This window comes from Nonomuraea antri (genome assembly GCF_013283785.1).
GTDB lineage: Bacteria > Actinomycetota > Actinomycetes > Streptosporangiales > Streptosporangiaceae > Nonomuraea > Nonomuraea antri.
The window spans coordinates 1-57,671 of sequence record NZ_JABCPZ010000019.1; the positions used below are offsets into that span (position 1 = coordinate 1).

The following is a 57,671-nucleotide window of genomic DNA, read 5'->3' on the forward strand; positions in this document are numbered from 1 at the left end:
GCCGCGGGGCGTTCGATCCGTAGGGCCCGCGCTCCCGCGGTGGCCCGTACGGGTCCGGCGACTGAGGAGGGTAACCCATGGCGCGACTCCAGGTGGACAAGACGCTGGGGAGAACCCCCAGCATGCTCCCGGCGTGCGTGCCACGGGCCTGACCCGGCGCCATTTCGTACCCCTGATAGCCGTTCGGTCTGTGATTCGACCCGGCGACGCCCCGGATCCGTACAACGAAAACCGGGTTTCTTTCCCGCGGACAGGTGAATGGCCGGCGGGCTCAGCGATACAGCCGCATCGTGCAGCATTTCGGCGCGCCGCCCGCCTTGCGGAACTCCGTCATGTCGATCGGCACCGGACGGTATCCGCGCCCGGCGAGTTCGCGGCGCAGGTTTTCCGCCTCGTGCTGGACGAACACGTGCGTTCCGTCCGAGACGCAGTTCAGGCCGAGCGCGAACGCGTCCTGCTCATCGGCTATCAGCGCGTCGGGAAACAGCCGTTCCAGCACCCGCCTGCTGCCTTCGGAGAACGCCGGCGGGTAATAGGCGATGGTCCGGTTGTCGAGGACGAACAGCGCGGTGTCGAGATGGTAGAAACGTTCGTCGACCAGCCGCAGTGAGATCACCGGGACGCCGAAGTGGTCCTGCGCGACCAGGTGCGCCTCGTGCTCGGTGCGAAATCCGGTGCCGGCCAGGATGAACCGCTCGGTCAGGAAGAAGTCGCCCTCGCCCTCGTTGGTGACGTCGGGGGTGAACACGCGGTCGTAGCCGTGCGACTCGAACCAGGCGCGGTGCACGGCGACCTCGCCCTCGCGGTCGGGGCTGTGGAACCTGGCCAGCATCACCTGGTCGCCGACCAGGAACGCCCCGTTGCCCGAGAAGACCATCTGGGTCAGCTCGGGCCGGGGTTCGAGCAGCGACACCCGGTGGCCCGCGTCCTCGTAGGCGGCCCGCAGCGTCTCCCACTCCCGCTTGGCGCGGTCGCGGTCGAGGGTGGCGTGCGGGGGAGTCCACGGGTTGGACGGGTCGAGCTCGAAGTACGTGGGCGGGCACATCAGGTAATGCTGCATGGGAAGTGTTTGCCCAGCTCAGCCCGGGTCAGTCGAAACCATCACCGGTGACCGGCCCGCCCCGGCCGGTCGTTCGCTCAGGCGTACCAGGTCGGCCACCCCGCCCAGCGGCACCACCGACGGCAGGTACGTTGACGCCCTTCACCACGCCCGCCGCAGCACCGCCGCACCGCCGCCGGGGATGATCAGCTCGACCGGGCCGCACGGCGTCCTGACGGTGTTGCCGATGTGCGTGAGCACGTCCCGCTCGGGGCGCCTGCGCGGGAACGCGTCGGCGCGCCCCCGGAGTACCGTGAGCGGGTGATCGACGACTGGCCCGCGCTCGCGGGCGACTCTCCCGCGGCCCGGGCCGTCGGCGCCGAGCTGCGTGCCCGCTGGGCCGAGCCGCACCGCCGCTACCACGATCCGGCGCACCTGGCCGCCGTGCTCGCCGCCGTCGACCTGCTCGCCGACGTCGCCGCCGACCCCGACGCGGTACGCCTGGCCGCCTGGTTCCACGACGCCGTCTACGACGGCAGGCCGGGATGGGACGAGGAACGCAGCGCCCAGCTCGCGCAGTCCCGCCTGCCCAGGTGCGGCGTGCCGGTGGCGCGGGTGGCCGAGGTGGCCAGGCTCGTCCGGCTGACCGCCGCGCACGACCGGGTGGCCGAGGACGACTCCAACGGCGCCGTCCTGTGCGACGCCGACCTGTCGGTGCTCGGCCGCCCCGGCTACGACGTCTACGCGGCGAACATCCGCGCGGAATACGCGCACGTGCCGGACGATCTGTTCGCCAAGGGCCGGGCCGAGGTGCTCGCCCGGCTGCTGGCCACGCCCCGGCTGTACCGCACCGAGCGCGGCCGGGACCTGTGGGAGTCGCGGGCCCGCGCCAACCTGACCGCCGAACTCGACCGCCTGACGACCACCTGACGGCCCGCCCGGGCCCGAACGGCTGACGGGTGGCTCAGGTTCTAGCGGCTGAGGCGGTGGCGTTTGCGGTGGCGCAGGCCGCCGGCTATGAGGCGGCGCAGCAGCTCGCGCGAGCTGACCGCCTGCGCGCGCCCAGCTCCACCGCCCGCGCGTGCACCGTCTCGGGCACGTCGTAGTGGTCACGGTCGAACGCCCGCTCGGGCACCCCCAGCCGCACCGCGAACGCGTGCAGCTCCTCCAGCGAGCTGTCGCTGACCAGGTGCGACCACATCAGGCCGCGCGGACCCGGCCAGTTCGGGGGGTCGATGAGAACCGTCACGAGGTCAAGGGTAGGACCCTGCCCCGCACGCTCAGCTCACCCAGGTCGGACAACACCAGGTCGGCGCCGTGCTCGCTCAGCTCGGCCGCCCCGCCGGCGGGTTCGGGGCCCGCGGTCTCGCCGAAGCCGTCCGGCCGGTGGACCGCGATCACCAGGCCGAAGCCGCCCTTCCTTGCCGCCTCGATGCCCGGCAGCGCGGCCTCCACCAGGCCGACCCGGCCGGCGGGCACCGACAGGCGGCGTGCCGCCTCCAGGAACAGCGCGGGATCGGGCTTGCCAGGCAGGTTCATCAGCGCCGCGTCGTTGCCGTCGACCAGCAGGTCGAACAGGTGCATCACGCCCGCGGAGCCCACCAGCCTGCGCCCGTGCAGGCTCGCGGACACCGCCGCCGTACGCGCCCCGCGGTGGCGCAGCTCGTGCAGCAGCGCCACGGTGGACGGGAACGCGGCCACGCCGTATTCGTCCACCTGTGACATGAAGACCCGGTCCTTGGCCAGGCCGAGCCCGTGCACGGTCGGCGCACCGGGCTCGTCGTCGGCCCCGCCCTCGGGCAGGGTGATGCCCCGCGAGGCCAGGAAGGTCCTGATGCCGTCGAGACGCGGCCGTCCGTCCACGTGACGCAGGTAGTCGTCGCGGATGTCGAACGGCGCCGAGCGGCCGCGCAGGAACGCGTCGAACACGTGTTTCCAGGCGGCCGCGTGCCCCCGAGCGGTGTCGGTGACCACGCCGTCGGTGTCGAACACGACGGCGCTGATCGCGGTCAGGTCGATGACAGGCTCGTCCACTCCACGAACGTATCCGCTCTACCAGGCGACGGGTAGTTCCTTGACGCCGTAGACGATGGCCAGCTCCCTGAACGGCACCTCGCCCGCCACGTGCAGGTCCGGGAAGCGGCGCAGCAGGGCCGGGAAGGCGATGCGCATCTCCATCTGGGCCAGCGGCGCGCCGATGCAGCGGTGGATGCCGTGGCCGAAGGCCAGGTGCGAGCCTGCGGTCTCGCGGCCGGGCTTGACCTCGTCCATGTCGGGGCCGAGTGAGGGGTCGCGGTTGGCGCCGGCCAGCGAGCACAGCACCATCTCGCCCTTCTTGATCTGGTGGCCGTGCAGCTCCAGGTCCTCGCGGGCGAAGCGGGGGAAGGCCACCTGCACGACGGTCATGTAGCGCAGCAGCTCCTCGACCACGTCGTTGACGTAGCCGTCCACCTCGCGGACCTTCGCGGCCACCTCGGGGTTGCGCAGCAGCCACAGCGTGCCGAGCGCGAGCATGCTGGTGCTCGTGTCGTGGCCGCCGGTCAGCAGGCCGTCGGCCATGCTGGCCAGGGTGCGGTCGTCGAGGTCGTCGCCGTGCTCGCGCAGGAGCTGGCCGAGCAGCCCGTCGCCGGGGTTCAGGCGCTCGCGGGCGACCAGGTCCGTCATGTACGCCATCGCGTCGTTGATCGCCTGCAGCGAGGCCTCGGGCCCGGCGGTGAAGTCGAAGCGGTCGGTGCTGAGCTTGAGGAAGTCGGCGCGATCGTCGTACGGGACGCCCAGCAGCTCGCACACCACCAGCGACGGGATGGGCAGCGCGAACGCCTCCACCAGGTCGACGACGCCGCCCCTGGCCTCCATCTTGTCGAGGTACTCCTCGACCATCGCCTCGATGCGCGGCTCCAGCCTGCGCAGTCGGCGCATGGTGAACTCGGGCGTCAGGTACTTGCGCAGCCGGGTGTGCTCGGGCGGGTCACGGAAGCCCAGGCCGCCCGGGTCGTCCTGGTTCGACCCCAGGCCGATGATGCCGGCGAAGTCGTTGCTGAAGCGTTCGTGGTCGCCCAGGACACCGCGCACGTCCTCCCAGCGGGTGACCAGGAACACGGTCTGGCCGCCGGGGATCTCCATCGGGTGGACGGGGTGCTCGGCGCGGATGCGCGCGAGCTCCCCCACCGGGTCGAAGCCCTCGCGCATGAACTGCACGAGCGGGAACTCTGAGTCTGACATCGAAATCCGTCCTGCTGGGATACATCACACGATGTTGGGATAAATCCCTCGATAGATGGTCCCATCCGGATGGGTGGGATCGTGCCCTCCGAAAGGACGAGATTTGGCCTCGACTCGGGGTCGACCAGCCTATACGGGAGTCCGGGTGACCTCCTCGGGCGAGGGCGCCGACACGTCGCGCACCCGGACCGGCGGCTCGGGCAGCGGGGCCCGCTCGACCAGCGACGGCGGCGGCGTCTTGGGGCGGCGCGGCTCGCGCACCCCGCCCTCCCCGCCGCCGGGCGGATCGTCGAAGGGGAAGTCGTCGTCATCGGGGCCGTGCGGCTCGCCGGGTCCGAAGCCGGGCGGCCAGCTGGGAGCCCCACTGGGCAGAGCGCGGCGCCTGCGCGATCGCTTGCTCACGGATCCTCCTCTTCAGGCGGCTCCATTGTGCGCCGCGGGCCCTGTGTGGACCAGGCGCGGACCAGTCACAACCTGCTGCCGGGCGGATGACGGCCCGCCGGGCGGGCCCTGCCGCGTGTGCTCACCGTGACGGACAGGAACCCGTGTGAGAGAGGGGAAACGACGGCGTTTGGCGTACAAGGGGGCGACAGTCTGCGATGATCTCGTCCGTATACAAGCCGGAGTTGAGCCTCACGGATAGTGACTGATGCCGACATTTGAGGAAATAGCTGCCTTCGTCACCGAAAAGCCGCTCGCTACCGCTGTCATCGCGTTACTGGGCCTGGCCGGGCTGGTCCTGGCACTCCTGGCGCTGCGCGTCGCGTGGCGGGTCGGCGCCTGGCTGTTCAAGCGCTACGTGGCGCCGCGACCGGTCGAAGACGTGCTCACGGTCGTCGCCGCCTCCATCGCCACCGGCGTCTCCGCCCAGGGCATGTGGCGGTTCTCCGGGGACGTGCTCGGGCTCGACGGCCCGCTGCGGCTGCTGCTGTTCGCGTTCATCGAGGTCGCGATCATCACCTCCGCCGTGCGGGCACGCCGCAACATGCGCGAGAACTTCTCCGCCGGCATCGACGGCATCGCCGTGTGGGCGCTCACGTGCCTGACCGCCGTCCTGTCCAGCATGGACGCGCGCAGCCTGCCCGAGGCGATCTTCCGACTGGCCGCGCCGCTCGTCGCCGCCTGGCTGTGGGAACGCGGCATGGCCATCGAACGCCACCGCATCAGGGGCACCGGACGCATCAACTGGCGGCTGACCCCCGAACGGCTGCTGGTCAGGCTGGGCCTGGCCGAGGTCAGCGACCGCACCGCGAGCGAGGTCGACGCGCACCGCAGGCTCACCCGCGTCGCCCTGGCCGCCAAGCGGGCCAAGGCCCTGCGCGAGGCCGGCGCGCCCGACCGCAAGATGCGCGCCGCCCTGGCCAAGCTGGACAAGGCCATGGACCAGGCCGTCGAGCACACCGGGCTGGCCGTCGACCCGGCACGCCAGGAAGCCCTGCTCGCCCAGATCGCCGCGCTCTACAACACCACCGCGCTCATCGACGCCGACCCGCGCGTCCCGTGGGAGCCCGAGGCCGACCACCACCCGGTGCCCGCCCGCCCGGCGCTGCCGCCCGCGCTGGTGGAACTCGTCCACGACGAGGACGAGGACTTCGAGGTGCTCGACACCACCCCGCAGGTCGTCGACACCGCCCAGCGCGCGGCCCTCATGCGGGCGGCCCGGGTGTTCTGGGACCGGCAGATCGCCAAGGGCATCGTGCCCAGGACGGTCGACATCGCCCAGGAGATCGGGATCTCGCTGGCCAGCGCCCGCGAGTATCGTGCTCTGTGGAAGCTGGAGCCGCAGGCGCACGCGCTGATCGAGGCGCTGTACCAGCAGCACGGCATCGTCGACACCGGCGCCTTCCCGGCCATCGCCGACGATGGGCGCGTGCTGACGAAGTCCTGACCCGCCGGACAAGCCGGGGCGGCTCTCAGACGGGATCCCGGGGGAGCAGGGTTTGAGCGAGCGCACACTCGACCGCGTCAGGAAACTCCTGGCCAAGGCCGAAGGCACCGACAACCCGCACGAACGCGACACCTTCCTGGCCGCCGCCTCGGCCCTGATGGCCAAGTACGGACTGGAATCGCTGCCCCAGGACGGTCAGCGGCACCGGCCCGGCGACCGCGTCGTCACCCTGCCCAACCCCTGGGCCAGGGAGAAGGCCAGGCTGGTCGGCCTCGTCGCGCGGGCCGTGCGCTGCCGTCCGCTGCTGCTCGGCAGGGCCGCGGACGGCCACCGGGTGCACATCTTCGGCTTCCGCCAGGATCTCGAGCGCGCCGACGTCCTGGCCACCTCGCTCCTGCTCCAGATGGCCTCGGGCCTGGCACGCACGCAGCCGCCGCCCGGGGTGTCGGCGGTGCGGGCGTACCGGCGGTCTTGGCTGCTGGGCTTCGCCGACGAGGTGTACCGGCTGCTGTCTGAGGCCGAGTCGGCCGCGGCCGCCGCCTCTCCCGGCACGGGCACCGCCCTGGTGCTCGCCGACCGGCAGGCCGAGGTGGAACGCGCGGTCGCGGCACACTACCCGCGCGTGCGCATGACGGTCCCGCGCACCAGCGGGACCGGCTACCTGGCGGGCGTGGCCGCCGGCCGCCGCGCCGACCTCGACCGTCCCTCGGTCCCGCACTCCCGGCGGACCCTGACCGGGCCCGCCGGGGACTGACGACCCGGCGGATCAGGCGTCGGGCATCGGGGCGTCCAGGAAGGCCTGGACGACGTCGTGCACCAGATCGGTACGGGCGAGCCCGGTGAAGTGCGTGGTGCCGGGGAACACCGCGAGCTGCGAGACCGGCACGCCGACGAAGTCGCCGTTGACGTCGCCGCCGCGCAGCCGCAGGAACTCCACCGCGTGCTCCAGCCGGACCGCGTCGCAGTCGCCCACCGTGATCAGCGTCGGCGCGGCGATGCCCCTGATGTCGTCGTCGGACCAGCCGGTGAAGCCGGGGTCGTAGCCGCCGAGCTTGTCGAGCAGGGTCTGCAGCCGCTCCGGATGCGGCGACTTGGCCAGGTATTCCGCCTCCATCGGCGTGCCGGCGATCATGTCGACGGTCATCTCGCCCACCGCCTCGGAGTTCTCCGGCCGGTCACCGCGCGGGTGGAACGACACCGAGGAGACGATCGCCTTGCGCACCAGTTCCGGGTGCCGGATCGCCAGGTGCAGGGCCACGGCGCCGCCGACGCTGAAGCCGAAGACGTCCGCCTGCGGCACGCCCAGGTGCTTCAGCAGGCCGACGACGTCGGCGGCCAGGCCGGCGGTGGTCAGCGGCCGGTCGGCGTCGTTGGTGCGCCCGTGCCCCTGGAAGTCGGCGGCGATGACCTGGCGGGTCGCGGCCAGGCCCGGGATCAGCGCGCCGAACTGCAGGTCGATGTTGAACAGCCCGCCGTGCAGCAGCAGCAGCGGGACGCCGTCGCCCGTGCCGTGGATCTCGTAGTACATCCGCAGGTCGTTGACCTGCGCGTACCCGGTCTGCGGCGCCGCGGGGCTCTGGTCGGTCACGATCATCTCTCCTCAGGGCTGGTACGAACGCGGCGAGGGGTGTCAAAGCCCTCGTCCGGGCGAGGTTAGGCCCCCAGCGCCGCCGAGACCAACCCCTTGGCCTCCTCCTGGACCCGCGCCAGGTGGTCGGGTCCGTTGAAGGACTCGGCGTAGATCTTGTACACGTCCTCGGTGCCGGACGGCCGGGCCGCGAACCACGCGTGCTCGGTGACGACCTTGACCCCGCCCAGCGCCGCGCCGTTGCCGGGCGCCGAGGTCAGCACCGAGACGATCGACTCACCGGCCAGCGTCGAGGCGGTCACCTGGTCGGCGGACAGCTTGGCCAGCACGGCCTTCTGCTCGCGCGTGGCGGGCGCGTCGACCCGGGCGTAGGCGGGCTCGCCGTACTTGGCGGTCAGCTCGCGGTAGAGCTCGCTCGGCGACTTGCCGGTGACGGCCTGGATCTCCGAGGCGAGCAGGGCCAGGATGATGCCGTCCTTGTCGGTGGACCAGCGCGAGCCGTCGCGGGCCAGGAACGAGGCCCCGGCGCTCTCCTCGCCGCCGAAGCCGAGCGAGCCGTCGAGCAGCCCGGGCACGAACCACTTGAACCCGACGGGCACCTCGTACAGCCGCCGGCCCAGCGACTCGGCCACCCGGTCGATGATCGAGCTGCTGACCATGGTCTTGCCGACGCCGGCGTCCTTCGGCCAGCCGTCGCGGTGGGCGTACAGGTAGGAGATGGCCACCGCGAGGTAGTGGTTGGGGTTGAGCAGGCCGCCGTCGGGGGTCACGACGCCGTGCCTGTCGGCGTCGGCGTCGTTGCCGGTGGCGATGTCGTACTTGTCGCGCTGGTCGATCAGCGAGGCCATCGCGTACGGCGACGAGCAGTCCATCCGGATCTTGCCGTCCCAGTCGAGCGTCATGAACCGCCAGGTCGGGTCGACCAGCGGGTTCACCACGGTCAGGTCGAGCCGGCAGCGGTCGGCGATCTCCTGCCAGTACGCCACGCTGGCCCCGCCCAGCGGGTCGGCGCCGATGCGCACCCCGGCCGACCTGATGGCCTCCAGGTCCACCACCCGCGGCAGGTCGTTGACGTAGGTGCCGAGGAAGTCGTAGCGGGCGGCCAGCTTCAGCGCCTCGCGGTAGGTGACCCGGCGCACGCTGGACAGCCCGTCGGCCAGCAGCCGGTTGGCGCGGTCCTGGATCCAGGTGGTGGCGTCGGTGTCGGCGGGCCCGCCGTGCGGCGGGTTGTACTTGAAGCCGCCGTCGGCCGGCGGGTTGTGCGACGGCGTGACCACCACGCCGTCGGCCAGCCCGGACGTGCGATCCCTGTTGTGGGTGAGGATCGCGTGCGAGACCGCGGGCGTGGGCGTGTAGCCGTCGCGCGTGTCGATGAGCACCTGCACCCCGTTGGCCGCGAACACCTCCAGCGCCGACACCCGCGCCGGCTCCGACAGCGCGTGCGTGTCGATGCCCAGGAACAGCGGGCCGTCGGTGCCCTGCCCCTGCCGGTATTCACAGATGGCCTGACTCGTGGCCACGATGTGGTCCTCGTTGAAGGCCGTGTTCAGGGAGGAGCCGCGGTGCCCCGAGGTGCCGAACGCCACCCGCTGCGCCACCTCGGCGGGGTCGGGATGCAGCGCGTAATAGGAGGTCACCAGCTTGGCGACGTCGACCAGATCAGCGGGCTGAGCGGGCTGTCCTGCGCGTTCGTGGCTCATACGGCTCACTTTACAAATCGGGTGCGGGAAAGCGGGTGACCGGGCGGCGGGTGGGAAGATACAGTCGCGTCAGCCTCCAGAATGGAGTTCGGTTTCATGCGTTTCGGATACTTCCTCAGCGAGCGCCCGGGCACTGACCCGATCGGCGGGCTCCGCGACGAGATCGCCAGGGCCAGGGACGACGGCTTCTCCTCCGCCTGGCTGTCGCACATCTTCGGCCTCGACGCGATCACCGCGCTGGCCGTGGCGGGGTCCGGCGTGCCGGACATCGAGCTGGGCACCGCGGTCGTGCCCACCTACCCGCGCCACCCGGCCGCGCTCGCCCAGCAGGCCATGACGGCCAACGCCGCGCTCGGCGGGCGGCTGGCGCTCGGCATCGGCCTGTCGCACAAGGTCGTCATCGAGGACATGTTCGGCTACAGCTTCGACAAGCCGTACCGCCACATGAAGGAGTACCTGGACATCCTGCTGCCGGCCGGTCGCGGCGAGCAGGTCGAGCGGAGCGGCGAGACGCTCAAGGCCAACATCAGGCTCACCACCCCGGGCGCGGGCTTCCCGGTGCTGGTGGCGGCGCTCGGCCCGCGCATGCTCGAACTGGCCGGCACCGTCGCCGACGGCACCGTGCTCTGGATGACCGGGCCCAGGACGGTCGCCGCCCACGTCGCCCCGACCATCACCGCCGCCGCGGAACGGGCCGGGCGCGGCGCGCCGCGCATCGTCTGCGCGCTGCCCATCTGCGTCACCGACGACCCGGAAGGCGCCGTCGCCCGCGCCAACGAGGTCTTCTCGGTGTACGGACGGCTCCCGTCGTACCGCGCCATGCTGGACAGGGAGGGCGCGAAGGGCCCGGGCGACATCGCCATCGTCGGCGACGAGGACACCGTGCTGGCCCGGCTGGAGGAGGTCAGGCAGGCCGGCGTGACCGACTTCGTGGCCTCCGTCTACGCCAACGGGGAGCGCACCAGAGCGTTGCTGATCGGCGCGTCGAAGGCCTGATCAGGAGACTTCTCAATAAACTCCGACAAGGTGAAGCGCTTGCTGCAGGGCATCGACGTGTCGAACTGGCAGGGCTCCGTCGACTGGGCGGACCACGCCGACGGCGGGGTCGCCTTCGCCTTCGCCAAGGCCACCGAGGGCGGCGACTACCGCGACAAATGGTTCGCCCGCAACTGGAACGGCATGCGCGAGAGCTGGCTCGTCTGCGGCGCCTACCACTTCGCCCGGCCGAAGGGCGACCCGGTCGAGCACGCGCGCTTCTTCCTGCGCACCGTCGAGGCGGCCGGCGGGCTGCGCCGCGGCGACCTCGTCGCGCTCGACCTGGAGACCAACGACGGCCTGCGCCCCGCGCAGGTCGCCCGCTACGCCCGCCGCTGGTGCCGCCACGTCGAGCGGCACGGCCGGGTGCGGCCCTTCGTCTACACCTTCCCGTCCTTCGCCCAGAACGGGCACTGCGCCGGGCTGTCGGAGTACCCGCTGTGGATCGCCTGCCCGGAGAAACCGCGCGGCCTGCCGCTGGTGCCCAGGCCATGGCAGGGGTGGACGATCCACCAGTACGCGCAGAAACCCGTCGACCGCAACGTCTTCCACGGCAGCAGGCAGGAGCTGACCAGGCTGGGGCATCACCCGCGATAGCATCGGTGTTCACCATCGCAGGAGCTATCCAAGGGAGACACCGTGTCAGCCGAGCTACGCATCACCCTCGCCGGAGCCGAGCGTGTGGTCGCGGCCGGCACGACGGCCGGTGAGGCGCTGGAGGCCGACGGCCGCACCGTGGTCGCGGCCCGGGTCAACGGCGAGCCGCGCGACCTGGCCCACCCGCTCGTCCAGGACGACGTGGTCGAGCCCATCGAGGTCTCCAGCGAAGACGGCAGGGCCATCGTCCGCCACTCCACCGCGCACGTCATGGCGCAGGCGGTGCAGGAGCTGTTCCCCGAGGCCAAGCTGGGCATCGGCCCGCCGGTCGAGAACGGCTTCTACTACGACTTCGACGTCGAGCAGTCCTTCCACCCCGACGACCTCAAGCGCATCGAGAAGCGCATGCGCGAGATCGTCAAGCAGGGCCAGCTGTTCTCCCGCCGGGCCGTCACCGACGACGAGGCCCGCGAGGAGCTGGCCGGCGAGCCGTACAAGCTGGAGCTGATCGGGCTCAAGGGCGGCGCGGCCGAGGAGGAGTCGGTCGAGGTCGGCGCCGGGCAGCTGACGATCTACGACAACCTCGACGCCAAGACCGGCGAGCTGTGCTGGAAGGACCTGTGCCGCGGCCCGCACGTGCCCTCCACCCGGTCGATCCCGGCGTTCAAGCTCATGCGCTCCGGCGGCGCGTACTGGCGCGGCAGCGAGAAGAACCCGCAGCTGCAGCGCATCTACGGCACCGCCTGGGAGTCGCGCGACAAGCAGGACGAATACCTCAAGCTGCTGGAGGAGGCCGAGAAGCGCGACCACCGCAAGCTGGGCGCCGAGCTCGACCTGTTCTCCTTCCCCGACGAACTGGGCTCCGGCCTGGCCGTCTTCCACCCCAAGGGCGGCGTCATCCGCAAGGTGATGGAGGACTACTCGCGGCGCAAGCACGAGGAGGCGGCCTACGAGTTCGTCAACACGCCGCACATCACCAAGGAGAAGCTGTACCAGGTCTCGGGCCACCTCGACTGGTACCGGGACGGCATGTTCCCGCCCATGGAGCTCGAGGGCGCGCGCTACTACCTCAAGCCGATGAACTGCCCGATGCACAACCTGATCTTCCGGGCGCGCGGGCGCTCCTACCGCGAGCTGCCGCTGCGGCTGTTCGAGTTCGGCACCGTCTACCGCTACGAGAAGTCCGGCGTGGTGCACGGCCTGACCCGGGTGCGCGGCCTGACCCAGGACGACGCGCACATCTACTGCACCCGCGAGGAGATGCGCGACGAGCTGACCTCGCTGCTGCGCTTCGTGCTCGACCTGCTGCGCGACTACGGGCTCGACGACTTCTACCTGGAGCTGTCCACCAAGGACCCGGAGAAGTTCGTCGGCTCCGACGAGGTCTGGGAGGAGGCCACCCAGACGCTGCGCGAGGTGGCCGAGTCGGAGAACCTGCACCTGGTCATGGACCCGGGCGGCGCCGCCTTCTACGGGCCGAAGATCTCCGTGCAGGTGCGCGACGCCATCGGCCGCACCTGGCAGATGTCCACCATCCAGCTCGACTTCAACCTGCCCGAGCTGTTCGAGCTCGAATACCAGGCCGCCGACGGCACCCGCAAGCAGCCCGTCATGATCCACCGGGCGCTGTTCGGCTCGGTCGAGCGCTTCTTCGGCATCCTGGTCGAGCACTACGCCGGCGCCTTCCCTCCGTGGCTGGCCCCGGTGCAGGTCGTCGGCATCCCGATCGCCGACGCGCACGTGCCGTACCTGCAGGACGTGGCCAAGAAGCTGCGTGAGCGCGGCATCAGGGTCGAGGTCGACGCGGCCGACGACCGCATGCAGAAGAAGATCCGCAACGCGCAGAAGCAGAAGGTGCCGTTCATGCTGCTGGCCGGCGACGACGACATCGCCAACGGCGCGGTCTCCTTCCGCTTCCGCAACGGCGAGCAGAAGAACGGCGTCCCGGTCGAGGAGGCCATCGCCGAGATCATCAGCGCGGTCGAGCGGCGCGTCCAGGTCTAGCGGCATCCGCATCGGGTGGCGGCGCTCCCGCCACCCGATGCCGGTCAGTAGTCGTAGAGCCGGAAGCTGACGGCGGGCAGCCCGCCGAAGCGTTCGGCCGTGTCCTTGGCCGAGCCCTCGACCAGTGACGTGGCGTAGGGCTCAGGGTCCTGGCCGAGCGCCTCGAGATAGGCCCGGTGCTCCAGCAGCGAGCGCACGCCCCGCTCCAGGCCGCCGGTGACGTCCACGGCGTGGGTGGGGGCGTCGGAGCCGGCCACGGCCACCCAGCGCACGCCGGTCCACGGCTCGGCCTCGGTGTCGGGGAAGATCCAGCGGTTGCCCGCGTCGCCCGCGGCGTCCAGCACGGCCCGGCCGACCGCCTTGTGGTCGGGGGTGTTCCAGTAGAGCCCGCCCCAGGTGTCCTCGGGGTTCAGCGTGATCACCAGCTCGGGCCGGTACCGCCTGATCGCGGCGGCGATGTCCCTGCGCAGGGCGAGCGAATACTCGATCACGCCGTCGGAGTACGCGAGGAACTCCACGTTCGACACGCCCACCACGGACGCGCTCGCCCGCTGCTCGCGCTCACGCAGCGGCCCGGCCTCGGCCGGCGGGAGAGTGTCGATGCCCGCCTCGCCCCGGGTGGCCAGCAGGTACGACACCTCGCGTCCCGCGTCCGTCCAGACGGCCACCGCCGAGGCGCAGCCGTACTCCAGGTCGTCCGGGTGGGCCACGACGGCCAGGGCGCGCTGCCAATCGGCTGGCATGGGTTTGAGCTGTTCCGCCATGATTCTCACCCTAGTCTGGGTCCCGTGGACGGGGTCAGCAGGGAGGAACGCATGTCGGTGGTGTCGGCCATCCAGTCGGGCGACCAGGCCAGGTTCGCCGAGCTCGCCGAGGAACACCGGCGCGAGCTGCACGTGCACTGCTACCGGATGCTCGGCTCGTTCACCGACGCCGAGGACCTGGTGCAGGAGACGATGTTGCGCGCCTGGCGGCGCAGGGAGACCTTCGAGGGCCGGGCCACGTTCCGCGCCTGGCTGTACAAGATCGCCACCAACGCGTGCCTCGACTGGCTGTCAGGCCCGGCCAGGTCCAGGGAGATCACGGTGAGCATGGACGCCGATCCGGCCTCGCCGTCCGCCTCGCCGTTCGCCGAGGTGCCGTGGCTGCAGCCGTACCCCGACCAGCTGCTCGACCAGGCCGCCCCCGACGTGCTCGCGGTGGCCAGGGAGACCATCGAGCTGGCCTACCTGGCGGCCATCCAGCACCTGCCGCCGCGCCAGCGCGCGGTGCTCATCCTGCGCGACGTGGTGGGCTGGCCGGCCGAGGAGACCGCGCAGGCGCTGGAGCTGTCGGTGGCGGCGGTCAAGAGCGCGCTGCAGCGGGCCCGCGCCACGCTGCGCGAGCACCTGCCCGAGCGGCGCTCGGAGTGGGGTCCGGCCACCCGGCCCAGCGAGGAGGAGCTGGGCGTGCTGCGCCGCTACATGGAGGCGTCCGTGGCGGGCGACCTGGGCGCGCTGACCGCGATGTTGCGCGCCGACGCCCGCCAGACCATGCCGCCCGCCTCCCTCGTGTACGACGGCCGCGCCGCCATCCTCGACCTGTGGCGCCCGGTCATGGCCGGACCGGAGGCCTGGGGCGAGTGGAAGGCGCTGGCCACGATCGCCAACCGGCAGCCCGCGGTGGCCAACTACGTCCGGCGCCCGGGCGAGGAGCACTACACCGCGGTCAACATCGACGTGCTGGTCGTCGAGGACGGCGAGATCGTGGAGATCACCACGTTCGGCCCCGGGCTGCACGCCGCCTTCGGCCTGCCGGAGCGCCTCTGACCTGCCCGGACCCGGGCGCGGAAGAATTTTCGCCGCGGACCGATTCCTTTTCCGCCGGGCCGCCGTCATACGGGCGTACACCACTTCGGAAGGGATGAACGACCATGACGCAGCAGCAGAACGACCTCCAGCTCAAGGCCCTCGACCGCCTGGTCGGCACCTGGAAGGTGAGCGGCGGCACCGAAGGCACCGTCACCTACCGCTGGATGGAGGGCGGCTTCTTCCTCCTCCAGGACGTCGACATGATCCAGGACGGCCAGCAGATCAAGGGCCTGGAGGTCATCGGCAGGAAGCGCGGATTCGGCGACGAGCGGCCCAGCGAGGACATCTGGTCCACCTACTACGGCGCCGACGGCTGCACCTTCGCCTACGTCTACGAGCTGGACGGCGACACCCTGACCATCTGGGGCGGCGAGAAGGGCTCGCCCGCCTACTACCAGGGCACCTTCGACGAGAGCGGCGACACCGTCACCGGCGGCTGGGTGTACCCCGGTGGCGGCGGCTACGACTCGTCGATGACCAGGATCGGTTAGGGCATCCCCGGCGGATTGGGGAAGTCCGTCTCCTCGTCGGCGAGGTTGCCGGCCAGCCGGCCCTCGCCGGGGAGACGGACGTCGTCCACCGTCACGTTCACCTCCGTGACCTCCATGCCCAGCATGTGGCCGACGGTCATCGCCACGTTCTCCTTGACCTCGGTGGCGACGTCCATGACGACGTAGCCGTACTCCACCACGATGGTCAGGCTCACCGCCACCTGGCCGTCCTGGATCTGGGCGCTGACGCCCTGACCCGCCCGGCGCGAGCCGATGCCGATGCGGTCGCGCATGGACTCGAAGGCCCTGGCCAGGTCGCCGCCCATGTCCGCGACGCCGGTCACCTCCACCGCGGCCAGCGCGGCCACCTTCTCCACCACCTCGTCGGCCACCTTGATCCGGCCCTTCACGGCCGGCCCGGCCCCGGACCTCGGCTGGTCGGCGAGCGAGACCCCGGCGGGCGAGGGGACGGGGGCCTCGGCGGTGCCGGGCTGTGCGGCAAGGGCGTCGGTCATCGTTGCCTCCTGGGAAATCCACGTGTTCGGGATTGTGCCGGAAGTACACCCCGTTTGTCCGCACAGGCGACGCCCTATGCTGCTAGATATGCACGATCAGGCAGGGGCCGGGGCGCCCGACAACTTCCAGCGTCTGTGGACCCCGCATCGCATGGCCTACATCAAGGGCGAGAACAAGCCGACGGGCACCGGCCCCGACGACGGATGCCCGTTCGACGCGATACCCAAGATGAGCGATGAGGACGGGCTGATCGTCGCCAGGGGCGAGGTCGTGTACGCGGTGCTCAACCTCTACCCGTACAACTCCGGGCACCTGATGGTGGTGCCCTACCGGCACGTGTCCGACTACGCCGAGCTGGAGCCGGCCGAGCTGGTCGAGCTGGGCGAGTTCACCCAGCGCTCGCTGCGCGCCCTGCGCAAGGCCAGCGGCGCGCAGGGCTTCAACGTCGGCATGAACCTGGGCCACGTCGCGGGCGCGGGCATCGCCGCGCACCTGCACCAGCACGTGGTGCCCCGGTGGGGCGGCGACACGAACTTCATGCCGGTCGTCGCCCAGACCAAGGTGCTGCCGCAGCTACTTCACGACACCCGTCAACTCCTCGCCGACGCCTGGGACTGAGTGGTTTCTTTTGGGCAAGGCCGCGATGCCGGTGGCCAGGAGGAGGGGGACGGCCAGGGCCAGGGCCATCGACAGGATGGCCGCGCCCGAGTCGTTGACCAGCATGCCGACCACGCCGCTGACCATCGTCCCGATGAAGCCGGCCTTGAGCGCGGGGGAGTGCTCGAACGCGGCGGGCACCACGCCCGCCGACGCCTGCTCCGGCCGCAGGATGGCGTAGACGAGGAACGCGATCGCGACGATCACGATGGGCATCAGGTTCGGGTTGAGCAGCGTGGCCAGCATGGCCTCCAGCTTGCGCAGGATCACCTCGAACGCCTCGCCCGACAGCACCTGCCCGACGAACCTGCCCAGGTGGCTCTGCTCGTTGGCCGGCTTGAGGTAGTTGAGCACCGCGAACACCGTCACCGCCAGCGCGCCGGCCACGCAGAACAGGCCGAGCTTGACGATCGACACCCGCTTGCCCGCCACCAGCAGCGCGGTCACCGCGATGCCCGGCACGAACGCGATCACGCCGCCGAAGTCGCTGCCCAGCCCGGAGCCGCCGAGCACCATGGCGAACGCGCCCAGCATCACGATCGCGGCCACGCCGATCTTCTTGCCGTAGCGGTGCGCGATGACCGTGGTGGCGATGAGCGTGCCGGTGGCCAGCAGCGCGAACGGGATGTTGCCCAGCCCGTAGTAGCGGGCGCCGTTCTCGGCCGTGTAGCCCATGAAGCTGTTGAGCTGCAGCGGCGTGCCGGTCAGCAGGTCGCCCGCGACGGTCAGCGCGGTCACGCCGGTGACCACGGCCAGCGGGCCGAGCGGCCGGCGCCGCCACGGCCCGGCGAACGCCAGCGCCGCGATGGCCGCCACCCAGCCCAGCATCCCGGCGATCAGCCCGGCCTTGCTCGACCAGGGCAGCAGGTTGACCAGGAAGTTCGCGGCGGGGATGGCCGACAGCACGACCGCGGCCGGCCGCAGCCAGCCCAGGCCGGCCCGCCGGCGCAGCAGCAGGAACGCCACCAGGTAGAACAGCACCTGCAGCACCGCGATCGACCAGAAGTAGTAGCCCTTGAGCTCGCGGATCGTCTGCGCGGCGGCGTCGGCGCGCAACATCCGGTCCGGCGTCGCGCCGGCCGCGCCCACCTGCAGCGGCACGCCGACGACGTTGACCGGCACCGGCACGCCGAGCTCGGTGAGCACGGTGGCGGTCAGGTCGGGGATGATCGAGATGTCCTCGCGCCTGGTCGAGGCCGCGCCCAGCAGCCTGCCCTGCACGCCGGGCTCGCGCAGCGCCGCCACCCGCAGGTGCGGGACCGTGTCGTGGTCGGAGAGCCCGGCCAGGATCACCGTGGTGTCGGCGGGCAGGATCGACAGCAGCGCGCCGGCCCTGGCGTCGGCCTGGCGCAGCGCCTCGCGCCGCTCGGCGGCCGTCAGCGGCTCCTCGTCGCGCGGCAGCTTGCCGGTGGCGGCCAGGTAGGGGCGGACGAGGTCGTCCACGTCCATCGCGATCAGCCGGCACTGCTGCAGGTCGGCGGTCTTCACCTGCAGCGGCGAGGCGTGGTAGCGGGCCACCGCGCCCTGGCGGTCGGCCAGGCCGAGCGCGGCCCCCGGGCCGATGGCGATCGAGCACTGGCCGGCCGACTTCAGCGCCTCGCCCAGCGTGCCCGAGTTGCGCTGCCTGGCCTGGTCGATGAGGTAGCGGTAGTCGGGGATGACCGCGCCCGCGCCTTGCTGCTCGGGCGTCGGCGCCGCGCCGCACCGGTAGCCGGCCGCCGACCTGACCCCGGCCGACACGGTCAGCCAGCCGTCGTAGGGGCAGGTCACGTTGCCGACCGTGCGCACCGACAGCGAGCCGATGGCGGACGCGCGGGTCAGCTCGTACAGGTTGGGGGCGTCGGCCTGGGTGACGTCCTGCCAGTGCAGGCCGGACACGCCGATCAGCGCGATCCTGGCCGCGCCGCGCTCGTCGGCCCGCGCGGTCCCCGCGAGCGGTATCTGACTGAGCAGCAGCTGGCTGAGCAGCACAGTCAGCACGATCAGCGCGCGCCTCACCCTTCGACCTCCCCGATCGACGATTGCCGTGGCGGACTACTCTCTCACGACGGCGACGGGTCGGGAGCGTTGTCCGCGGTCCCGGGGGGCTCGGCGGCCGGATCCTTGACCCTGCGCGGCCGCCGTCCCTCGCTTCACCGTACCCGGACGGGGGTGAGCCAGGGCAGGTAGCGGGTGTCCCCGCCGTGCACGGCGGCGGCGTAGGCGTCCTTGAGCTTGCCGGTGACCGGGCCGGGGCCGCCGAGCTCGCGGCCGTCCACCGAGCGCACGTGGGCGATCTCGGCGCCCGTCCCGCACACGAACACCTCCTCGGCGGTGTACAGGTCGGAGCGCAGCAGGTCCTGCCGCGCGGACGGCACGCCCAGGTCGGCGGCCAGCCGCTCGACGGTGTGCTGGGTGATCCCCTCCAGCGCGCCCGCGCTGGACGGCGGCGTGAGCAGCCGCCCGTCACGCACCACGAACAGGTTGGCCCCGGTGCACTCGGCGACGTACCCGGCGGCGTTTAGCAGCACCGCCTCGTCGTAGCCGGCGTCCAGCGCCTCGGACTTGGCCAGCACCGAGTTCAGGTAGGGGCCGGTGGCCTTGGCGGCGGTGGGCACCACGGTGTGGTCGTTGCGCCGCCAGGAGCTGGTCATCAGGCGCACGCCGTCGTCGAGCAGCGGCGCCCACTCCCAGGTCGCGATCGAGACGACCAGCGGGCAGTCGCGCGCCGCGATGCCCATCTCGCCGTAGCCCCGGTGCACCAGGTGCCTGATGTAGCAGGCCGCGTGCCCGTTGGCGGCGACCGTCTCCAGGGTGGCGGCGCGCAGCTCGTCCAGCGTGTACGGCAGCCGCCAGCCGAGTATCGCGGCGCTGCGCTCCAGCCGCTCCAGGTGGTCATCCAGCCGGAACACCGCGGGCCCCGACGGCGTCGCGTAGGCCCGGGTGCCCTCCAGCACGCCGGTGCCGTAGTGCAGCCCGTGCGACAGGACGTGCACCTTGGCCTCGCCCCAGGGCACCAGCGCGCCGTCCAGCCAGATGCTGCCCGCCTCGTTCACTCCAGCCTCCAAGTGGCCATAAAGTACGCCAATATCTGAGCCAATTGGCGAATGAGTGGCACAATAACTGGATAATGGTGGCATGGGAAGGGAAGAGAACCTTGTCACCCTGGTCAGAGACCGGCTGCGCCTGCATCAGGGCACCCCGAGCCGCAGGCTCGCCGGCGCGCTCGCCGACCTGGCGCAGACCGGCGCGCTGACCCCGGGCGACCGCCTGCCGTCCGAGCGCGACCTGGCCCAGGCGGTCGGGCTCAGCCGCGGCACCGTCGCCGCCGCGTTCAACGCGCTGTGCGAGGAAGGGCTGTGCGAGCGCCGGCACGGCAGCGGCACCTACCTGGTCGGCGCGCCCACGTTCACCGGGCTGCTGCGGGCCGGGGGCGCCCTGCTCGCGGACCTGTCCACCTCGGTCGTGCCCGACCCGTCCCACCTGGCGCTGCCCGCGATCGACCCGGCCGACCTGCTGCGCTCGCCCAGCGGCCACGGCTACGACGCCCTGGGCGACCCGCGCCTGCGTGCCGCGCTCCGGCCCGAGACCGGCACGGACGTGCTGATCACCGGCGGCGCCCAGCAGGGCATCGACCTGGCCGCCAGGGTCCTGCTGCGCCCAGGCGACCGGGTGCTGGTCGGCGACCCCACGTACGCGGGCGCGCTGGGCGTCTTCAAGCGGGCCGGGGCGCACGTCGCGGCGGTGGACCTGACCTCGCCGGGCGCGCTCGCCGAGTCGATCGACCGGCTGCGCCCGGCCGCCGTCTACGTCGTCAGCGTCGAGAACCCCACCGGCGCCGTGCCCGACCTGCGGCACGTGGCCGAACAGGCCCGGGCGGCGGACGTCACGCTGATCGAGGACCGCACGCTGGCCGCGCTCGTGCACGACGGCGCGCCCGCGCCCGAGCCGCTGGCGGCGCTGCACCCGCACGGCACGATCACCGTCGGCTCGCTGTCGAAGCTGCTGTGGGGCGGGCTGCGCGTGGGCTGGATCGAGGCGCCGGAGCCGCTGCTGGCCAGGCTCGTGGAGGCCAAGCTGGACAGCGACCTGGCCACCAGCGCGGTCTCCCAGCGGCTGGCCACCGACCTGCTCGCGCTCAACCCGGCGGGCCCGTGGCGGGCCGAGCTGGGCCGCCGCCGCGACCACTTCACGGCCGCGCTGGCCGCCCGCCTGCCCGACTGGACGTGGACGCGCCCCGCGGGCGGCCTGTCGCTGTGGGCCCGCCTGCCCGGCGTCGACACCGACAGGTTCGCGGCCACGGCCAGGGAACACGGCGTCGCCGTGGCCCCGGGATCGCTGTTCTCCCCGGACGGCCGCCACCGCGACAGGCTCAGGCTCAGCTTCGCGCTGCCGCCCGACCTGCTCGACCAGGCCGTCACCGGCCTGGCCGCGGCGTGGGAATCACGCCGATGAGCAGGCGCCGTCCCCAGCGGCTGTGAAATGGGGACGGCGCCGCCGATCAGACCGGGTCGACCTTGACCTTGGCCGGCTTGCTCTCGTGGTGCAGCCGGTCGAGCGCGGTGATCAGGTACGTCCCGGGCGACTTCGCGGTGAACGACGTGCCGGAGACCACGGCCACCAGGTTGCGCGCGTCGGTGTCGCGGCAGTCCCGGCCGTTCTTCGGCACCTGGTAGACGGCGTAGGAACGGGCGCCGGCGCTCGGCGTCCACGACACGGTGGAACCCGCCGCCTTCGCCCCGGCCGGCTTGGCCGGGGCCGCGCCGCCGCGCTCCTTGATCAGCGGGAGCAGCGCGGGCCGGCTGTAGTGCTCCTTGACGATCCGGTCCATGGCGCCCAGCGGGTTGGTGAGCAGCTGCTTGGCACTGAAGTAGACGTCGCCGTCGACCTGCGGGTAGCGCCGGTTCAGCGTCAGATGGGCGGGCAGCTCGCCCGGCTTGGTCCAGGCCTTGTCGTCCTTGGCGCCGACCCGGTAGAGGGCCTGCCCGATGTACAGGTCGACGCCGGTGCCCTTGACCGCGTTCGACCACCACGGCACGAGCGCCCGGTAGTCGGCCGCCTTGAACCCGCGCGGCCAGTAGAGCTGCGGCATCACGTAGTCGACCGTGCCCGACTTGATCCACGCCTTCGCGTCGGCGTAGATCGAGTCGTAGGCCGACATGCCGTTGGTCGCCGAGCCGGACGGGTCGTTCGACTTGTTGCGCCAGATGCCGAACGGGCTGATGCCGAACTTGACGTGGTTCTTGGTCGCGTGGACGGCCTCGTCGACCTGCGCCACCAGCTTGTTCACGTTGGCCCGCCGCCAGTCGGCCAGCTTCGCGCCCTTGCCGTACTTCTTGAACGCGGCCCGGTCGTCGAACGTGCCGCCGCCGCCCGGGTAGGGGTAGAAGTAGTCGTCGAAGTGCACGCCGTCGACGTCGTAGCGCTTGACCACGTCCTTGATGACCGTGGTGACGTGGTCGCGGACCTCGGGCAGGCCCGGGTTGTAGTAGAGCCGGTCGCCGTACTTGACCGTCCAGCCGGGGTTGCGGCGGGCCGGGTGACTGGCGGGGAGCTTGTCGACCTTCGCGTCGTAGGCGGCGCGGTAGGGGTTGAACCAGGCGTGGAACTCCAGGTTGCGCTTGTGCGCCTCCTCGACGAGGAACGGCAGCGGGTCCCAGCCGGGGTCCTTGCCCGCGGTGCCGGTCAGGTACTGCGACCAGGGTTCGAGCGACGACTTGTACAGCGCGTCGGAGGCGGGACGCACCTGGACGAACACCGCGTTGAGCCCGCGCCGGGCCGCGGTGTCGAGCAGCTTGACGTATTCGGCCTGCTGCCGCTTGACCGACAGGCCGGTGCGCGAGGGCCAGTCGATGTTCTTGACGGTGGCGATCCAGACTCCGCGCAACTGCCGCTTGGGGTAGCGGGCGTCGGCCGTGCAGGAGCCTGCCGCTGCTTTGCCTGACAGGGTGCTGGTGGTCGGGTCCTTCTTGCTCGCTGATGCCGCGGGGGTGTCCCCGGACCCAGGGCCGAAGGCGTAGGCGGCGCCGAGGGTGACGACCGCGAGGGTGCCTGCGGCGAGGAGTGGGCGTCCAGTTCGCATAATGCACCCAGTCTGTCACCGGGCTTGACGTGCTCGTTACCAAAGAAAGAAATCAGTCCGTGATACTTCTGTGACTGATTGGTATGGCTGAGCCGGGAGTGACATCCTCACTCCCGGCACCACCATCGCTCACTCGGCGGCCGTCACCTTGTCGGCCAGATGCGTCGGCAACGGCTCGTAGCGCAGGAACGTCCGCTGGAACGCCCCGGTGCCGTGCGACATCGACCGCAGGTCGATCGCGTAGCGGGTGATCTCCAGCTGGGGCACCTCGGCCTTGACCAGCGTGCGGCCGGTGCCGACGGGCTCGGTGCCGAGCACGCGCCCGCGCCGCGACGACAGATCGGACATCACCGAGCCCACGTAGTCGTCGGCCACCAGCACCGAGAGCTCGTCCACCGGTTCGAGCAGCAGGGTCGGCACCTTGCTCGCGGCCTCCTTCAACGCCAGCTGCCCGGCGATCTGGAAGGCCATGTCGGAGGAGTCCACCGAGTGCGCCTTGCCGTCGTACAGCGTGACGCGCACGTCCACCATCGGGTAGCCGGCCACCACGCCCCGCTCCATCTGGGCGCGCACGCCCTTCTCCACCGACGGGATGAACTGCCGCGGCACCACCCCGCCCACGATCTTGTCCACGAACTCGAAACCCCCGCCGGACGGCAGGGGCTCGACCTCGAGGTGGCAGATCGCGTACTGGCCGTGGCCGCCGGTCTGCTTGACGTTGCGGCCCATCGCCTGGCACTTTCCACCGAACGTCTCGCGCAGCGGCACCCGCAGCTCGATCCGTTCGACCTCCACGCCGTGCCGTTTGGCCAGCCGGTCGAGCAGGACGTCGGTGTGCGCCTCGCCCATGCACCACAACACCAGTTGCCTGGTCTCGGCGTTGTTCTCCAGCCGCAGGGTCGGGTCCTCGGCCACGAGGCGGCCCAGCGCCTGCGACAGTTTGTCCTCGTCCGCCTTCGACTTGGCCCTGATCGCCACCGGCAGCAGCGGGTCGGGCATCTCCCACGACGTCATCAGCAGCGGACGCTCGACGTCCGACAGGGTGTCACCGGTCTCGGCCCGCGACAGCTTGGCCACGGCCACGATGTCTCCCGCCACGCCCTTGGCCGCGCCGCGCTGCTGCTTGCCCAGCGGGCAGGTCAGGGTGCCGATGCGCTCGTCCACGTCGTGGTCCTCGTGCCCGCGCTCGGCCAGGCCGTGGCCGGAGACGTGCACGGTCATGTCGGGGCGCAGCGTGCCGGAGAACACGCGGACGAGGCTGATGCGGCCCACGTACGGGTCGCTGGTGGTCTTGACCACCTCGGCCACGAGCGGCCCGTCGGCGTCGCAGGTGACGCCCTGGACCGGCTTGCCCGACAGGTCGGTGATCTCGGGCATGGGATGTTCGAGCGGCGCGGGGAAGCCCTGGGTGATCAGCTCCAGGATCTCCACGGCGCCCACGCCGATGCCGCTGCACAGCACCGGGTAGAAGCTGCCGCGCGCGACGGCCTTCTCCAGGTCCTCGATGAGCACCTTGGTGTCGATCGGCTCGCCTTCGAGGTAGCGCTCCATGAGCGATTCGTCCTCGCTCTCCTGGATGATGCCCTCCAGGAGCACGCCGCGATGCTCGTCGATCTGCGCCTCGTACTCGGCGCCGGGCTCCTTCTCGGTGCGGGTGCCCGTCGCGTAGTTGTAGAACTTCTGGGTCAGCAGCCCGATCAGGCCGTTGACGTGGCCGTTGGTGATGACCGGCAGGTAGAGCGGGGCGACGCCGTCGCCGAAGACGTCCTGGCAGGTCGCGAGCACCTCGTCGAAGTCGCCGCGCTGGTGGTCGATCTTGGTGATCACCACCGCCCTGGGCATGCCGACCTGGGAGCACTCCTCCCACAACATCTGGGTCAGCCCGTCGATGCCCTCCGAGGCCGACACCACGAACAGGGCGGCGTCGGCGGCGCGCAGCCCGGCGCGCAGATCGCCGGTGAAGTCGGCGTAGCCGGGCGTGTCCAGGAGGTTGATCTTGATGCCGTTGTGCACCAGCGGCGCCAGCGACAGGTTCACCGAACGCTGCTGGCGTACCTCGACCTCGTCGAAGTCGCTGACCGTGTTGCCGTCTTCGACACGGCCGGCCCGCTGAATGGTGCCCGTCGCGGCCAGGAGTTGTTCCACGAGCGTCGTCTTGCCCGCGCCAGAATGGCCGACCAGCACGACATTGCGAATCGCGTCCGCGCTGTCGGCCGTGGGTGCCCTGCCCGCGGCTCCCGCTGGTCCCCCGGAGTTTCTTTCCGCCACATCGCCTCCCGCGTGTTCGTGGCCTCACTTATGAGGCGGCTTGGGTCGGATTTCCGACGCCGCGCCCGCGCGGAAGGAGTACGGAAACCGCATGGACGCGGTGTGTTCACCAAATACCCCTGTGGCGAATATCACAAGGGGGGTGAGGCAAAGAAAGTGCCGGGCCTCGTGATGGCCTACGATCGAGACCGCGATGCTCAAACTCCTGCGCCCGGCGATGACCCGGATACTCACCCCGTTGGGCAGGGCCCTCGTCAGCCGCGGGATCGGCCCGAACGCCGTCACGGCGGTCGGCACCCTCGGCAGCGTCATCTCCGCCCTGCTCCTGTTCCCCATGGGTCATCTGTCATGGGGCACTCTCGCGATCACGGTCTTCGTGCTGTTCGACCTGCTCGACGGCGTGGTCGCCAGGCTCGGCGGAAAGGGGGGCACCACCTGGGGCGCGTTTCTCGACTCGACGCTCGACCGGGTGGCCGACGCCGCCATCTTCGCCGGGCTGATCCTCTACTTCGTCTCGAGATCCGACACGCTGATGGTGGCGGTGACACTGGTCTGCCTCATCTCCGGCGCGCTGGTGTCCTACGCCAAGGCCAGGGCCGAAGGGCTCGGCCTCACCTGCGACGTCGGCCTCGCCGAGCGGCCGGAGCGGCTGGTGGTGGCCCTGGTGGCGGCCTTCTTCGCCGGGCTCGGCGTCCCCTACGTCCTGGCCCTGGGCATGTGGGTGCTGGCCGTGGCCAGCGTGATCACGGTGGTGCAGCGGGTGGTGCACGTCCACCGCCAGACGACTCAGCGGACGGGGGATCGATGAGCGAGCAGGCCTCCTTCGGCGACCGGGTGGTCGCGGCGGGCTTCGCGGCCGGCTGGAAGCTGGTGCCGCTGCTGCCCGAGCGGCCGACGGCGGCGGTGTTCCGGCTGCTGGCCGACCGGGTCTGGCGCAGGCGCGGCAAGTCGGTGCGCCGCCTGGAGTCGAACCTGTCGCGGGTGACCGGGCTCGACCCCGACGGCCGGGAGATGCGCGAGCTGAGCCGGGCCGGCATGCGCTCGTACTTCCGCTACTTCCACGAGGTCTTCCGGCTGCCGTCCATGCGGACCGAGGAGATCGTCGCGCGCAGCCACGTGATCGGCGTCGAGCACGTGCACGAGAACGTGGCGGCCGGGCGCGGCGTGGTGCTGGCGCTGCCGCACATGGGCAACTGGGACCAGGCGGGCGCCTGGCTGGTCGGCGTCGGCCACCCGTTCACCACCGTGGCCGAGCGGCTCAAGCCCGAGTCGCTGTTCCGCCGCTACGTGGCCTTCCGCGAGGGGCTGGGCATGGAGGTGCTGCCGCTGACCGGCGGCGACGGCCACAACTTCGGCACGCTGGCCACCCGCGTGCGCAAGGGCGGCGTGGTGTGCCTGCCCGCCGAGCGCGACCTGACCAAGGGCGGGATCGAGGTGCGCTTCTTCGGCGCCACCACCAAGGTGCCCGCCGGGCCGCCGCTGCTGGCCGTGCAGACCGGCGCCGCCCTGCTGCCGGCGATCCTCTACTTCGAGGGCGACGACTGGGGCATCCACATCCACCCGGAGATCCCCGTCCCCGCCGAGGGCACCAGGCAGGAGAAGGTCGCGGCCGTGGCCCAGGGGCTCACCGACGTGTTCGAGAAGGGCATTTCCGAGCATCCGGAGGACTGGCACATGCTGCAGCGGTTGTGGCTGGAGGATCTGCCGCGATGAAGGTCGGCATCGTCTGCCCCTACTCGTGGGACATGCCGGGCGGGGTCAAACAACACATCGACGACCTGGCCCAGGCGCTGATGGCGCAGGGGCACGAGGTCTCCGTGATCGCGCCGGCGGCCGACGACGACGAGCTGCCGCCGTACGTGACCGGGGCGGGGCGTGCCGTGCCCGTGCCGTACAACGGGTCGGTGGCCAGGATGTCGTTCGGCTTCCTGTCGGCCGCCCGGGTGCGGCGCTGGGTGCGCACCGGCGAGTTCGACGTGCTGCACATCCACGAGCCGCTGATCCCGAGCCTGGGCGTGCTGGCCTGCTGGGCCGCCAAGGGCCCGATCGTGGCCACCTTCCACGCCTCCTTCTCCCGCTCGCGCGCGATCGCGGTGGCCGAGCCGCTGCTGCGCAGCGCGCTGGAGAAGCTCAGCGGGCGCATCGCCGTCTCCGACGCCGCGCGCAAGAGCCTGGTCGAGCAGTTCGGCGGCGACACCGTGCTGATCCCGAACGGCGTCACGGTCAGCCGCTACACCGAGGCCGAGCCGCTCGACGGCTGGGGCCCCGACGGCGCCACCATCGGCTTCCTCGGCCGCATGGACGAGGAGCGCAAGGGCCTGCCGATCCTGCTCGAGGCGTTCGCCACCCTGGCCGCCGCGCGCCCGGAGCTGAAGCTGCTGCTGGCCGGGCCCGGCGACGCGAAAGACGTCTACGACATGGTGCCCAAGCCGTTCCGCGACCGGGTGACCGTGCTCGGCATGGTCAGCGAGGCCGACAAGATCCGCGCCTATCACTCGGTCGACGTGTTCTGCGCGCCCAACACCCGCGGCGAGAGCTTCGGCATCGTGCTGGCCGAGGCGATGGCCTCCGGCGCGACCGTGCTGGCCAGCGACATCCCGGCCTTCCGCAAGGTGCTGGGCGACGGCCAGGCCGGCGCGCTGTTCGCCAACGGCGACCCCGGCTCGCTGGCGCGCGAGGCCGCCGCGCTCCTCGACGCGCCGGAGCGGCGGGCCAAGCTGGCCGCCGAGGCGCTGGTGGCGGTCAGGAAGTACGACTGGTCGACGGTGGCCCGCGACGTGGTGCGGGTGTACGAGACGGTGACCGCCACGGGCGCCGGGCGGGTGGAGGAAGACCTGTGACCTCGACCATGATCGTGCTGATCGTGGGCATCGTCGTGGTGCTCACGGCCGTCTACATCTCCTGGCGCGCGGGCCGGCTCGACCGCCTGCACATCAGGCTCGAACTGGCCAGGGAATCGCTCGACGCGGCACTCATGCGCCGCCGCGCGGTGGTGCTGGAGCTGGCCGGCTCACGGCTGCTCGACCCGGCCACGTCCCTGGTGCTGGCCGCCGCCGCGCACGAGGCCAGGATCGCCGGGCCCGAGGAGCGCGAGCACGCCGAGAGCGACCTGTCGCGGGCCCTGCGCGCGGCGGTCGACCAGGAACGTTTCAGGGAGAAGCTGGCCGAGGCGCCCGGCGGGGAAGATCTGCTGGAGGAGCTCGACACGGCCGTGGCCAAGGTCGTCTACTCGCGCCGCTTCCACAACAACGCCGTCTCCGTCACGCGGGCCGCGCAGCGCCGCTGGCTGGCCAGGACGCTCCGGCTGGCAGGGCACACGGAGTTTCCGCGATTCTTCGAGATCGATGACAATCCGCCGGCAACCATGGCAACTGAATGACCTAATTTGGGGAAGCCAGTAAGCTTCATCCCGTTTTTCGGGCTGAAGCGAGGAGTGTGCAGGTGCGGCTACCCCGGATGATCACCGTGACGCTGGCCGGAGCGGCGGTGCTGCTGCCCGTGGCGGCCTGCTCGTCGGACGAGCCCGCGCCCGGCCAGGCTCCCGCGGCGGCCAGCCCGTCCGCGACCGTCGAGGCGCCCGTGGAGAAGCTGCACCCGTTCACCGGCAAGCCGTACCAGCAGCTCAAGCCGGTGCTCGCGGTGAAGATCGAGAACACCGCGGCGGGCAAGCCGCAGCTCGGGCTCAAGAGCGCCGACATCGTGTACATCGAGCAGGTGGAGGCCGGGCTGACCCGGCTCATGGCCATCTTCTCCTCCAAGCTCCCGGCCAAGGTGGGCCCGGTCCGCAGCGCCCGCATTTCCGACCTGCACATCGCGCCGCAGTTCGGCAAGCCCGCGTTCTCCTACTCCGGCGCGCAGACCAAGATGTTGCCGCTGATCGCCGAGGCGTCGCTGTTCGACGTGGGCGACAGCCGCAACCCGGCCGCCTACTTCAGGCAGCCGGGCCGCTACGCGCCGTACAACCTGTTCGCCAACACCAAGGGCCTGCTGGCCAAGGCGCCCAAGGCGAGCAAGGCCAAGGACATCGGCTTCACCTTCGGCGAGGCGCCTGAGGGCGGCGTGCCGCGGAAGACGTACACGGTCAAGTGGCCGGCGGCCACGTTCGTCTTCGGCTGGTCGGCGACCAAGAAGGAATGGCTGATCTGGCAGGACGGCAAGCGGGACATGGCGGCCGAGGGCGGCCAGCTGTCCGCGCCGACGATCGTGGTGCAGTACACCAAGACTGAGCGCTCGCAGTTCCACGACAAGAACGACAGCTACACCCCGCTCGTGCACACCACCGGCAAGGGCAAGGCGATCGTGCTGCGCGACGGTAAAGCCTTCAAGGCGAACTGGGAGCGGGAATCGGAAGAGGGCGGCACGACGTTCACCACGGAGAGCGGCGAGCCGATGAACTTCGCACCTGGTCAGGTGTGGGTGGCGCTCGCCAGCCGCAAGCCCGTCATCCCGTGACGCACACGCCGAGGTGTACAACCTGGGCGACAAATCCTGACATGGTGGCAAGTCGGGGTAGGGGCCGCTAAGGACCTACGATGGGCTTGATAACTTACCGTTCGCCTTGAGAGCCCGTGAGGTAGACCCGTTGTCCAGCACGCCCGAAACCACCCCCGTTACCGGAACCGCCCGCGTCAAGCGTGGTATGGCCGAGATGCTCAAGGGCGGCGTCATCATGGACGTCGTCACCCCCGAGCAGGCGAAGATCGCTGAGGACGCCGGCGCCGTGGCCGTCATGGCACTCGAGCGGGTCCCCGCCGACATCCGCGCCCAGGGCGGCGTCTCCCGGATGAGCGACCCGGACATGATCGACGGCATCATCGCCGCCGTCTCGATCCCGGTCATGGCCAAGGCCCGCATCGGCCACTTCGTCGAGGCCAGGGTCCTGCAGGCGCTCGGCGTCGACTACGTCGACGAGTCCGAGGTCCTCACCCCGGCCGACTACGCCAACCACATCGACAAGTGGCAGTTCACCGTGCCCTTCGTCTGTGGCGCGACCAACCTGGGCGAGGCCCTGCGCCGCATCACCGAGGGCGCGGCCATGATCCGCTCCAAGGGTGAGGCCGGCACCGGCGACGTCTCCAACGCCGTCACCCACATGCGCACCATCCGCGCCGAGATCAAGCGCCTCACCTCGCTGCCCGAGGACGAGCTGTACGTGGCCGCCAAGGAGCTGCAGGCCCCGTACGAGTTGGTCGTCGAGGTCGCCAAGACCGGCAAGCTGCCCGTCGTGCTGTTCACCGCGGGCGGCATCGCCACCCCGGCCGACGCCGCGATGATGATGCAGCTCGGCGCCGAGGGCGTGTTCGTCGGCTCCGGCATCTTCAAGTCGGGCGACCCGGCCAAGCGCGCGGCCGCCATCGTCAAGGCCACCACGTTCTACGACGACCCCGACGTCATCGCCAAGGTCTCGCGCGGCCTGGGCGAGGCCATGGTCGGCATCAACGTCGACGAGATCCCGCAGCCGCACCGTCTGGCAGAGCGCGGCTGGTAGCGGCCGTGTCGCTCCGGGTGATCCCGCCCGCCGGATGGCACGGTGGACGGGGGCGCTCCATCCGGACGCGATGACGGAATTCTCACGAAGAGGCGACATCCCTGAAGGATGTCGCCTTTTTCGTTTGGCACGCCGTTCACCGAAATGTCATGAAATTGAGTCAGGCTACGGGCGTCCCTCACCCAAGATCGTCCCAGGGAGCACCCGTGCCGAACCTCAACCGCCGACACTTCCTCGTCACCGGGTTAGCGGCAGGCGCCGCCGCGGCCATCCCCGCCACCGCCGCCCAGGCCGACCCGGACGCCGACCCGGGCCTCGTCGCAGACCCGGCCGCGGAGAGCGCGCAGAGCCAGGCCTCGCGCGGCCTCAGGACCGACCCGTTCACGCTGGGCGTCGCCTCGGGCGACCCCGACCACGGCGGATTCGTGCTCTGGACCAGGCTGGCCCAGCAACCCATGGCCGAGGACGGGCTCGGCGGCATGCCGCGCCGCCCGTTCCCGGTGCTCTGGCAGGTCTACGCGGACGAGCGGTGCCGCCGCGTCGTGCGCGCCGGCGTCGCCGTGGCCGCGCCCGAGTGGGGCCACAGCGTGCACGTCGAGGTCGAGGGCCTGGCCTCGGACCGCGAGTACTGGTACCGCTTCCGCGTCGGCCCCTACGTCTCGCCGGTCGGCCGCGCGCGCACCGCCCCGCACCCGCTGTCGTACGGCGGCGCGCTGTCGATGGCGTTCGTCTCCTGCGCCCAGTACGAGCACGGCTTCTTCACCTCGTACCGCCGGCTGGCCGAGGAGAGCCCGGACGTCATCCTGCACCTGGGCGACTACCAGTACGAATACACCAAGAACACCTACACCATCCCCGGCGGCAACATCCGGCACCACGAGGGCCCGGAGACCGAGACCCTGGCCAACTACCGCCAGCGTCACGCCCAGTACAAGGCCGACCCGGATCTGCAGGCCGCGCACGCCGCCGCGCCCTGGCTGGTCGTCTGGGACGACCATGAGCTGGACAACAACTGGGCCGACGAGATCCCGGAGAAGCCCGAGATCCCGCAGCCGAACTTCCTGGCCCGCAGGGAGGCGGCCTTCCGCGCCTACTACGAGAACATGCCGCTGCGCCGCTCCTCGATCCCGCGCGGCGTGGACATGCAGCTCTACCGGCGGGTGCGCTGGGGCAGGATGGCCACCTTCCACATGCTCGACACCCGCCAGTACCGCGACGACCAGGGCTGCGGCGACGGCTACCGCGACTGCCCGGCCTCGGTCGACCCGGCCAGGTCCATCACCGGCGCCGAGCAGGAGGCCTGGCTGCTCGACGGCTTCCGCCACTCGCGCGCCCAGTGGGACATCCTGGGCCAGCAGGTCTTCTTCGCCCAGCGCGACAACAACGCCGGCCCGGCCAAGGTGACCAGCCAGGACGCCTGGGACGGCTACGTCGCCTCCCGCCGCCGCATCACCCAGGGCTGGCTCGACGCCCGGGTGCGCAACCCCGTGGTGCTCACCGGCGACGTGCACGCCCACTGGGCGAGCGATCTCAAGCTCGACTACGACGACCCGACCGGCCCGACGGTCGGCTCCGAGCTGGTCGCGACGTCGATCTCGACCGGCGGCGACGGCCGTGACTCCGACCCGGCCCAGCACCCGTTCCTCAAGATCAACCCGCATCTGAAGTTCTACAACAACCAGCGCGGCTACGTGCTCACCAAGATCGAGCGGGCCCAGCTCACCGCGGACTTCAAGGTGGTGCCCCGGGTGCAGGAGCCCGGCGCGGCGGTGCACACCCGGGCCACGTTCGTGATCGAGGACCGGGTGCCCGGCGTGCAGCAGACCTACCTGCGCCCGCTCGACCCGGCCATGCGCAGCCAGGAGACCATGACGATCGAGGAGACGGTCCGCCTGGAGACCGAGCGTCCCTGATCCACGGCGTACGTCCGGTCACAAGCCCTGCCCGCTCGCGGGCGGGGCTTGTGGTTGTATAGCCGTTCATGATGGGACATGTCCTGCTGGCGATGGCGGTCCTGACCGGTTCGACGCCCGTGGCACGCACCCCGCTGTCCGTCCTGACGTGGAACGTCTGCACGGGCACCAACTCCCTGTGCCCGATCTACCGGGCCGGCGGCGTGGAGCTGGCCGGGACGATCGCCGAGCTGGCCGCGTCAGGGTCGATCAAGCCGGACGTGATCTTCCTGCAGGAGTTCTGCACCGGGGTGTCCGCGCAGCTCGAAGCCGGTCTCGAAGCGCGCACCGGGCGGCCGTGGACCGTCCGGGCCTGGGGCCTGGGCGGCGCCGACGGCAAGCCGTACGCCTGCCACCCGGACCGGCTCGGCCGCTCGCGCGGCGCGCAGAGCGTCACGCTCGCGGTGGCCGGCGACGGGGTGACTTTCCAGACGCACCCGCTGGCCGCGCCCCGCTGGTACGTCACCAGGGCGGCCCTGTGCGCCACGATCCCGGCCAAGAAGGTGCACGCCTGCGGCACCCACCTGTCGTCGGGGTCCGGCTACGACGATCACCAGCCGGGGGCGCCGTACCGGACCAGGCAGATCCGTCAGCTCCTGGCGGCGGCCGCGAAACCCGGGCACCGCACGATCGTCGGCGGCGATCTCAACGTGGCCCCGCCCGACAGCGGCGACGGCGGCGCGGCCGGCCGCCGGGCCGTCGTGCCCGCCTACCGCGCCTACCAGGAATGCGACCAGCGCGGCCCGAGGCGCACCGGACGCTGGACCCACACCGGCGCCAACGGCCGCAAGAAACTCGACTACCTGTTCGCGCCCAAGGGCACCGTGACCGGATGCCGCGTGGACAAGGCACTCACCGTCTCCGACCACAAACCGCTCTTCATGAAGGTGGCCCTGTAGGAAGATGCCGGGCCATCCTGGTGTTGAATTGTCGGAAACCTGACCCGGACGGAAGGATCAACGTGCCCACGATCGGTGTTCTCGCTCTCCAGGGAGACGTGCGCGAGCATGCGCGCATGCTTCAGGAGGCAGGCGCGTCGGCCGTAGCCGTGCGCAGGCCCGCCGAGCTGGAGGCGGTCGACGGGCTCGTCATCCCCGGCGGTGAGTCGACCACGATGTGGAAGCTCGCCGAGACCTTCGACATGCTCGAACCGCTGCGCCTGCGCATCAAGGAGGGCATGCCCGCCTACGGCTCCTGCGCCGGCATGATCATGCTGTCCGACCGGATCCAGGACGGCATCGAGGGCCAGCAGACGATCGGCGGCATCGACATGGTGGTCAGGCGGAACGCCTTCGGCCGCCAGGTCGACTCGTTCGAGTCGGATCTGGACTTCGCGGGCGAACGCGTGCACGCCGTGTTCATCCGCGCCCCCTGGGTCGAATCCGTCGGCGCCGACGTGGAAGTGCTGGGCAGGGCCGAGCCTGGGGATAGGATCGTCGCGGTCCGCCAAGGGCCGCTGCTCGCGACGTCGTTCCACCCCGAGCTGACCGGGGACACGCGCGTGCACCGTTACTTCGTTTCCATGGTCAACTCGCGAGGGAGCTCTAGGTAATGTCCGGCCACTCCAAATGGGCGACGACGAAGCACAAGAAGGCCGCGCTCGACGCCAAGCGCGGCAAGCTGTTCGCCAAGCTCATCAAGAACATCGAAGTGGCGGCCCGGACCGGTGGCCCTGACCCGGATGCCAACCCCACACTCTTCGACGCCATCTTCAAGGCCAAGAAGAACTCCGTGCCCAACGACAACATCGAGCGGGCGCGCAAGCGCGGCGGCGGCCTGGAGGCCGGCGGCGCCGACTGGCAGACGATCATGTACGAGGGCTACGCGCCCGGCGGCGTCGCGGTGCTCATCGAGTGTCTGACCGACAACCGCAACCGCGCCGCCTCCGAGGTCCGCGTCGCGCTGACCCGCAACGGCGGCTCGCTGGCCGACCCCGGCTCGGTGTCGTACATGTTCAACCGCAAGGGCGTCGTGATCGTGCCCAAGAACGACCTCGACGAGGACACCGTGCTCATGGCGGTCCTCGACGCGGGCGCCGAGGAGGTCAACGACCTCGGTGAGTCGTTCGAGGTGGTCTCCGAGGCCGGCGACCTGGTGCCGGTGCGCAAGGCGCTGCAGGAAGCGGGCATCGACTACGACTCGGCCGAGTCCAGCTTCCTGCCCACGATGAGCGTGCCGCTCGACGAGGAGGGCGCCAAGAAGGTGTTCCGCCTCATCGACGCGCTGGAGGACAGCGACGACGTGCAGAACGTCTTCGCCAACTTCGACGTCTCGGACGACGTGCTCGCCGCGCTCGACGCCTGACGGATCACGCCGCTCCGCGGCTCTTCGCGTCTCTCTGCGGCGCTGTTGAGTGCGGCGTTCCGGCCGGTCTGTGGTGGTATCGCCCGGGGAGTTCGCCGGACTTCCGGGGGCGGTGCCGCATCTCGGTGGCCGGGTGGCGTGGGTGCGGCTAGGGTCGGGCGACGTGACTTCCCCCACCCCCGCTCCGGCGTACTCGTCCGCTCTCGGGTGGCTGCTCGCCGTCCCGGCGATGCTCGGCACGCTGATCACGCTGGTGGTGCCGTCCGTGCAGACGGTGGCGCTCAGCCTGAGCAGCGGGGGAGTGCTGCGCGAGAGCCTGTTCGTGGGGCTCGACAACTACGCCGCGCTGCTGGGCGGCGGCGCGTTCTGGCGCGCGCTGTGGTTCACGCTGTCGCTCACCGTGGTCCCGGTGCTGGTGACCGTGCTGGTGGGGCCGCTGCTGGCGGTGGCGCTCGACCGGGCGGGCCCCTGGCCGCGACGGGCCGGGGTCGCCGTACTGTCGCTGGCGGTCGTCACGTTCACGCCGACCGGGATCGCCGCCGGGTGGCTGCGCGGGCTCGCTCCCGACGCGTCCGGGGTGGCCGCGCTGGCCGCCGGGCTGCGCGACCCGGCCACCGCGCCGGGAACGCTCCGGCTGATCGTCGCGGCGGCCACGTTCGGGCTGATCTGCGCGCTGGCGGTGACGGCGTTCCTGCCCGCACTGCGTGGCGGCGCCCCAGGGCGCGCCACGTTGGCCGTGGCGGCCCTCACCGGGCTGGGGGTGGTCGCGGTGGGCCTGCAGGCGTTCTCGCTCGCTCTGGCGCTCACCAGGGGCGGCCCGGGGCACAGTACGGAGACGCTGGCGGGGCTGCAGTACGAGCACGCGTTCAGGCAGGCCGACTTCGGCACCGGCGCGGCGGTCGCCACGCTGACCGGGCTGCTGCTCGGCGCGCTCGGCCTGGTCGCGACGATCGTCGCCGTGGCCACCGGGATGCGCATCACCCTCGTCCCGCGCAGCGCCACAGGCCCCAAGGCGACCACCGACACGTCACCCACCGGCCTCACCCCACGCGCCGCCTCACCCACCGGCTCGGTGCTCGGTACCTCGGCCAGGGTGGCGGTCGGGGTGGTGGCTCTGGTCGTGGTCGTGGCGGTCGCGGTGGTGTGCGCCTGGCCGTGGATCTCGGCGCTGCTCGGACCCGACGTCCAGGCCGTGCCGCCGGGCGACCTCGGCACGCAGGTCAACACGTGGGTCCCGGCCCTGGCCGGCGCGCTCGTGTCGGTCGGCGTCGCCTACCTGGGCGCCCTGGGCATCGGCGGCCTGCGTCCGCTCGGCAGGCGCAGCGAGTGGCTGCTGCTGCCGCTGGCGCCCTGGCTGTTCGCCGGGCTCGGCCCGCTCGGCGTGGCCGACTGGCGCACCGCCCGCCATCTCGGGCTGATCGACACCTTCGCCGCGCTCGTGCCGCCGCTCCTGGTCAGCCTGCCCGCCCTGCTGGTGCTGACGCTGCTGTGCAAGGGCCTGGCCGAGCGCGCGGGCGGCGACTTCTTCGGCGGCGTGTTCGTCCCGTCGCTGCCCATGGCGGGCGTGCTCACCGGCGCGGTCACGCTCGTCAACGCCAGGGACCTGTACTGGCCGCTGCTGGTGACCCAGGACCCGGGGCTGCACACCGCGCCCGTGCGCCAGCTCGTCCAGATCGGCGTGCACCCGGCCGGGTTCGCCGCGGCCGGTCTGGCCACCCCGCCGGTCGTGGTCGTCGTCGCGGCGGCGGCAGCGGTGGCCGCCCAGTTGCTCTGCCTCGACAGGCTCGCCGTCACGGTAAACGGTTCGCGCTCGGCCGTACCCGGTGCGTAGGTTTGAACGTTGTGGAAATTCGCGATCTCACCCTAGAGGATCTTGACGCCGTCCTCGACCTGCGCAAACGCTCGTTCGGCACGCTGCCGGCCAGCGACGCGGAGACCTGGCGCAAGGCCGTCGTCCCGACTCTCGGCGAGGGCCGCTACCTCGGCGCCTTCGACGGCTCCAGGCTGGCCGCCTCGGCCCGGCTGCGCAGGTTCACCCAGTGGTGGCACGGCAGGCCGCAGCCCATGGCGGGCATCGCCGGTGTCACCGTCAACCCCGAGGACCGCGGCCGCGGCGTCGGCACCACGATCATGCGCGCGGTGATCGAGCGGGCGACCGCCTTCGGCGACGCCGTCTCCGCCCTCTACCCGGCCACCACGCCGCTGTACCGCTCGCTCGGCTACGAGCACGCGGGGGCGCAGCACGTGGTCACGCTGCCGGCCGAGTCGCTGCGCACGATCAAGCGGTCCGGGCAGGTCAAGCTGCGCAGGATGGGCCCCGCCGACGCCGCCGAGCTGGTCGCCGCACGGCGCCACCCGCGCCAGCGGCCCCATCTCCTGGGACGAGCGCACCTGGGCCCTGTGGCTCGACGAGGAGGACGACTTCCTCTACCTGGCCGACGACGGATTCCTCGTCTACCGCTGGGAGGGCGAGAACCTGCGCGTCGACAGCCTGGTGGCCGGGTCGGAGGAGACCACCAGGGCGCTGTGGTCGATGGTGGGCAGCTCGTCCTCGATCGCCAAGAACGTCGTGGCGCACGTCGCCCCCGACGACCCGGTGCTGTGGCTGCTCCGCGAACGCTCGATCGACCAGGTCAAGCAGCAGCGGTGGATGTTCAGGGTGCTCGACGTGGCGGCCGCGGCCGAGCGCCGCGGCTACCCGGTGGGCGTGGCCGCCGACGTGCCGCTCACGGTCGACGGCGAGGGCTGGCGGCTGGAGTTCGGCGGCGGCTCGGGCGCGGCCACCCGCGCCGGGGCCGGGGCGGACGGCCCGTCGCTGGGGATCGGTGGCTTCTCCGCGCTGTACGCCGGCGTGCCCGCGAGCACGCTGCGGCTCACCGGGCTCATGTCCGGGAACGACCGATACGACGAGGTGCTCGACTCGGCGTTCGCCGCCAAGCCGTACATGCTCGACTACTTCTGACCGGCGTTTCCCCGCCGCGCGGCGCGTTTCCCGGTGCGCGGCCACCTCAGCCGGGGTAGAGTCTCCTGCCGAACAGATGTTCGGCGGGAGGGGCGATCCGGTGCGGGTGATGGGCGTCGATCCGGGGCTGACCCGGTGCGGCCTGGGCGCGGTGGAGGGCCGCCCGGGCACGCCGCTGACGCTGGTGGCGGTCGGGGTGGTGCGCACCGGCGCGGACGAGGAGCTGGGTGCGCGCCTGGTCGGCATCGAGGCCGGCATCGAGCAGTGGCTCGACGAGGTGCGTCCCGACGCGGTCGCCGTCGAGCGGGTCTTCAGCCAGCACAACGTGCGCACCGTCATGGGCACCGCGCAGGCGGCGGGCATCGCCGTGCTCTGCGCGGCCAGGCGCGGGCTGCCGGTGGCGCTGCACACGCCGTCCGAGGTCAAGGCGGCCATCACCGGGAGCGGCACGGCCGACAAGAAGCAGGTCGGCACCATGGTCACCCGGCTGCTGCGGCTCGCCGAGATGCCCAAGCCGGCCGACGCGGCCGACGCGCTGGCGCTGGCCATCTGCCACGTCTGGCGCGGCGGCCCGCAGAATCGGCTGGCCGCGGCGCTGGCCAAGGCCACCAGGGCGGAGTCCGCCGCCAGGGCGCGCGTCCCGCGCCCCGCCGCACGCGGGCCCATCGGGCAGGCCGGGCCCGCCGGGCAGGGGAAGCCCGCTGACCAGCGTAAGGACGTGCAGCTGTGATCGCCTCGGTGAGCGGCAGGGTGAGCGCGATCGCCCCCGACGCGGCGGTCATCGAGGTCGGCGGCGTCGGCATCCTCACCCACTGCGCGCCGGGCACGCTGGCCACGCTGCGGGTCGGCGAGGAGGCGCGGCTGGCCACGTCCCTGGTGGTGCGCGAGGAGTCGCTCACCCTCTACGGCTTCGCCACCGACGACGAGCGGGTCGTCTTCGAGCTGCTGCAGACGGCCAGCGGCGTCGGCCCCAAGCTGGCGCTGGCCATGCTCGCCGTGCACTCGCCCAACGCGCTGCGCGTGGCCGTCGCGAGCGCCGATCTCAAGGCGCTCACCCAGGTGCCCGGCATCGGGCAGAAGGGCGCCCAGCGCATCGTGCTCGAACTGAAGGACCGGCTCGGCACGCCGGAGGAGGCGGTCAACGCGGTCATCGCCGGCGAGCGTCCGGTGGCGGTGTGGCGCGAGCAGGTGCACTCGGGGCTGGTGGGGCTCGGCTACTCGGGCAAGGACGCCGACGAGGCGCTCGCCGCCGTCGAGCCGCTGGCCGAGGCCGATCTCTCCGTGGGCCGGCCGCCCCAGATCGCGGCCCTGCTCAAGGCCGCGCTGCGATCGCTGAGCAGCCGATGAGCCGCTGCTTCGCCGTGCGCCGTCCCCGGGGCGGCGCGGCGTCGCGGGCCGCGGCGCGTGGCGTTACGGTGGGGCCGGTCGGGTGCGGTCGGGTGAAGGGGTCCTGGAGTGGGGTTTGAGCGCGAGCTGGTCTCTCCCGACGCGGAAGGCGACGAGCTGCAGATCGAGGCGGCGCTGCGGCCCAAGCGGCTGGGCGAGTTCATCGGCCAGGGCCGGGTCAGGGAGCAGCTGTCGCTGGTCCTGGAGAGCGCGCTCAAGCGGCAGCGGCCACCCGACCACGTGCTGATGAGCGGGTCGCCCGGCCTGGGCAAGACCACCCTGGCCATGATCATCGCGGCCGAGCTGGGCGCGCCGCTGCGCGTCACCTCGGGCCCCGCGCTGGAGCGGGCCGGCGACCTGGCGGCCATCCTGTCCACGCTGGCCGAGGGCGAGGTGCTGTTCATCGACGAGATCCATCGGATGGCCAGGCCCGCGGAAGAAATGCTTTACCTCGCGATGGAGGACTTCAGGGTCGACATCGTGGTCGGCAAAGGCCCGGGCGCCACGGCGATCCCGCTGGACATCGCGCCGTTCACGCTCGTCGGCGCCACCACGCGGGCCGGCCTGCTGCCCGCGCCGCTGCGCGACAGGTTCGGCTTCACCGCGCACATGGACTTCTACGAGGTCGCCGAGCTGGAGCAGGTGCTCAACCGCTCGGCCAGGCTGCTCGGGGTGAACCTGCCCGACGAGGGCGCGCACGAGATCGCCAGGCGCTCGCGCGGCACGCCCCGCATCGCCAACCGGCTGCTGCGCCGGGTGCGCGACTTCGCGGACGTGCGCGCCGACGGCCTGGTCAACCGCGAGATCGCGGCGGCCGCGCTCAACCTGTACGAGGTCGACGCCGAAGGGCTCGACCGGCTCGACCGCGCGGTGCTCGGCGCGCTGCTGCGCAAGTTCGGCGGTGGCCCGGTCGGCCTGTCGACGCTGGCCGTGGCCGTGGGGGAGGAGCCGGAGACCGTGGAGGTGGTGGCCGAGCCCTTCCTGGTCAGGCAGGGGCTGCTGGCCCGCACCCCGCGCGGGAGGGTGGCCACCGCCGCGGCCTGGATCCACCTCGGGATGACGCCGCCGCCCGACGCGTTCGGGGCCGCGGTTTCCGACTGATCACAGAACGGTTGCAACCATTTCAAAATGGGAACTTCCCCGCGCGCCGAATCGCTGCCTCGTTGCCGCGTTTCATAACAAGCGCCTACACTCCGTGGCTTGGCTGGCTGTGTAGGCTGACGGCCTGAGCGGCGCGGCCCGACGCATCGCCGGAATTTCCGGCGCGAGGCCGGTGTCAACTTCTTGTACGACTATGGAAGGTCGCCCCTTATGGAGCAACTCGGAAGCATTCTGCCGCTGATCCTTCTGGTGGTGGTGTTCTACTTCCTGCTGATCCGCCCGCAGCGCAAGCGCCAGCAGGAGGCGGTCAAGATGCAGAACTCGTTGGCGCCGGGCGCCCGCGTCATGACCACGACCGGCCTGTTCGGCACGGTCGTGGCGGTGGACAATGAGGATGTGATTCTCGAGGTCGCCCCCGGGATAGAGACCCGCTGGGTGAAGGCCGCCATCGGCCGCGTCGTCACGCCTGGCGACGCTCCCGCGAGCGACGACGAGGCCCCGCTCGACGAGGGCAAGGACGAGGCGGAGGCCTCGGCCGAGCGGAACGACGACCAGGACTCCAGCACCAAGAAGTCCTGACTAGGCTCTGCGACAACCACCTCTATCTGAAAGAACTGACGACCAGTGGCCCGACCGACCAGCCGCCACAGCCGACCGGGGCGTACGCTCCTGGTGCTGCTGGCGCTCATCCTCGCCCTGGGCGGGACGATGCTTCTGCAGCAGGCGTACACGCCGAAGCTGGGCCTCGACCTCGCCGGCGGAACGACGGTGACCCTCTCCCCCGTGACTCAGAACAACCAGCCTCCACCCGAGGAGATCCTGGACCGCGCGGTGAACATCATCCGCGACCGAGTCAACGGCACCGGCATCTCCGACGCGGAAGTCGCCAAGTCCGGCGACAACATCATCATCTCGATTCCGGGCGTCGGACAGAGCGAGGCGATCAAGCTGGTCGCCACCACCGCGGAGCTGCGCTTCCGCCAGGTGCTCGCGGTGCAGGGCACGCAGGTGCCCCAGGACCTGGCCACCAACGCGCCCACGCCGAACGCGTCGCCCTCGGCCTCCGCGACCTCCTCGGCCAAGCCCCAGCCGTCGGCTTCGGCGGGGACCCCGAGCGCCAGGCCGACCGCGTCGCCGACCGGCAAGGCGCTGTCGTCCGCGCTGACCGCGCCGGCGTCGTCCGCCACGCCCACCGCCGCCGCCACTGGCCGGCAGAACGGGCAGAAGCAGACCCAGCAGGACCCGCAGCAGACGGGCACGCAGCAGACGGGCAAGAAGAACACCACGCCCGCGCCGTCGCCGTCGGCCTCGCCGAGCGGCCAGGTCAGTACGCCGCCGCCGCAGCAGGACCCGAACGCCGGCGTCAGCACCGAGGGCATCGACCCCGCGGTGCTCGAGCAGTTCAACAAGCTCAACTGCGTCGACCCGAAGACCCGTGGCCAGGGCGTCCAGGACGACCCGGCCAAGCAGGTCGCCGCCTGTGAGAGCGACGGCAGCGCCAAGTACGTGCTCGACGTCGCCAAGGTGGTCGGCACCGACATCGACACGGCCAGCGCCGGCATCCCGCAGGGCTCCGTGCAGTGGGCCGTCCAGCTCGACTTCAAGAGCAAGGGCGCCAACGCCTGGGCCCAGCTCACGCAGCAGGCCTTCAACTCGCCCGCGCCGCGCAACCAGGTCGCGGTCGTGCTCGACGGCGTCGTGATCACCGCGCCCAACATCATGGGCCCGATCCCCGGCGGCCGCGCCGAGATCACCGGCAACTTCGACCAGAAGAGCGCCACCGACCTGGCCGAGCAGCTCAAGTACGGCGCGCTGCCGCTGAAGTTCCAGCGCAGCTCCATCGAGACCGTCTCCTCGACCCTCGGCCAGGACCAGCTCAAGGGCGGCCTGATCTCCGGCCTCATCGGCCTGGTGCTGGTCGTCATCTACTCGCTGCTCTACTACCGGGGCCTGGGCATCGTCTCGGTGCTGAGCCTCGTGGTGGCCTCGATCCTGACCTACACGGCGGTGGTCGTCCTCGGCAAGAACGCCGGATTCGCGCTGTCGCTGCCGCACATCATCGGCCTGGTGGTCTCGATCGGCATCACCGCCGACTCCTTCATCGTGTACTTCGAACGCATCCGTGATGAGATGAAGGAAGGACGGCGGACGCTGCGCGCGGCCGTCGAGGTGGCCTGGGTCCGTGCCCGCCGCACGATCCTGATCGCCGACGCCGTCATGTTCATCGCCGCCATCGTGCTGTACTTCCTGGCCGTGGGCGGTGTGGCCGGGTTCGCGTTCGCGATGGGCCTGACCACGCTGATCGACATCGTGGTGGTGTTCCTGTTCACCAAGCCGTTCATCGCGCTCCTGGCGAGGATGAAGTTCTTCGCCAAGGGCCACCCGCTGTCGGGTCTGGACGCCGAGCGCATGAGCGCCGACAACTCCACCGGCCGCACGACCACTCCGCAGGAGGCCTGAGATGGGACTGGGGCGTCGCCTCTATCGCGGCGAGATCGACGTCGACTTCGTCGGCAAGTGGAGGCTGTGGTACAGCCTGTCGGCCTTCCTGCTGATCGTGTCCATCGCCGGACTGCTGATCAACGGGCTCAACCTGGGCGTGGAGTTCAAGGGCGGCTCGGTCTTCTCCTTCCCGGCGAAGACCGCCGCCGTCGAGGACGTGCGTGCCACGTTCAAGGACGCCGGCGTGCACCAGGTCATCGCGCAGACGGCCGGCGAGCGCTGGCGCGTCACCACCGAGGCGCTGCCGGAGAACACGCTCAACACGGTGCAGAGCGCGGTCGCCAAGGAGTTCAGCGTCCCGGTGAACCAGATCAACGTGCAGTTGATCGGCCCGTCCTGGGGCGGTGAGGTCTCCACCAAGGCCTGGATCGGCCTGGGCGTGTTCATGCTCGCGATCATCTTGTACCTGTCGATGGCGTTCGAGCCCAAGATGGCGCTGGCCGCCATCGTGGCGCTCATCCACGACCTGGTGATCACCGCGGGCGTCTACGCCTGGTCGGGCTTCGAGGTCACGCCGGCGACGCTGCTGGGCTTCCTGACCATCCTCGGTTACTCGCTCTACGACGCGGTCGTGGTGTTCGACATGATCAAGGAAGTCACGGCCAAGCTGGGCACGACGTCGAAGCAGACGTACTCGATGGCGGCCAACAACGCGCTCAACCACACGCTGATCCGGTCGCTGAACACCTCGCTGGTCGCGATCCTGCCGGTGGCGGCGATCCTGTTCATCGGCACCACGCTGCTCGGCGCGGGCACGCTGAAGGACCTGTCGCTGGCCCTGTTCGTCGGCATGATCGTCGGCACCTACTCCTCGCTGTGCGTGGCCACGCCGCTGCTGGTCACGCTGAAGGAGCGCGAGCCGAAGTACCAGGCCATCGCCCGCCGTCTCGCCGCCACGGGAGGCAGCGGCAAGGGCGGCCCGAAAGGGCCCAAAAGCGCCGCGGTAGCCAAGGGCTGACAAGCCGCGCCCGCCGTACGACCGGCGCCCCGGACCCCGAAGCGGGCCGGGGCGCTCGTCGTGTGCGCTCTTCAGGCTGCCCTCGTCAGGGTGCGCAGTACGTCATCATGGAGGCCGTCAGGCCGGAGATCTGGGAGGAAGTGCGGGATGAGCGAGCTGAGCAAGGTGATCCTGGATCGCATCAGGGACGTGGCCGACTACCCCAAGCCTGGAGTGTTGTTCAAGGACATCACCCCGCTGCTGGCCGACCCCGTCGCGTTCGCCGCCGTCGTGGACGAATTGGCGAGCCTGCACCAGGTCGACAAGATCGTGGGCATCGAGGCGCGGGGCTTCATCCTGGCCGCTCCGGTGGCGCTGCGGGCGGGCGCCGGATTCGTCCCGGTGCGCAAGAAGGGGAAACTGCCTGCCGCCACGCTCGAAGAGTCCTACGATCTGGAGTACGGCTCCGCGACCATCGAGGTGCACCGCGACGCGTTCGCGCCCGGTGACCGCGTGCTCATCGTCGACGACGTGCTCGCCACCGGCGGCACCGCGAAGGCGGCGGTGGAGCTGGTGGAACGGGCCGGCGGTGTGGTCGTCGGCCTCGCCGTGCTCATGGAACTGGCCTTTCTCCAGGGACGTGAGCGCTTGACGGGAGTGGATCTGCGCTCCCTTGTGATCGTCTGAGCCCGACCCACGGCAGGCCAGGTTCGCCACCTGGATACACTGGGGGGATCTGGACTCGAACGTGAGGAGTCTGTGTGCCCCGTGATGTGGTCGTGCCCGACGTAACCGACGCAGGGAATGCCGACGCGCCCGGTGTTCCAGCGGTGCGTCGTCGGCGGTTTGGGGGTGGGGCCATGAATCCGGTGCTGGAGCCGTTGTTCCGCACGGTTCGTGCCACCCATCCCAAGGCCGACCTGCGCCTCATCGAACGCGCGTACGACGTCGCGGCGTACCACCACCGCGATCAGAAGCGCAAGTCAGGCGACCCGTACATCACCCACCCGCTGGCGGTGGCGACGATCCTGGCCGAGCTCGGCACCGACGACGAGACCCTGTGCGCCGCGCTGCTGCACGACACGGTGGAGGACACCGCCTACAGCCTCGACGAGCTGCGCGGCGACTTCGGCGACACCATCGGCTCGCTGGTCGACGGCGTGACCAAGCTCGACAAGGTCAAGTTCGGCGACGCCGCGCAGGCCGAGACCGTGCGCAAGATGGTCGTGGCGATGTCGCGCGACATCCGGGTGCTGATCATCAAGCTGGCCGACCGGCTGCACAACATGCGCACCATGCGCTACCTGCCCGAGCACAAGCGCCACCAGAAGTCGCGCGAGACGCTGGAGATCTTCGCGCCGCTCGCGCACCGGCTGGGCATGAACACGATCAAGTGGGAGCTCGAAGACCTCGCCTTCGCCATGCTCTACCCCAAGCGCTACGACGAGATCGCGCGCATGGTGTCGGAGCGGGCGCCGCGGCGCGACCTGTTCCTGCAGGAGGTCATCGAGAAGGTCTCCGGCGACCTGCGCGAGGCGAAGATCCGCGCGGTGGTCAAGGGCCGGCCCAAGCACTACTACTCGGTCTACCAGAAGATGATCGCCCGCGACGTGGCGTTCGACGACATCTACGACCTGGTGGGCATCCGGGTGCTGGTCGACAGCGTGCGCGATTGTTACGCGGCGCTCGGAACGATCCACGCACGGTGGAACCCGGTGCCCGGCCGGTTCAAAGATTACATCGCGATGCCCAAGTTCAACATGTACCAGTCGCTGCACACCACCGTGATCGGCCCCGAGGGCAAGCCGGTGGAGCTGCAGATCCGTACGCACGCGATGCACCACAGGGCCGAGTACGGCGTGGCCGCGCACTGGAAGTACAAGGAGGAGGTCGGCGCCCCCGGCCCGTCCGGCAAGGTCAAGCCGGGCAGCGACATGGCCTGGCTGCGCCAGCTCCTCGACTGGCAGAAGGAGACCTCCGACCCCGGCGAGTTCCTCGAGTCGCTGCGCTTCGACCTGTCGGTCTCCGAGGTCTACGTGTTCACCCCGAAGGGCCAGGTCATCGCCCTGCCCGAGGGCGCCACGCCGGTCGACTTCGCCTACGCGGTGCACACCGAGGTGGGGCATCGCTGCATCGGCGCCCGGGTCAACGGGCGCCTCGTCCCGCTGGAGTCCAGGCTCGGCAACGGCGACACGGTGGAGATCTTCACCTCGAAGTCGCCGGACGCCGGGCCTTCGCGCGACTGGCTGAAGTTCGTCAAGTCCGGCCGCGCCCGTAACAAGATCAGGCAGTGGTTCTCCAAGGAGCGCCGCGAGACCGCGATCGAGGCGGGCAAGGAGGCCATCGGGCGGGCCATGCGCAAGCAGGGCCTGCCGCTGCAGCGGCTGATGTCCGGCGAGGCGCTGCTGGCGCTGGCCCGTGACCTGCGTTACCCCGACGTGTCCGCGCTCTACGCGGCCGTCGGCGAAGGGCACATCGCGGCGCAGGCGGTCGTGCAGAAGCTGGTCACCTCGATCGGCGGCGTGGAGAGCGCCGAGGAGGACATCGCCGAGACCTCGCTGCCCACCCGCCTGCGCGGCCGCCCGCGCGGCGGCGGGGGAGCGGGCGTCGTGGTGGCGGGCGACGCCGACGTGTGGGTGCGCCTGTCCAAGTGCTGCACGCCGGTGCCCGGCGACGAGATCGTCGGGTTCGTCACGCGCGGCCACGGCGTCTCGGTGCACCGGGCCGACTGCACGAACGTCCAGCAGCTCAAGTCGCAGCCCGACCGGCTGGTCGAGGTGAGCTGGTCGCCCAGCGAAGACAGCGTGTTCCTGGTGGCCATCCAGGTCGAGGCGCTCGACCGGCCGCGGCTGCTGTCCGACGTCACGCGCACGCTGTCCGACCAGCACGTCAACATCCTGAGCGCGTCGGTGACCACCTCGCGCGACCGGGTGGCGATCAGCAAGTTCACCTTCGAGATGGGCGACCCGAAACACCTGGGCCACGTGCTCAAGGCGGTGCGCAGCATCCAGGGCGTGTTCGACGTCTACCGGGTGAGCGGCGCCGGCGCCTGATCCCGCGTCGCGACGGCCGACGGCCGACGGCCGCGCCGCCCGCCGGACGGCGTCAGCGGGCGCGCAGGTCGGGGAGGTTGACGACGACGGCCTCCTGGGTGCTGCGCGCGATCACCACCACCGCCTCGCACGCCGGATCGGGGTTCTCCTCCCGATGCGGCACGTACGGCGGCACGAACACGTAGTCGCCCGGCCCGGTGTCGAGCCGCACCTCGCCCGATTCGTCCAGGAAGACGAACGACGGCGTGCCGCTGACCACGTAGATGGCCGTCTCCGAGGCCCCGTGATGGTGGTCGGACGAGCGGGTGGCGGGCGCGACGTGGGTCTGGCCCATCCACAACCGCGACGACCCGGCCGTCGCCCCGCTGATCGCCGCCAGCCGCCGCATGCCCGCGCTCTGCGCCGTCTCGCCCGAGAGGGCCCCAGAGGCCACGTGACGCAGCGGACGGTGAAACGGGTCACCCGGGGCCCGGTAACCCTCCCAGAGGCGCCCTCCCGCCCGCTCAAGGACGTCTGAGGCCACCGCGAACAGCCGTACCCCGTCGTTCTGGGCGGCCAGCAGCTCGGCGGCCAGCGCGGGATCGTGGGCGAGCAGCTCGCGCAGCAGCCACTTGCCGCCGCCCTGCCAGCGGCCTGCCACGCTCAGCGCCAGCCTGGCCGTGGCCTCCACCACGCTCCAGCGGACGAACGCCAGCTCGCCGGGATCGCCGCCGCCGGCCAGGTCGTCGAGCAGGTCGGACAGGACGAAGCGGGCCCGCTCCAGATCGGCGGGCGCGGGGACGCCGGGGCCCTGGGACAGGCGGGCGCGCAGGTCGCCGCGCAACCGCTCGGCCAGTCCATGACGGTCGGTGAGCACCACCCCGTCGGTGCAGATGCGGGCCAGCACCGGCCGGCCGCGGGCGAAGTCGGACTCCAGGTAGGCCGCCAGGCTCGTGCGCCCGTGCACGAACAGGTCCACCGGCCACCCGCCGTGACGCAGGCACTCGCGGTACGGCTCGGTCAGGCCGTCGATCACGACCAGCACGTCGAGATCGGAGGTGGACGTGCGGCGGCCCGTGACGACGCTGCCGCCGAGCACGGCGTACAGCGCCTCCGGGAACATCTCCTCGACCAGGGCGCGGGCGGCGGTCACCGGATCCATGACCGCCACCCTAGAGCCCGGGCGGGCGCCGCTCTAGCTGAATTCCGCCAGCGTGCGCTCGGCCTCCTCCAGCCAGGAACGCCGGGCGGTCAGCGCCTCCTCGGCCTCCTTGACGTCCTTGGCGCGGCCGGCGGCCTGGGCCTTGGACAGGCGCTTCTCCAGCTGGTCGATGGAGGTGCGCAGCTGGTCGACGGTGCTCTGGGCGCGCGCCCTGGCCTCGGGGTTGGAGCGCTTCCACTCGGCGTCCTCGGCCTTGCGCACGGCCTCGTCGACCTTGCGCAGCCCGCCTTCGAGCCGGTCGCGCTGCTCGCGCGGGACCGGGCCCGCCGCCTCCCAGCGCTCCAGGATGTGGCGCAGGGCGTTCCTGGCCGTGCGCACGTCCGTGACCGGGAGGATCTTGTCGGCCTCGGCCAGCAGGACCTCCTTGGCCTCGGCGTTGGCCGCCAGCGACGCGTCGCGCTCGGCGAACACCGCGGAACGGGCCTGGAAGAACTGGTCCTGGGCGCCCTTGAAGCGCGCCCACAGCTCGTCCTCGGCCTCGCGCGAGGCCCGGCCCGCCGCCTTCCACCGCTGCATCAGATCGCGGTAGATCGCCGCGGTCGCGCCCCAGTCGGTGGAGTCGGAGATGGCCTCGGCCTCCTCGACGATGGCCTCCTTGGCCGCGCGCACCCCCTCACGCTGCTCGTCGAGCCCCGCGAAGTACTGCTTGCGCCGCTTGGCGAACGCCGTGCGGGCGGCCGAGAGCCGCTTCCACAGCGACGCCTCGGTGACCCGGTCGATGCGGTCGGCGGCCTTCCACTCCTCGACCAGCTGGCGCAGCCGCTCGCCACCCGACTTCCAGTGGGTGGTCTCGTCGGCGATGCGCTCGGCCTCGGCGACGATGCGTTCCTTGACCTGCCTGGCCTCGGCCCTGGCGTGCTCGCGGGCCGCCTTGACCTCCTCGCGCCGCTGCGCGACCAGCTCGGACAGGCCGTCGAGCCGTGCCGTCAGCGCGGCCAGGTCACCGACGGCGTGCGCGTCGGCCACGGCCTCACGCAGCTTGACGATGCCGGCCTCGGCCTGCGCCGGAGCCAGATCGGTGCCCCTGACCCGCTGTTCGAGCAGTTGCACCTGGCCCGCCAGCTCGTCGTACTTGCGATGGAAGTAGGCCAGCGCCTCTTCGGGTTCACCGGCCTGCCAGGACCCGACGGCCCGCTCTCCCTCGGCCGTACGCACGTAGACGGTGCCGTCGTCGTCTACCCGGCCCCACGGGTCGGTGCTCACCGTGTCCTCCCGCACTATCCATCAGACCCTTCGGGACTACTTCGCCCCTAGTTTGTATTACGTCAGCTCTTGCCAGCGATTGTCACGCTTTTGATTTCGACGGATTGCTTCGGCGCCCCGGTACCGTCGCCGCCGCCGCCAATGATGCCCGCTTTGTTCACCTTGTCCAGGATGTCGAGCCCCTTGGTGATCGTACCCACCGGGGTGTAATCCGGCGTGAGACCGATGTCTCCGTAAACCAGGAAGAACTGGCTGCCCGTGCTGCCGGGCGCCGAGGTCTTGGCCATGGCCATCACGCCGCGCTTGTACTGGGCGCCCTCCAGGTTCTCCTCCGCCATGACGTAGCCGGGGCCGCCGGCGCCGTCCTGGCTCTTGCCGTCGGCCTTGGCGAACGGGTCGCCGCACTGCAGCATCGGGAACTGGTCGCTGCCCAGCCGGTGGCACTTGCTGCCGTCGTAGTACTTCTTGTCGGCCAGGAACTGCAGCGAGTTGACCGTGCACGGCGCCTTGGCGTTGTTCAGGTCGACCTGGATGTCGCCCAGGTTCGTCGCGATCGTCATGGTCTTCGTGGCGGGCTTGAGATCCACCTTCGCCGGCGGCATGCCGACGTCTTTGGCCTGGCCGCCCGTCGAGTCGGGCGCGTATCCGCAGGTCCCGCTCGCCGCGTCGTACGGCTTGGGCCCCGCCGCGGCCGAGGCCGAGGCGGTGTCGGACGCCGACGGCTGAGCCGATGCCGATGCCGACGCCGACGCGTCAGGCTCCGACCCGTTGCCGCCCAGGAGCGCCACAGCGGCCACGATGCCGCCGACGACGACCACGACGCCCGCGGTCGAGCCGATGATCGCAGTGCGCTTGGCCCGCTGCTCGCGCTCGATGCGGCGCTGCATCTGCCGCTCGTAGTGCTCGCGTGCCAGCTGCTTCTGCCGGTCCTTCCCCGTGGCCACCGCTTTGCCTCCCATAGTCAATCAACTGAGGTGGGCGAATCGTATCGGCCAACGGGTAATGATTCGCAGCCCGGCGACCCGCACCGGTACCCTTCAGTTACATTCCCATTGGATTTTCGACGAGATCACCTGAGGCAGATGCTCATCGCCGGCTTCCCCGCAGGGGCCTTCCAGACGAATTGTTACGCCGTCGCGACCGCGCCCGGCGCGGAGTGTGTGATCGTCGACCCAGGTCAGGACGCCGTCGACGGCGTCGAGGAGCTGCTGCGCGAACACCGGCTCAAGCCGGTGGCGGTGCTGCTCACCCACGGCCACCTCGATCACGTCTGGTCGGTGGCCCCCGTCTGCGGCGCGCGTGACGTCCCCGCGTGGATCCACCCGGAAGACCGCCACCTGCTGAGCGACCCGGGGGCCGGCTGGTCGCCCACCAGCGCGCAGCTGTTCGGCGGCATCACGCTGAGCGAACCCGACGACGTGCGCGAGCTGTCCGACGGCGCCGTGCTGGAGCTCGCCGGTCTCGAGCTCGTGGTCGATCACACCCCCGGCCATACCAGGGGGTCCGTGAGCTTCAGGCTGCCCGACGAGAAGATCATGTTCGCCGGCGACCTGCTGTTCCGTGACTCCATCGGCCGCTCCGACCTTCCCGGCGGCGACTATCCGACCATCCTGCGCAGCCTCGCCGACAAGGTTCTGCCGCTGCCTGACGATACGGTCGTCCTGCCGGGCCACGGACCACAGACCACGATCGGCCGCGAGCGCGCTGTCAACCCGTACTTGAAGGAAGCGACGCCGCAGGCCGGTCCCACACGAGGGATCTAATGAGTTTCCAAGCACCGAAGGGCACCTTCGACTGGCTGCCGCCTCGCTCCGAGCGGGCCCTGGCCGTCAGAGACGCGCTGGTCGCCCCCGCGCGGCTGGCCGGCTACGGCTACGTCGAGACCCCGATCTTCGAGGCGACCGAGCTGTTCAAGCGGGGTGTCGGCGAGTCCACAGACGTCGTCTCCAAGGAGATGTACACCTTCCCCGACAAGGCGGGCAGGTCGCTGACGCTGCGTCCTGAGGGCACGGCGTCCGTGGTCCGGGCCGTGCTCCAGCACAACCTGCACAACGGGCAGCTTCCGGTGAAGCTGTGGTACTCCGGCAGCCAGTTCCGTTACGAGAACGTGCAGAAGGGCCGTTACCGGCACTTCTGGCAGGTCGGGGCCGAGGCGCTGGGCGCCGAGGACCCGGCGCTCGACGCCGAGCTGATCGTGCTCGCCGCGCAGGGCTTCGCCGCGCTCGGGCTGACCCGGCACCGGCTGCTGATCAACTCGCTCGGCGACAGCACCTGCCGGCCGGTCTACCGTGCCGCGCTGCAGGAGTTCCTGCGCGGGCTCGACCTCGACGCCGACACCCGCGCCCGCATTGAGATCAATCCGTTGCGCGTGCTCGACGACAAGCGGCCCGAGGTGCAGGTCCAGCTCAAGAGCGCGCCGCTGATGACCGACCACCTTTGCGCCGCGTGCCGGGCCTACCACGAGGAGGTCAGAGCCCTGCTCACCGCCTCCGGCGTGGCCTTCGAGGACGACCCGAAGCTGGTGCGCGGGCTCGACTACTACACCCGCACCACGTTCGAGTTCGTGCACGACGGGCTCGGCTCGCAGTCGGCCATCGGCGGCGGCGGCCGCTACGACGGGCTCAGCGAGCTGCTCGGCGGCCCGGCGCTGCCCAGCGTGGGCTGGGCGCTCGGCGCCGACCGCACGTTCCTGGCCATGGAGGCCGAGGGGCTGCTCGACGACAGCGCACAGAGCCGCGTCCAGGTGTACGGTGTCCCGCTGGGTGACGACGCCCGCCGCCGGATGTTCCTGCTCATCACCGAGCTGCGCCGGGCGGGCATCAGCGCCGACCTGGCCTTCGGCGGCAAGGGGCTCAAGGGCGCGATGAAGGGCGCCGACCGCTCAGGTGCCAGGTTCGCGCTGATCCTGGGCGAGCGTGACCTCGCGGCGCAGGCCGTGCAAGTGAAAGACCTGACCACCGCTGAGCAGACCGAGGTGCCGCTGGCCCAGGTCGTCGACGTCTTGAAGGGGAAAGTGCAGTGATCCGCACGCATACGGCGGGCTCGCTCCGCAAGGAGCACGCCGGGCAGGAAGTGACGCTCGCGGGATGGGTGGCCCGCCGCCGCGACCACGGCGGCGTGGTCTTCATCGACCTGCGTGACGCCTCCGGCTCGGCGCAGGTGGTCTTCCGCGAGGAGGACCACGCCCACGACCTGCGCGCCGAGTACTGCGTGCTGGTCGTCGGCCAGGTGCGGGTGCGTCCCGAGGGCAACGAGAACCCCGAGCTGCCGACCGGCCAGATCGAGGTCGTGGCCGAGCGGGTCGAGGTGCTCAGCGAGTCGGCCCCGCTGCCGTTCCCGATCGAGGGCAACGTGGGCGTCTCCGAGGAGGCCAGGCTCAAGTACCGCTACCTCGACATCCGCCGCCAGCAGGTGGCCGCCGCGATGCGCACCCGCTCGAAGGCCACCTACCTGGCCAACGAGGTCATGCACGAGCTGGGCTTCGTCTACGTCGAGACCCCGACGCTGACCCGCTCCACGCCCGAGGGCGCGCGCGACTTCCTGGTGCCGGTGCGCCTGCAGCCGGGCAACTGGTACGCCCTGCCGCAGTCGCCGCAGCTGTTCAAGCAGCTCCTGCAGGTGGCCGGGCTGGAGCGCTACTACCAGCTGGCCAAGTGCTACCGCGACGAGGACCTGCGGGCCGACAGGCAGCCGGAGTTCACCCAGATCGACGTCGAGATGTCGTTCGTCGACCAGGAGGACGTCATCGCGGTCGGCGAGCAGCTGATCGGCCGGCTGTGGAAGGAGATCCTCGGCTACGAGATCCCCATGCCGCTGCCGCGCATGACCTACGCCGACGCGATGGCCCGCTACGGCTCCGACAAGCCCGACCTGCGCTTCGGCCAGGAGCTCGTGGAGATGACCGGCTACTTCGCCAACACCTCCTTCCGGGTCTTCCAGGCCGACTACGTCGGCGCCGTGGTGATGCCCGGCGGCGCGTCGCAGACCCGCAAGGAGCTCGACGGCTGGCAGGAGTGGGCCCGCTCGCGCGGCGCCAAGGGCCTGGCCTACGTGCTCGTCCAGGAAGACGGCACGCTCGGCGGCCCGGTCGCCAAGAACCTGTCGGAGGAGGAGGCCGCCGGGCTCGCCGCCAAGGTCGGCGCGAACCCCGGCGACGCGATCTTCTTCGCGGCCGGCGCCAGGAGCGCCTCGCGCGACCTGCTCGGCGCGGCCCGCCTGGAGATCGGCCGCCGCTGCGGCCTGATCGACGAGTCGCAGTGGTCGTTCCTGTGGGTGGTCGACGCCCCCATGTTCGAAGAGGACGGCGAAGGCGGCTGGACGGCCGTGCACCACCCGTTCACCGGCCCCAAGCCGGAGTGGGCCGACAACTTCCAGGACCACCCGGGCGAGGCCCTGGCCTACGCCTACGACATGGTCTGCAACGGCATGGAGATCGGCGGCGGCTCGATCCGTATCCACCGGGCCGAGATGCAGCAGCGCGTCTTCGACGTGCTGGGCATCTCCAAGGAGGAGGCGGAGAGCAAGTTCGGCTTCCTGCTGGAGGCGTTCAAGTACGGCCCGCCGCCGCACGGCGGCATCGCCTACGGCTGGGACCGGATCTGCATGCTGCTGTCCGACGGCGACTCGATCCGCGACGTGATCGCCTTCCCGAAGACCGCCTCCGGCTTCGACCCGCTCACCGGCGCGCCCACGCCCATCACGGCCGACCAGCGCAAGGAGGCCGGGGTCGACGCCCAGCCCAAGACCGAGGCCTGAGCGGCCACAGGACGGCCCCGCACCCACCGGGTGCGGGGCCTTCCGCGTTCCCGGGGGCGGAGCCCGGCACGGCGTCTCTGAGCGGCGTACATGGGGGGTTCAGCTCACAGGCGGGCCTCTCCGCGGCTGCGCGGTCCGGACATGACGACGGCAGGGCCCCCGCACCGGGAGCCCTGCCGTCGTCATGCCGCGTGGCGGGATGTCCCCGCGGCGGCGCTACTTGACCGTTACCTTCTCGATGACGATCGGGACCTTGGGCGCGGTGGAGCCGCCGTCACCCACGATGTCCTCCTTGTTGACGAGGACACCCTCCTTGGCGACCTTCTCGATGATCTCCAGACCGGAGCGCACCATGCCGAGCACCGAGTACTGCGGTTCGAGCTGGCCGTTCTCGTCCGACAGCGAGATGGCGAACTGGCTGCTGTTCTGCCCCTCGGCGTCGTCGGGCTGGGTCAGGAACACCACACCCCGGGTGTAGGGGACCACGCCGACCGCCTCGTCGAGGAACGTGTAGCCGGCCGTGCCCAAGCCGTCCGTGGGGTTCTCGCCGTCGGCCTTGGCCAGGGGGTCGCCGCACTGCAGCAGGAACAGGCCGGCCGTCTCCGGCGTCACCAGGCGGTGGCACTTGGTGTTCTCGTAGAAGCCCTTCTGGGCCAGGAAGCTCATCGAGTTGACCGAGCACGGGGTGGCGTTCGGGTCGACGTCGATGACGATGTCACCGTGGTTGGTGGTCACGGTCATCGTCTTGAGCTTGAGGTTGGGCTTCTTGCCCGGCAGGCCGACGAACTTGTTGGGCACCGAGTCGTCCCGCTTGTACGTGCAGGAGACCTTGGCCGGGTTCTTGGGCGGTGTGCTGGGAAGCTCCGTCGGCGGGGGCGAGGTCGACGTCGAGGCGGACGGCTTCGGCGTGTTCATCGCGGCCGCGGCATCAGGACTGTCCTTGCCCATCAGCGTGGTCGCGGCGAACACCCCGCCCGCCACCACGACGACGGCCACGCCCGCGCCGATGAAGGTGTTGCGCCGCGTCTTGGCGCCCTGCTCGGCCGCGCGCTTGGCCTGCCGCTCCTTGTGCTCCCGCGCCAGCTCGCTCTGGCGGTCGTCGCCGCTCACCGATGTTCTCCTTCAACTTTGCCGACACATGACCAAACAACTCCGCGCATGCTACCGGCCCCAGAATGTGGTGTACGTAAGTGGCGAAATTGACCCCTGCGGTACACGGGGTCACGAACCTTATCGTGCTGGGATCCGTAGTTGAAATGAGAACTAGGAGTGCCCATGTTCGATCAAATACTGGACCTGCCGGCTCACCCGCTGATCATCCACTTCGCGGTCGTCCTCACTCCGCTGCTCGCCGCTGTCTGCGCGGCGTACGCGCTGGTGCCCCGGTGGCGTCCGTACCTGGGCTGGGCGGTGGTCCTGCTCGCCCTGGCGACGCCGGGCGCGGTCTTCGCGGCCAAGCAGAGCGGCGAGAGCCTGAAGGCGGCCCGCTTCGCCGACGCCGACGGCGCGCTCGGCGCGCGCATCGCCACCCACCAGAGCTTCGCCAACCCGCTGCTGCTGTCGGTGCTCGGGCTGGCCGCGGCCGCCCTGCTGCTGGTGTACGCCACCCGCCCGGGCCGCGGTGCGACCGGCGACCACCGCTTCGGCCGCCCGGTGACGCTGGCGCTGTCCGGGCTGACCCTGGTCCTGGCCGCGGTGGCCGGCTACTTCGTCTTCCGCGCCGGTGACTCGGGAGCCAGAGCGGTCTGGAGCCTGTAATCTCGCGTTGTGGATAGCCTGTTCGATTCGGCGGCTGAGGAGGCCACGCCGCAGCCCCTGGCGGTGCGCATGCGCCCGCGCACGCTCGACGAGGTGATCGGCCAGCGGCACCTGCTCGGCTCGGGCACGCCGCTGCGGCGCCTGGTCGAGAGCGAGGCGCCCATGTCGCTGTTCCTGTGGGGGCCGCCGGGCACCGGCAAGACCACGCTGGCCTACGTCGTCTCCAACGTCACCAAGCGGCGTTTCGTGGAGATCTCCGCGGTGTCTGCCGGGGTCAAGGACGTGCGGGCCGCCATCGACAACGCCAGGCGCGAGCTGGGCATGACAGGCCGCCAGACCGTGCTGTTCGTCGACGAGGTGCACCGCTTCAACAAGGCCCAGCAGGACGCCCTGCTGCCCGCCGTGGAGAACCGCTGGGTCACCTTCATCGGCGCCACCACCGAGAACCCGTTCTTCTCCGTCATCTCGCCGCTGCTGTCGCGCTCGCTGCTGCTCACGCTGGAGTCCCTGTCCGACGACGACATCCGGGGCGTGCTCACCAGGGCCGTGGCCGACGAGCGCGGCCTGGGCGGCCGGGCCACGCTGGCCCCAGAGGCGCTCGACCACCTGGTGCGCCTGGCCGGCGGCGACGCCCGGCGATCGCTGACGTACCTGGAGGCGGCGGCCCTGCTGGCCGACGACATCACGGTCGAGGTGGTGGAGAAGGCCGTCGACAAGGCGGCGGTGCGCTACGACCGGCAGGGCGACCAGCACTACGACGTGATCAGCGCGTTCATCAAGTCGATGCGCGGCTCCGACGCCGACGCCGCGCTGCACTACCTGGCCCGGATGATCGAGGCGGGGGAGGACCCGCGCTTCATCGCGCGCCGCATCGTCATCTTCGCCTCCGAAGACGTCGGCCTGGCCGACCCCACCTGCCTGCAGACCGCCGTGGCCGTGGCCCAGGCGGTGCAGCTCATCGGGCTGCCCGAGGGGCAGATCAACCTGGCGCACGCGGTGATCCACTGCGCGCTGGCGCCCAAGTCCAACGCGGTCGTCAAGGCCATCGGCGCGGCGGCCGGCGACGTGCGGCGCGGCCTCATCGGCCAGGTGCCCGGCCACCTGCGCGACGCCCACTACCCGGGCGCGGCCAAGCTGGGCCACGGCGACGGCTACAAGTACCCGCACGACTTCGACCACGGCCTGGTCCGCCAGGACTACGCGCCCGAGCAGGTCCGCGACCGGCGCTACTACGAGCCGACCAAGCACGGCGCCGAGGGGCCGGTGGCCGAGCGCTGGGCCAAGATCCGCGACTTCCTGAGAGGCTCCTCGTGACCGCGACGCCCGCGGGGGGTTCCCGCTTTCCCGCGACGCCTGCGGGAGCTCCCACTCAGTACCGGGCCTCGTTCGACGCCGCGATCACCTTCGGCAACGGCGGCGACCTCACCGTGCACGGCTTCCGGGTCGACCTGCCCGGGCCCGACACCGGCGAGGCCGAGATCGCGGCGCTGTTCGTGGCCTCGCTCGGGCTGCTCATGACCGACGGCGTCGAGCTGGCGAACGTGCGCGTCTTCGCCGAGCCGCACAAGGGCACCCGCGGCGGGCCGTCCGACCGGCGGGAAGCCGACTCCGGCGCGGCGGGCGAGCCGGTCGAGCTGGGCGGCGCAGAGGGCGCCCGCTTCACGCCGCCCCGCACCGATACCGGCGGCGGCCCGGCCGAGCTGCCGCTGGCGCGCGTGGCCGACCTGCCCGCCGTGGTGGTGCGGGTGGCGGGCGCCGAGAGCCCCCATGTCGACGTGGGCGCGCTGGCGGCCTTCGACGTCCGCGGTCGGGCCGTGCTGCTGCACACCGGGGCACGCGCCGGGCACCCGCTCACCGCCGCCGGCGCGAAGTGGCTGGCCGGGCAGGGCGTCGCGCTGGTCGGCACCGACGCCGACCGCGTCGGCGACGGCGACCCGGAGCCGGGGGAGATCCTGCTGGCCGCCGGGGTCCCGGTCGTCGAAGGGCTGACCGGGCTCGACCTGGTGCCGCCCACCGGCGCCACGTTCACCGCCGTGCCGCCCAGGAACCCCGGGCCGGCCCAGGTCCCCGTCCGGGCCTACGCCCGGATTCCGTAACTAAAGGTCGATTTCGCGGGCATCACCATCATGTGAGGGCGATGGTGAGCGCGGGCG

General features: G+C 71.2%; 53 protein-coding genes and 2 pseudogenes (1 of these 55 running past the window's edge). 38 read left to right on the plus strand and 17 right to left on the minus strand.

The features are described from left to right. Positions 1-271: 271 nt before the first annotated feature. Positions 272-1,060, minus strand: a complete 789-nt coding sequence (ddaH, locus tag HII36_RS09170; RefSeq protein WP_217369322.1) for a dimethylargininase — start codon at positions 1,058-1,060, stop codon at positions 272-274. A 228-nt stretch (positions 1,061-1,288) separates the two neighbouring features. Between ddaH and HII36_RS09175 the strand changes: the two genes are divergently transcribed. Then, positions 1,289-1,969, plus strand: coding sequence for an HD domain-containing protein (locus HII36_RS09175; protein ID WP_328807651.1), 681 nt, complete (start codon positions 1,289-1,291; stop codon positions 1,967-1,969). Between the two features lie 41 nt (positions 1,970-2,010). On the opposite strand, the pseudogene HII36_RS09180 reads toward HII36_RS09175, so the two are convergent. From HII36_RS09180 to HII36_RS09195, 4 genes and pseudogenes are all read right to left on the minus strand, one after another. Further along, positions 2,011-2,288 (minus strand): annotated as a pseudogene (locus tag HII36_RS09180) (DUF4031 domain-containing protein). Continuing rightward, the gene (locus HII36_RS09185) at positions 2,285-3,073 is read right to left on the minus strand and encodes an HAD family hydrolase (RefSeq protein WP_173522662.1); all 789 of its coding nucleotides are present in this window, start codon (positions 3,071-3,073) and stop codon (positions 2,285-2,287) included. Before HII36_RS09185 ends, HII36_RS09180 begins: the two are co-directional and overlap by 4 nt. 18 nt (positions 3,074-3,091) lie before the next feature. After that, positions 3,092-4,261: a cytochrome P450 gene (locus tag HII36_RS09190; RefSeq protein ID WP_173522663.1), complete on the minus strand. Its 1,170-nt coding sequence runs from the start codon at positions 4,259-4,261 to the stop codon at positions 3,092-3,094. Between the two features lie 129 nt (positions 4,262-4,390). Beyond that, a complete protein-coding gene (locus tag HII36_RS09195) occupies positions 4,391-4,663 on the minus strand; it encodes a hypothetical protein (RefSeq protein WP_173522664.1) in 273 nt (90 codons plus the stop codon). A 247-nt stretch (positions 4,664-4,910) separates the two neighbouring features. Here HII36_RS09195 and HII36_RS09200 point away from each other — a divergent pair, with 247 nt between their 5' ends. Both HII36_RS09200 and HII36_RS09205 read left to right on the plus strand, forming a co-directional pair. Next, positions 4,911-6,149, plus strand: coding sequence for a hypothetical protein (locus tag HII36_RS09200; protein ID WP_173522665.1), 1,239 nt, complete (start codon positions 4,911-4,913; stop codon positions 6,147-6,149). Positions 6,150-6,201: 52 nt separating this feature from the next. After that, on the plus strand, positions 6,202-6,903 hold the full coding sequence (locus tag HII36_RS09205; protein ID WP_173522666.1) for a DUF2786 domain-containing protein: 702 nt from the start codon (positions 6,202-6,204) through the stop codon (positions 6,901-6,903). Between the two features lie 12 nt (positions 6,904-6,915). Here HII36_RS09205 and HII36_RS09210 read toward each other — a convergent pair whose 3' ends face one another. Together HII36_RS09210 and pgm are read right to left on the minus strand one after the other, a co-directional pair. Next, a complete protein-coding gene (locus tag HII36_RS09210; RefSeq protein ID WP_217369323.1) occupies positions 6,916-7,737 on the minus strand; it encodes an alpha/beta fold hydrolase in 822 nt (273 codons plus the stop codon). A 65-nt stretch (positions 7,738-7,802) separates the two neighbouring features. Then, positions 7,803-9,437 carry a phosphoglucomutase (alpha-D-glucose-1,6-bisphosphate-dependent) gene (gene pgm / locus HII36_RS09215; protein WP_173522668.1) on the minus strand — a complete coding sequence of 545 codons (1,635 nt, stop codon included), beginning with the start codon at positions 9,435-9,437 and terminating at the stop codon, positions 7,803-7,805. Positions 9,438-9,533: 96 nt separating this feature from the next. Between pgm and HII36_RS09220 the strand changes: the two genes are divergently transcribed. The 3 genes from HII36_RS09220 to thrS are packed head-to-tail and all read left to right on the plus strand — an operon-like array spanning position 9,534 to position 13,073. After that, positions 9,534-10,433, plus strand: coding sequence for a TIGR03564 family F420-dependent LLM class oxidoreductase (locus tag HII36_RS09220; RefSeq protein WP_173522669.1), 900 nt, complete (start codon positions 9,534-9,536; stop codon positions 10,431-10,433). Positions 10,434-10,463: 30 nt separating this feature from the next. Continuing rightward, positions 10,464-11,069 (plus strand): glycoside hydrolase family 25 protein, encoded by a 606-nt coding sequence (locus HII36_RS09225; RefSeq protein ID WP_173522670.1) that lies wholly within the window; start codon positions 10,464-10,466, stop codon positions 11,067-11,069. 42 nt (positions 11,070-11,111) lie between these two features. Continuing rightward, positions 11,112-13,073, plus strand: coding sequence for a threonine--tRNA ligase (gene thrS / locus HII36_RS09230; protein ID WP_173522671.1), 1,962 nt, complete (start codon positions 11,112-11,114; stop codon positions 13,071-13,073). 44 nt (positions 13,074-13,117) lie between these two features. Here thrS and HII36_RS09235 read toward each other — a convergent pair whose 3' ends face one another. Further along, positions 13,118-13,837, minus strand: coding sequence for a PIG-L deacetylase family protein (locus HII36_RS09235; protein ID WP_173522672.1), 720 nt, complete (start codon positions 13,835-13,837; stop codon positions 13,118-13,120). A 24-nt stretch (positions 13,838-13,861) separates the two neighbouring features. On the opposite strand from HII36_RS09235, the gene HII36_RS09240 reads away from it, so the two are divergent. Next, positions 13,862-14,881 (plus strand): RNA polymerase subunit sigma-70, encoded by a 1,020-nt coding sequence (locus HII36_RS09240; protein WP_328807652.1) that lies wholly within the window; start codon positions 13,862-13,864, stop codon positions 14,879-14,881. A 104-nt stretch (positions 14,882-14,985) separates the two neighbouring features. Next, on the plus strand, positions 14,986-15,414 hold the full coding sequence (locus HII36_RS09245; protein ID WP_173522673.1) for a hypothetical protein: 429 nt from the start codon (positions 14,986-14,988) through the stop codon (positions 15,412-15,414). Here the strand turns inward: HII36_RS09245 and HII36_RS09250 are convergent. Continuing rightward, positions 15,411-15,929, minus strand: coding sequence for an Asp23/Gls24 family envelope stress response protein (locus HII36_RS09250; protein WP_173522674.1), 519 nt, complete (start codon positions 15,927-15,929; stop codon positions 15,411-15,413). The two genes, HII36_RS09245 and HII36_RS09250, sit on opposite strands and share 4 nt — an antisense overlap. An 88-nt stretch (positions 15,930-16,017) precedes the next feature. Between HII36_RS09250 and HII36_RS09255 the strand changes: the two genes are divergently transcribed. Next, entirely contained in the window at positions 16,018-16,548 is a 531-nt protein-coding gene (locus HII36_RS09255; protein ID WP_328807653.1) for an HIT family protein, read from the plus strand. Here the strand turns inward: HII36_RS09255 and HII36_RS09260 are convergent. Then, complete coding sequence (locus tag HII36_RS09260; RefSeq protein ID WP_328807654.1) at positions 16,504-18,585, minus strand: hypothetical protein; 2,082 nt, start codon at positions 18,583-18,585, stop codon at positions 16,504-16,506. The genes HII36_RS09255 and HII36_RS09260 overlap by 45 nt on opposite strands. 134 nt (positions 18,586-18,719) lie before the next feature. After that, entirely contained in the window at positions 18,720-19,634 is a 915-nt protein-coding gene (locus tag HII36_RS09265) for a branched-chain amino acid transaminase (protein ID WP_236003333.1), read from the minus strand. 70 nt (positions 19,635-19,704) lie between these two features. Here HII36_RS09265 and HII36_RS09270 point away from each other — a divergent pair, with 70 nt between their 5' ends. Beyond that, on the plus strand, positions 19,705-21,021 hold the full coding sequence (locus tag HII36_RS09270) for an aminotransferase-like domain-containing protein (protein WP_173522677.1): 1,317 nt from the start codon (positions 19,705-19,707) through the stop codon (positions 21,019-21,021). 46 nt (positions 21,022-21,067) lie between these two features. On the opposite strand, the gene HII36_RS09275 is transcribed toward HII36_RS09270, so the two are convergent. Continuing rightward, entirely contained in the window at positions 21,068-22,648 is a 1,581-nt protein-coding gene (locus HII36_RS09275) for a glycoside hydrolase family 10 protein (RefSeq protein WP_173522678.1), read from the minus strand. Positions 22,649-22,777: 129 nt separating this feature from the next. After that, positions 22,778-24,916, minus strand: coding sequence for an elongation factor G-like protein EF-G2 (locus HII36_RS09280; RefSeq protein ID WP_173522679.1), 2,139 nt, complete (start codon positions 24,914-24,916; stop codon positions 22,778-22,780). A 193-nt stretch (positions 24,917-25,109) separates the two neighbouring features. Here HII36_RS09280 and pgsA point away from each other — a divergent pair, with 193 nt between their 5' ends. From pgsA to HII36_RS09380, 21 genes and pseudogenes are all read left to right on the plus strand, one after another. Further along, on the plus strand, positions 25,110-25,724 hold the full coding sequence (gene pgsA / locus HII36_RS09285; protein ID WP_173522680.1) for a phosphatidylinositol phosphate synthase: 615 nt from the start codon (positions 25,110-25,112) through the stop codon (positions 25,722-25,724). After that, positions 25,721-26,629 (plus strand): phosphatidylinositol mannoside acyltransferase, encoded by a 909-nt coding sequence (locus HII36_RS09290; RefSeq protein WP_173522681.1) that lies wholly within the window; start codon positions 25,721-25,723, stop codon positions 26,627-26,629. The genes pgsA and HII36_RS09290 overlap by 4 nt, the downstream gene beginning before the upstream one ends. Next, positions 26,626-27,756, plus strand: coding sequence for a glycosyltransferase family 4 protein (locus HII36_RS09295; protein ID WP_173522682.1), 1,131 nt, complete (start codon positions 26,626-26,628; stop codon positions 27,754-27,756). Before HII36_RS09290 ends, HII36_RS09295 begins: the two co-directional genes overlap by 4 nt. Beyond that, positions 27,753-28,295 carry a hypothetical protein gene (locus tag HII36_RS09300; RefSeq protein WP_173522683.1) on the plus strand — a complete coding sequence of 181 codons (543 nt, stop codon included), beginning with the start codon at positions 27,753-27,755 and terminating at the stop codon, positions 28,293-28,295. Before HII36_RS09295 ends, HII36_RS09300 begins: the two co-directional genes overlap by 4 nt. 62 nt (positions 28,296-28,357) lie before the next feature. After that, on the plus strand, positions 28,358-29,368 hold the full coding sequence (locus HII36_RS09305; protein ID WP_328807655.1) for a DUF3048 domain-containing protein: 1,011 nt from the start codon (positions 28,358-28,360) through the stop codon (positions 29,366-29,368). A gap of 106 nt (positions 29,369-29,474) precedes the next feature. Continuing rightward, complete coding sequence (gene pdxS / locus HII36_RS09310; RefSeq protein WP_456238012.1) at positions 29,475-30,404, plus strand: pyridoxal 5'-phosphate synthase lyase subunit PdxS; 930 nt, start codon at positions 29,475-29,477, stop codon at positions 30,402-30,404. A gap of 206 nt (positions 30,405-30,610) precedes the next feature. Next, positions 30,611-32,317: an alkaline phosphatase D family protein gene (locus HII36_RS09315; RefSeq protein ID WP_328807656.1), complete on the plus strand. Its 1,707-nt coding sequence runs from the start codon at positions 30,611-30,613 to the stop codon at positions 32,315-32,317. A 68-nt stretch (positions 32,318-32,385) separates the two neighbouring features. Further along, positions 32,386-33,255: an endonuclease/exonuclease/phosphatase family protein gene (locus HII36_RS09320; protein WP_173522686.1), complete on the plus strand. Its 870-nt coding sequence runs from the start codon at positions 32,386-32,388 to the stop codon at positions 33,253-33,255. Positions 33,256-33,317: 62 nt separating this feature from the next. After that, positions 33,318-33,908 carry a pyridoxal 5'-phosphate synthase glutaminase subunit PdxT gene (gene pdxT / locus HII36_RS09325; RefSeq protein ID WP_173522687.1) on the plus strand — a complete coding sequence of 197 codons (591 nt, stop codon included), beginning with the start codon at positions 33,318-33,320 and terminating at the stop codon, positions 33,906-33,908. Beyond that, positions 33,908-34,660 (plus strand): YebC/PmpR family DNA-binding transcriptional regulator, encoded by a 753-nt coding sequence (locus tag HII36_RS09330; RefSeq protein ID WP_173522688.1) that lies wholly within the window; start codon positions 33,908-33,910, stop codon positions 34,658-34,660. Before pdxT ends, HII36_RS09330 begins: the two co-directional genes overlap by 1 nt. A 163-nt stretch (positions 34,661-34,823) precedes the next feature. Next, entirely contained in the window at positions 34,824-36,491 is a 1,668-nt protein-coding gene (locus HII36_RS09335; RefSeq protein ID WP_173522689.1) for a sugar ABC transporter permease, read from the plus strand. 11 nt (positions 36,492-36,502) lie between these two features. After that, a pseudogene (locus tag HII36_RS56430) lies at positions 36,503-36,832 on the plus strand (GNAT family N-acetyltransferase); the annotation flags it as partial. A gap of 226 nt (positions 36,833-37,058) precedes the next feature. Further along, on the plus strand, positions 37,059-37,622 hold the full coding sequence (locus HII36_RS56435; RefSeq protein ID WP_236003341.1) for a GNAT family N-acetyltransferase: 564 nt from the start codon (positions 37,059-37,061) through the stop codon (positions 37,620-37,622). Between the two features lie 100 nt (positions 37,623-37,722). Continuing rightward, complete coding sequence (ruvC, locus tag HII36_RS09345) at positions 37,723-38,352, plus strand: crossover junction endodeoxyribonuclease RuvC (RefSeq protein WP_328807661.1); 630 nt, start codon at positions 37,723-37,725, stop codon at positions 38,350-38,352. Then, entirely contained in the window at positions 38,349-38,969 is a 621-nt protein-coding gene (gene ruvA, locus HII36_RS09350) for a Holliday junction branch migration protein RuvA (RefSeq protein ID WP_173522691.1), read from the plus strand. The genes ruvC and ruvA overlap by 4 nt, the downstream gene beginning before the upstream one ends. A gap of 108 nt (positions 38,970-39,077) precedes the next feature. After that, positions 39,078-40,109: a Holliday junction branch migration DNA helicase RuvB gene (gene ruvB / locus HII36_RS09355; RefSeq protein WP_173522692.1), complete on the plus strand. Its 1,032-nt coding sequence runs from the start codon at positions 39,078-39,080 to the stop codon at positions 40,107-40,109. A 210-nt stretch (positions 40,110-40,319) separates the two neighbouring features. After that, complete coding sequence (yajC, locus tag HII36_RS09360) at positions 40,320-40,688, plus strand: preprotein translocase subunit YajC (RefSeq protein ID WP_173522693.1); 369 nt, start codon at positions 40,320-40,322, stop codon at positions 40,686-40,688. 93 nt (positions 40,689-40,781) lie between these two features. Beyond that, the gene (secD, locus tag HII36_RS09365) at positions 40,782-42,569 is read left to right on the plus strand and encodes a protein translocase subunit SecD (protein ID WP_328807657.1); all 1,788 of its coding nucleotides are present in this window, start codon (positions 40,782-40,784) and stop codon (positions 42,567-42,569) included. 1 nt (position 42,570) lies between these two features. Further along, positions 42,571-43,569 (plus strand): protein translocase subunit SecF, encoded by a 999-nt coding sequence (gene secF, locus HII36_RS09370; RefSeq protein ID WP_173522694.1) that lies wholly within the window; start codon positions 42,571-42,573, stop codon positions 43,567-43,569. A gap of 147 nt (positions 43,570-43,716) precedes the next feature. After that, the gene (locus HII36_RS09375) at positions 43,717-44,235 is read left to right on the plus strand and encodes an adenine phosphoribosyltransferase (RefSeq protein ID WP_173522695.1); all 519 of its coding nucleotides are present in this window, start codon (positions 43,717-43,719) and stop codon (positions 44,233-44,235) included. Positions 44,236-44,408: 173 nt separating this feature from the next. Then, complete coding sequence (locus tag HII36_RS09380) at positions 44,409-46,601, plus strand: RelA/SpoT family protein (RefSeq protein WP_173522696.1); 2,193 nt, start codon at positions 44,409-44,411, stop codon at positions 46,599-46,601. A gap of 52 nt (positions 46,602-46,653) precedes the next feature. On the opposite strand, the gene HII36_RS56440 is transcribed toward HII36_RS09380, so the two are convergent. The 3 genes from HII36_RS56440 to HII36_RS09395 all read right to left on the minus strand — a co-directional run bounded on the left by HII36_RS56440 (position 46,654) and on the right by HII36_RS09395 (position 49,949). Beyond that, a complete protein-coding gene (locus HII36_RS56440) occupies positions 46,654-47,742 on the minus strand; it encodes a cupin domain-containing protein (protein ID WP_236003337.1) in 1,089 nt (362 codons plus the stop codon). Positions 47,743-47,775: 33 nt separating this feature from the next. Further along, positions 47,776-49,005 (minus strand): DUF349 domain-containing protein, encoded by a 1,230-nt coding sequence (locus tag HII36_RS09390; RefSeq protein WP_173522697.1) that lies wholly within the window; start codon positions 49,003-49,005, stop codon positions 47,776-47,778. A gap of 62 nt (positions 49,006-49,067) precedes the next feature. Beyond that, positions 49,068-49,949 carry a peptidylprolyl isomerase gene (locus HII36_RS09395; RefSeq protein ID WP_328807658.1) on the minus strand — a complete coding sequence of 294 codons (882 nt, stop codon included), beginning with the start codon at positions 49,947-49,949 and terminating at the stop codon, positions 49,068-49,070. A 138-nt stretch (positions 49,950-50,087) separates the two neighbouring features. Between HII36_RS09395 and HII36_RS09400 the strand changes: the two genes are divergently transcribed. From HII36_RS09400 to aspS, 3 genes are read left to right on the plus strand one after another with little or no spacing between them, the layout of a single operon-like run. Further along, on the plus strand, positions 50,088-50,768 hold the full coding sequence (locus tag HII36_RS09400; protein WP_173522699.1) for an MBL fold metallo-hydrolase: 681 nt from the start codon (positions 50,088-50,090) through the stop codon (positions 50,766-50,768). Further along, the gene (gene hisS, locus HII36_RS09405) at positions 50,768-52,027 is read left to right on the plus strand and encodes a histidine--tRNA ligase (protein ID WP_173522700.1); all 1,260 of its coding nucleotides are present in this window, start codon (positions 50,768-50,770) and stop codon (positions 52,025-52,027) included. The genes HII36_RS09400 and hisS overlap by 1 nt, the downstream gene beginning before the upstream one ends. Then, positions 52,024-53,760, plus strand: a complete 1,737-nt coding sequence (gene aspS / locus HII36_RS09410) for an aspartate--tRNA ligase (RefSeq protein WP_173522701.1) — start codon at positions 52,024-52,026, stop codon at positions 53,758-53,760. Before hisS ends, aspS begins: the two co-directional genes overlap by 4 nt. A 216-nt stretch (positions 53,761-53,976) precedes the next feature. Here aspS and HII36_RS09415 read toward each other — a convergent pair whose 3' ends face one another. Further along, entirely contained in the window at positions 53,977-54,870 is an 894-nt protein-coding gene (locus HII36_RS09415; RefSeq protein ID WP_173522702.1) for a peptidylprolyl isomerase, read from the minus strand. Between the two features lie 165 nt (positions 54,871-55,035). On the opposite strand from HII36_RS09415, the gene HII36_RS09420 reads away from it, so the two are divergent. The 4 genes from HII36_RS09420 to HII36_RS09435 all read left to right on the plus strand — a co-directional run. Further along, a complete protein-coding gene (locus HII36_RS09420; RefSeq protein ID WP_173522703.1) occupies positions 55,036-55,518 on the plus strand; it encodes a DUF2231 domain-containing protein in 483 nt (160 codons plus the stop codon). 69 nt (positions 55,519-55,587) lie between these two features. Further along, positions 55,588-56,832: a replication-associated recombination protein A gene (locus HII36_RS09425; protein WP_236003342.1), complete on the plus strand. Its 1,245-nt coding sequence runs from the start codon at positions 55,588-55,590 to the stop codon at positions 56,830-56,832. Further along, positions 56,829-57,614 carry a cyclase family protein gene (locus HII36_RS09430; protein WP_173522705.1) on the plus strand — a complete coding sequence of 262 codons (786 nt, stop codon included), beginning with the start codon at positions 56,829-56,831 and terminating at the stop codon, positions 57,612-57,614. The genes HII36_RS09425 and HII36_RS09430 overlap by 4 nt, the downstream gene beginning before the upstream one ends. A gap of 41 nt (positions 57,615-57,655) precedes the next feature. Further along, a protein-coding gene (locus HII36_RS09435) for an oxygenase MpaB family protein (protein ID WP_236003343.1) crosses the window boundary here: on the plus strand, positions 57,656-57,671 show its start. Its footprint extends 839 nt past the window's final position; the window shows 16 of its 855 coding nt (coding positions 1-16); the start codon lies at positions 57,656-57,658; its stop codon lies beyond the right edge, outside the window.

Coding starts and splice junctions, on each gene's coding strand:
- HII36_RS09295 (WP_173522682.1), top strand. CDS start 26,626: ATGAAGGTCGGCATCGTCTGCCCCTACTCGTGGGACATGCCGGGCGGG.
- HII36_RS09290 (WP_173522681.1), top strand. CDS start 25,721: ATGAGCGAGCAGGCCTCCTTCGGCGACCGGGTGGTCGCGGCGGGCTTC.
- HII36_RS09200 (WP_173522665.1), top strand. CDS start 4,911: ATGCCGACATTTGAGGAAATAGCTGCCTTCGTCACCGAAAAGCCGCTC.
- HII36_RS09275 (WP_173522678.1), bottom strand. CDS start 22,648: ATGCGAACTGGACGCCCACTCCTCGCCGCAGGCACCCTCGCGGTCGTC.
- HII36_RS09235 (WP_173522672.1), bottom strand. CDS start 13,837: ATGGCGGAACAGCTCAAACCCATGCCAGCCGATTGGCAGCGCGCCCTG.
- pgsA (WP_173522680.1), top strand. CDS start 25,110: ATGCTCAAACTCCTGCGCCCGGCGATGACCCGGATACTCACCCCGTTG.
- ddaH (WP_217369322.1), bottom strand. CDS start 1,060: ATGCAGCATTACCTGATGTGCCCGCCCACGTACTTCGAGCTCGACCCG.
- hisS (WP_173522700.1), top strand. CDS start 50,768: ATGAGTTTCCAAGCACCGAAGGGCACCTTCGACTGGCTGCCGCCTCGC.
- HII36_RS09320 (WP_173522686.1), top strand. CDS start 32,386: ATGATGGGACATGTCCTGCTGGCGATGGCGGTCCTGACCGGTTCGACG.
- HII36_RS09255 (WP_328807653.1), top strand. CDS start 16,018: ATGCACGATCAGGCAGGGGCCGGGGCGCCCGACAACTTCCAGCGTCTG.
- HII36_RS09190 (WP_173522663.1), bottom strand. CDS start 4,261: ATGTCAGACTCAGAGTTCCCGCTCGTGCAGTTCATGCGCGAGGGCTTC.
- HII36_RS09380 (WP_173522696.1), top strand. CDS start 44,409: ATGAATCCGGTGCTGGAGCCGTTGTTCCGCACGGTTCGTGCCACCCAT.
- HII36_RS09250 (WP_173522674.1), bottom strand. CDS start 15,929: ATGACCGACGCCCTTGCCGCACAGCCCGGCACCGCCGAGGCCCCCGTC.
- HII36_RS09270 (WP_173522677.1), top strand. CDS start 19,705: ATGGGAAGGGAAGAGAACCTTGTCACCCTGGTCAGAGACCGGCTGCGC.
- secF (WP_173522694.1), top strand. CDS start 42,571: ATGGGACTGGGGCGTCGCCTCTATCGCGGCGAGATCGACGTCGACTTC.
- HII36_RS09245 (WP_173522673.1), top strand. CDS start 14,986: ATGACGCAGCAGCAGAACGACCTCCAGCTCAAGGCCCTCGACCGCCTG.
- yajC (WP_173522693.1), top strand. CDS start 40,320: ATGGAGCAACTCGGAAGCATTCTGCCGCTGATCCTTCTGGTGGTGGTG.
- HII36_RS09375 (WP_173522695.1), top strand. CDS start 43,717: ATGAGCGAGCTGAGCAAGGTGATCCTGGATCGCATCAGGGACGTGGCC.
- HII36_RS09425 (WP_236003342.1), top strand. CDS start 55,588: ATGCGCCCGCGCACGCTCGACGAGGTGATCGGCCAGCGGCACCTGCTC.
- HII36_RS09420 (WP_173522703.1), top strand. CDS start 55,036: ATGTTCGATCAAATACTGGACCTGCCGGCTCACCCGCTGATCATCCAC.
- HII36_RS09220 (WP_173522669.1), top strand. CDS start 9,534: ATGCGTTTCGGATACTTCCTCAGCGAGCGCCCGGGCACTGACCCGATC.
- HII36_RS09330 (WP_173522688.1), top strand. CDS start 33,908: ATGTCCGGCCACTCCAAATGGGCGACGACGAAGCACAAGAAGGCCGCG.
- HII36_RS09400 (WP_173522699.1), top strand. CDS start 50,088: ATGCTCATCGCCGGCTTCCCCGCAGGGGCCTTCCAGACGAATTGTTAC.
- pgm (WP_173522668.1), bottom strand. CDS start 9,437: ATGAGCCACGAACGCGCAGGACAGCCCGCTCAGCCCGCTGATCTGGTC.
- HII36_RS56440 (WP_236003337.1), bottom strand. CDS start 47,742: ATGGATCCGGTGACCGCCGCCCGCGCCCTGGTCGAGGAGATGTTCCCG.